This window comes from Wohlfahrtiimonas populi, assembly GCF_002006795.1.
Lineage (GTDB): Bacteria > Pseudomonadota > Gammaproteobacteria > Cardiobacteriales > Wohlfahrtiimonadaceae > Wohlfahrtiimonas > Wohlfahrtiimonas populi.
Genome location: NZ_MVDN01000012.1, coordinates 1 through 57,671, shown reverse-complemented (window position 1 = coordinate 57,671; position 57,671 = coordinate 1). Strand labels below are relative to the sequence as shown.

General features: G+C 37.2%; 50 protein-coding genes and 2 pseudogenes (1 of these 52 running past the window's edge). 13 read left to right on the top strand and 39 right to left on the bottom strand.

What is annotated here, in order from left to right; all coding sequences use genetic code 11:
• The 12 genes from BZK16_RS11735 to BZK16_RS11680 all read right to left on the bottom strand — a co-directional run.
• Positions 1–2,126: the 5' portion of a hypothetical protein gene (locus BZK16_RS11735; RefSeq protein ID WP_077929088.1), read on the bottom strand. 73 nt of this gene lie to the left of the window's left edge; the window shows 2,126 of its 2,199 coding nt (coding positions 1–2,126); the start codon lies at positions 2,124–2,126; the stop codon falls past the left edge of the window.
• A gap of 138 nt (positions 2,127–2,264) precedes the next feature.
• A complete protein-coding gene (purH, locus tag BZK16_RS11730) occupies positions 2,265–3,806 on the bottom strand; it encodes a bifunctional phosphoribosylaminoimidazolecarboxamide formyltransferase/IMP cyclohydrolase (protein ID WP_077929087.1) in 1,542 nt (513 codons plus the stop codon).
• 2 nt (positions 3,807–3,808) lie between these two features.
• Positions 3,809–4,381: a phosphoribosylglycinamide formyltransferase gene (gene purN, locus BZK16_RS11725; protein WP_077929086.1), complete on the bottom strand. Its 573-nt coding sequence runs from the start codon at positions 4,379–4,381 to the stop codon at positions 3,809–3,811.
• 104 nt (positions 4,382–4,485) lie between these two features.
• A complete protein-coding gene (gene purM / locus BZK16_RS11720) occupies positions 4,486–5,496 on the bottom strand; it encodes a phosphoribosylformylglycinamidine cyclo-ligase (protein ID WP_077929085.1) in 1,011 nt (336 codons plus the stop codon).
• A complete protein-coding gene (gene purF, locus BZK16_RS11715; protein WP_077929084.1) occupies positions 5,497–6,900 on the bottom strand; it encodes an amidophosphoribosyltransferase in 1,404 nt (467 codons plus the stop codon). It abuts the gene before it with no gap.
• 2 nt (positions 6,901–6,902) lie between these two features.
• Positions 6,903–7,613, bottom strand: coding sequence for a phosphoribosylaminoimidazolesuccinocarboxamide synthase (gene purC, locus BZK16_RS11710; protein ID WP_077929083.1), 711 nt, complete (start codon positions 7,611–7,613; stop codon positions 6,903–6,905).
• On the bottom strand, positions 7,614–8,738 hold the full coding sequence (gene purK, locus BZK16_RS11705) for a 5-(carboxyamino)imidazole ribonucleotide synthase (RefSeq protein WP_077929082.1): 1,125 nt from the start codon (positions 8,736–8,738) through the stop codon (positions 7,614–7,616).
• Complete coding sequence (purE, locus tag BZK16_RS11700; RefSeq protein WP_077925347.1) at positions 8,739–9,233, bottom strand: 5-(carboxyamino)imidazole ribonucleotide mutase; 495 nt, start codon at positions 9,231–9,233, stop codon at positions 8,739–8,741.
• Positions 9,234–9,946: 713 nt separating this feature from the next.
• Positions 9,947–10,612, bottom strand: coding sequence for a hypothetical protein (locus BZK16_RS11695; protein ID WP_077929081.1), 666 nt, complete (start codon positions 10,610–10,612; stop codon positions 9,947–9,949).
• A gap of 265 nt (positions 10,613–10,877) precedes the next feature.
• Positions 10,878–11,555 (bottom strand): 6-hydroxyaminopurine reductase, encoded by a 678-nt coding sequence (gene yiiM / locus BZK16_RS11690; protein ID WP_077929080.1) that lies wholly within the window; start codon positions 11,553–11,555, stop codon positions 10,878–10,880.
• A gap of 48 nt (positions 11,556–11,603) precedes the next feature.
• Positions 11,604–12,389, bottom strand: coding sequence for a malonyl-ACP O-methyltransferase BioC (gene bioC / locus BZK16_RS11685; RefSeq protein WP_077929079.1), 786 nt, complete (start codon positions 12,387–12,389; stop codon positions 11,604–11,606).
• Positions 12,373–13,506: an 8-amino-7-oxononanoate synthase gene (locus tag BZK16_RS11680; RefSeq protein ID WP_077929078.1), complete on the bottom strand. Its 1,134-nt coding sequence runs from the start codon at positions 13,504–13,506 to the stop codon at positions 12,373–12,375. The genes bioC and BZK16_RS11680 overlap by 17 nt, the downstream gene beginning before the upstream one ends.
• A gap of 110 nt (positions 13,507–13,616) precedes the next feature.
• Here BZK16_RS11680 and BZK16_RS11675 point away from each other — a divergent pair, with 110 nt between their 5' ends.
• The 4 genes from BZK16_RS11675 (at position 13,617) to BZK16_RS11660 (ending at position 18,283) form a co-directional block, all read left to right on the top strand.
• Positions 13,617–14,387, top strand: coding sequence for an alpha/beta fold hydrolase (locus BZK16_RS11675; RefSeq protein WP_077929077.1), 771 nt, complete (start codon positions 13,617–13,619; stop codon positions 14,385–14,387).
• Between the two features lie 106 nt (positions 14,388–14,493).
• Positions 14,494–15,084: a hypothetical protein gene (locus tag BZK16_RS11670; RefSeq protein WP_077929076.1), complete on the top strand. Its 591-nt coding sequence runs from the start codon at positions 14,494–14,496 to the stop codon at positions 15,082–15,084.
• 37 nt (positions 15,085–15,121) lie between these two features.
• Entirely contained in the window at positions 15,122–17,275 is a 2,154-nt protein-coding gene (locus tag BZK16_RS11665; protein ID WP_077929075.1) for a DNA internalization-related competence protein ComEC/Rec2, read from the top strand.
• Between the two features lie 345 nt (positions 17,276–17,620).
• On the top strand, positions 17,621–18,283 hold the full coding sequence (locus BZK16_RS11660) for a hypothetical protein (protein WP_077929074.1): 663 nt from the start codon (positions 17,621–17,623) through the stop codon (positions 18,281–18,283).
• Positions 18,284–18,391: 108 nt separating this feature from the next.
• On the opposite strand, the gene BZK16_RS11655 is transcribed toward BZK16_RS11660, so the two are convergent.
• The 17 genes and pseudogenes from BZK16_RS11655 to def all read right to left on the bottom strand — a co-directional run bounded on the left by BZK16_RS11655 (position 18,392) and on the right by def (position 37,037).
• A complete protein-coding gene (locus BZK16_RS11655; RefSeq protein ID WP_143691175.1) occupies positions 18,392–18,805 on the bottom strand; it encodes a hypothetical protein in 414 nt (137 codons plus the stop codon).
• 1,070 nt (positions 18,806–19,875) lie between these two features.
• Complete coding sequence (locus BZK16_RS11640) at positions 19,876–20,250, bottom strand: GrdX family protein (RefSeq protein ID WP_077929070.1); 375 nt, start codon at positions 20,248–20,250, stop codon at positions 19,876–19,878.
• Entirely contained in the window at positions 20,250–21,641 is a 1,392-nt protein-coding gene (locus BZK16_RS11635; protein ID WP_077929069.1) for an amino acid permease, read from the bottom strand. The genes BZK16_RS11640 and BZK16_RS11635 overlap by 1 nt, the downstream gene beginning before the upstream one ends.
• Positions 21,642–21,735: 94 nt before the next feature.
• Positions 21,736–23,034 carry a glycine reductase complex selenoprotein B gene (gene grdB, locus BZK16_RS11630; RefSeq protein WP_077929068.1) on the bottom strand — a complete coding sequence of 433 codons (1,299 nt, stop codon included), beginning with the start codon at positions 23,032–23,034 and terminating at the stop codon, positions 21,736–21,738.
• 9 nt (positions 23,035–23,043) lie between these two features.
• On the bottom strand, positions 23,044–24,342 hold the full coding sequence (locus BZK16_RS11625; protein WP_077929067.1) for a glycine/sarcosine/betaine reductase component B subunit: 1,299 nt from the start codon (positions 24,340–24,342) through the stop codon (positions 23,044–23,046).
• Between the two features lie 97 nt (positions 24,343–24,439).
• Positions 24,440–25,573, bottom strand: coding sequence for a glycine/sarcosine/betaine reductase complex component C subunit alpha (gene grdD / locus BZK16_RS11620; RefSeq protein ID WP_077929066.1), 1,134 nt, complete (start codon positions 25,571–25,573; stop codon positions 24,440–24,442).
• Positions 25,574–25,575: 2 nt separating this feature from the next.
• A complete protein-coding gene (gene grdC / locus BZK16_RS11615; protein ID WP_077929065.1) occupies positions 25,576–27,111 on the bottom strand; it encodes a glycine/sarcosine/betaine reductase complex component C subunit beta in 1,536 nt (511 codons plus the stop codon).
• 79 nt (positions 27,112–27,190) lie between these two features.
• Positions 27,191–27,661 (bottom strand): glycine/sarcosine/betaine reductase complex selenoprotein A, encoded by a 471-nt coding sequence (grdA, locus tag BZK16_RS11610; protein ID WP_077929064.1) that lies wholly within the window; start codon positions 27,659–27,661, stop codon positions 27,191–27,193.
• A 38-nt stretch (positions 27,662–27,699) separates the two neighbouring features.
• On the bottom strand, positions 27,700–28,014 hold the full coding sequence (locus BZK16_RS11605) for a thioredoxin family protein (protein ID WP_077929063.1): 315 nt from the start codon (positions 28,012–28,014) through the stop codon (positions 27,700–27,702).
• Between the two features lie 30 nt (positions 28,015–28,044).
• Positions 28,045–29,253, bottom strand: a complete 1,209-nt coding sequence (locus tag BZK16_RS11600; RefSeq protein ID WP_077929062.1) for an FAD-dependent oxidoreductase — start codon at positions 29,251–29,253, stop codon at positions 28,045–28,047.
• 529 nt (positions 29,254–29,782) lie between these two features.
• Entirely contained in the window at positions 29,783–31,168 is a 1,386-nt protein-coding gene (argH, locus tag BZK16_RS11595) for an argininosuccinate lyase (protein ID WP_077929061.1), read from the bottom strand.
• Positions 31,169–31,184: 16 nt separating this feature from the next.
• On the bottom strand, positions 31,185–33,329 hold the full coding sequence (locus BZK16_RS11590; protein WP_077929060.1) for a sensor histidine kinase: 2,145 nt from the start codon (positions 33,327–33,329) through the stop codon (positions 31,185–31,187).
• The gene (locus BZK16_RS11585) at positions 33,323–33,859 is read right to left on the bottom strand and encodes a DUF4390 domain-containing protein (RefSeq protein WP_233145292.1); all 537 of its coding nucleotides are present in this window, start codon (positions 33,857–33,859) and stop codon (positions 33,323–33,325) included. Before BZK16_RS11585 ends, BZK16_RS11590 begins: the two co-directional genes overlap by 7 nt.
• Positions 33,860–33,875: 16 nt before the next feature.
• A complete protein-coding gene (gene rsmB / locus BZK16_RS11580; RefSeq protein ID WP_077929058.1) occupies positions 33,876–35,414 on the bottom strand; it encodes a 16S rRNA (cytosine(967)-C(5))-methyltransferase RsmB in 1,539 nt (512 codons plus the stop codon).
• Positions 35,415–36,197 carry a methionyl-tRNA formyltransferase gene (fmt, locus tag BZK16_RS11575; protein WP_408645575.1) on the bottom strand — a complete coding sequence of 261 codons (783 nt, stop codon included), beginning with the start codon at positions 36,195–36,197 and terminating at the stop codon, positions 35,415–35,417. It abuts the gene before it with no gap.
• 184 nt (positions 36,198–36,381) lie between these two features.
• Positions 36,382–36,519 (bottom strand): annotated as a pseudogene (locus tag BZK16_RS14910) (methionyl-tRNA formyltransferase); the annotation flags it as partial.
• Entirely contained in the window at positions 36,519–37,037 is a 519-nt protein-coding gene (gene def, locus BZK16_RS11565) for a peptide deformylase (RefSeq protein WP_077929055.1), read from the bottom strand. The pseudogene BZK16_RS14910 and the gene def, both read right to left, overlap by 1 nt.
• 159 nt (positions 37,038–37,196) lie before the next feature.
• Here def and BZK16_RS11560 point away from each other — a divergent pair, with 159 nt between their 5' ends.
• Positions 37,197–38,294, top strand: a complete 1,098-nt coding sequence (locus tag BZK16_RS11560) for a LysM peptidoglycan-binding domain-containing protein (RefSeq protein ID WP_077929054.1) — start codon at positions 37,197–37,199, stop codon at positions 38,292–38,294.
• Between the two features lie 149 nt (positions 38,295–38,443).
• Here the strand turns inward: BZK16_RS11560 and BZK16_RS11555 are convergent, their stop codons facing one another.
• Positions 38,444–39,832, bottom strand: a complete 1,389-nt coding sequence (locus BZK16_RS11555) for an SLC13 family permease (protein ID WP_077929053.1) — start codon at positions 39,830–39,832, stop codon at positions 38,444–38,446.
• A gap of 327 nt (positions 39,833–40,159) precedes the next feature.
• Here BZK16_RS11555 and BZK16_RS11550 point away from each other — a divergent pair, with 327 nt between their 5' ends.
• Both BZK16_RS11550 and BZK16_RS11545 read left to right on the top strand, forming a co-directional pair.
• On the top strand, positions 40,160–40,744 hold the full coding sequence (locus BZK16_RS11550) for a nucleotidyltransferase family protein (RefSeq protein ID WP_158076855.1): 585 nt from the start codon (positions 40,160–40,162) through the stop codon (positions 40,742–40,744).
• Positions 40,741–41,712: an XdhC family protein gene (locus BZK16_RS11545; protein WP_077929051.1), complete on the top strand. Its 972-nt coding sequence runs from the start codon at positions 40,741–40,743 to the stop codon at positions 41,710–41,712. The genes BZK16_RS11550 and BZK16_RS11545 overlap by 4 nt, the downstream gene beginning before the upstream one ends.
• A gap of 61 nt (positions 41,713–41,773) precedes the next feature.
• Here the strand turns inward: BZK16_RS11545 and BZK16_RS11540 are convergent, their stop codons facing one another.
• From BZK16_RS11540 to BZK16_RS11525, 4 genes are all read right to left on the bottom strand, one after another.
• Positions 41,774–42,034, bottom strand: coding sequence for a c-type cytochrome (locus tag BZK16_RS11540; RefSeq protein ID WP_077929050.1), 261 nt, complete (start codon positions 42,032–42,034; stop codon positions 41,774–41,776).
• A 32-nt stretch (positions 42,035–42,066) separates the two neighbouring features.
• Positions 42,067–43,377: a cytochrome c gene (locus BZK16_RS11535; RefSeq protein WP_077929049.1), complete on the bottom strand. Its 1,311-nt coding sequence runs from the start codon at positions 43,375–43,377 to the stop codon at positions 42,067–42,069.
• 10 nt (positions 43,378–43,387) lie between these two features.
• Complete coding sequence (locus BZK16_RS11530; RefSeq protein ID WP_077929048.1) at positions 43,388–43,948, bottom strand: (2Fe-2S)-binding protein; 561 nt, start codon at positions 43,946–43,948, stop codon at positions 43,388–43,390.
• Positions 43,945–46,863 (bottom strand): xanthine dehydrogenase family protein molybdopterin-binding subunit, encoded by a 2,919-nt coding sequence (locus BZK16_RS11525; RefSeq protein ID WP_077929047.1) that lies wholly within the window; start codon positions 46,861–46,863, stop codon positions 43,945–43,947. Before BZK16_RS11525 ends, BZK16_RS11530 begins: the two co-directional genes overlap by 4 nt.
• Positions 46,864–47,013: 150 nt before the next feature.
• On the opposite strand from BZK16_RS11525, the pseudogene BZK16_RS14905 reads away from it, so the two are divergent.
• The 5 genes and pseudogenes from BZK16_RS14905 to BZK16_RS11505 all read left to right on the top strand — a co-directional run.
• Positions 47,014–47,793, top strand: a pseudogene (locus BZK16_RS14905) (ABC transporter substrate-binding protein); the annotation flags it as partial.
• Positions 47,794–47,850: 57 nt separating this feature from the next.
• The gene (locus BZK16_RS11520; protein WP_233145291.1) at positions 47,851–49,386 is read left to right on the top strand and encodes an amino acid ABC transporter permease/ATP-binding protein; all 1,536 of its coding nucleotides are present in this window, start codon (positions 47,851–47,853) and stop codon (positions 49,384–49,386) included.
• Positions 49,387–49,409: 23 nt separating this feature from the next.
• Positions 49,410–49,892 (top strand): L-2-amino-thiazoline-4-carboxylic acid hydrolase, encoded by a 483-nt coding sequence (locus BZK16_RS11515; protein WP_077929046.1) that lies wholly within the window; start codon positions 49,410–49,412, stop codon positions 49,890–49,892.
• Between the two features lie 8 nt (positions 49,893–49,900).
• Positions 49,901–51,010, top strand: coding sequence for a peroxidase-related enzyme (locus BZK16_RS11510; RefSeq protein WP_077929045.1), 1,110 nt, complete (start codon positions 49,901–49,903; stop codon positions 51,008–51,010).
• 473 nt (positions 51,011–51,483) lie between these two features.
• Positions 51,484–51,786 (top strand): hypothetical protein, encoded by a 303-nt coding sequence (locus BZK16_RS11505; protein WP_077929044.1) that lies wholly within the window; start codon positions 51,484–51,486, stop codon positions 51,784–51,786.
• A 92-nt stretch (positions 51,787–51,878) separates the two neighbouring features.
• Here the strand turns inward: BZK16_RS11505 and cadA are convergent, their stop codons facing one another.
• Entirely contained in the window at positions 51,879–54,020 is a 2,142-nt protein-coding gene (cadA, locus tag BZK16_RS11500) for a lysine decarboxylase (protein ID WP_077929043.1), read from the bottom strand.
• A 60-nt stretch (positions 54,021–54,080) separates the two neighbouring features.
• A complete protein-coding gene (locus tag BZK16_RS11495; RefSeq protein ID WP_077929042.1) occupies positions 54,081–54,299 on the bottom strand; it encodes a hypothetical protein in 219 nt (72 codons plus the stop codon).
• Positions 54,300–55,022: 723 nt separating this feature from the next.
• Between BZK16_RS11495 and BZK16_RS11490 the strand changes: the two genes are divergently transcribed.
• Positions 55,023–55,250 carry a hypothetical protein gene (locus tag BZK16_RS11490; protein ID WP_077929041.1) on the top strand — a complete coding sequence of 76 codons (228 nt, stop codon included), beginning with the start codon at positions 55,023–55,025 and terminating at the stop codon, positions 55,248–55,250.
• A gap of 300 nt (positions 55,251–55,550) precedes the next feature.
• On the opposite strand, the gene BZK16_RS11485 is transcribed toward BZK16_RS11490, so the two are convergent.
• The 3 genes from BZK16_RS11485 to BZK16_RS11475 all read right to left on the bottom strand — a co-directional run bounded on the left by BZK16_RS11485 (position 55,551) and on the right by BZK16_RS11475 (position 57,262).
• A complete protein-coding gene (locus BZK16_RS11485) occupies positions 55,551–55,787 on the bottom strand; it encodes a hypothetical protein (protein ID WP_077929040.1) in 237 nt (78 codons plus the stop codon).
• Positions 55,788–56,069: 282 nt separating this feature from the next.
• Positions 56,070–56,393 carry a hypothetical protein gene (locus BZK16_RS11480; protein ID WP_077929039.1) on the bottom strand — a complete coding sequence of 108 codons (324 nt, stop codon included), beginning with the start codon at positions 56,391–56,393 and terminating at the stop codon, positions 56,070–56,072.
• Positions 56,394–56,695: 302 nt separating this feature from the next.
• Positions 56,696–57,262: a pilin gene (locus tag BZK16_RS11475; RefSeq protein ID WP_077929038.1), complete on the bottom strand. Its 567-nt coding sequence runs from the start codon at positions 57,260–57,262 to the stop codon at positions 56,696–56,698.
• Between the last annotated feature and the right edge of the window lie 409 nt (positions 57,263–57,671).

Below are 57,671 nucleotides of genomic sequence, written 5' to 3'. Positions count from 1 at the left end.
TTGCGTTCACTTTTTGGAATCTCTTTATCATCACAACGATTCATTCCACGGTTATAGCAGTTAACTGCATGATATAAAGCCAATGCGCGATCATCCTTATTCGCTTTAGGATTATCAATTACTTTACGATAACTATCATAATTCGTGATTTGCTGTGTTGCCCAATTTGATGGCTTTAAATGCGTGAATTGCTGGCTCCCCATAACAGTGTAAGCAGGCATTCTTTCCACCATAAAGCTATAACACATTTGCGTATGTGAATCGTTAGGATTATTTTCCAGTTTTTGCATCACATCTATTGGTATACCACATTTATATTGGTAAGCATTTTTGATTGGCTGATTAAAGAAATCAAAATGCGCGACATCTTTTACATCTACATTCTTAAATTGGTAGATTAATTTAATATCTGCAAAGAAAGCTATTGGATTAATGGTTTTAACATCTTTAGTCAGCTGAATATACAGCCATTTAGCGCGCGTTTTTTCATCACCAATATAACCATCTTTGATTAAATCAATGACAAAACCACGACTAACATGATCTTCAATCAAGCTGTCTCTTAAAGCAGGATTTTGCACAATGGAATTAGCTGTAAAAGCAAGATCAACTCTATCTGCAAGCACATAATTATCAGCAATACCTACTTCGATCAACTCACGTTGCAATGGTGTATTTGTGCGCTTGTACAATTCCTGCCAAATAGTTTCAGCAGCGCTCCAACGTTTCTGTGCTTCAAAAGCTTGTGCACGTAGAATTTGTTCGCTTAATTCAAAAGTTGTGAGAGTTTGCTTGCTTTCATCCAATACAGGCAATAATTCCACCACTTTTTTAGGCTGAGGATCAATTTCAGAATAATAAGTGGCAACTAAATATTGATACAATCTTGGCTCATCTTTGAAGTAAGGTTGATATTGCCCAATCAAATCTTCAAAGCTGTAGTTCGCTGATGGATCATAAGTATAATAACGCAGAGATTGCAAAATTCTAACCGCAAGCAATTTAGGGTTCTCAACTTTCACTGACTTATTTTCATAAGGATCAACGACTTTTCGTTCCACTTCTAGCAAGAAAGTTAATAAATTCTGCTGATAACGTTGATCTTTTTTCACAAATTGTGAAGGTGCTTGATACCAGCGCTCTAATTCACGTACAACTTCAGCATCATTACCTGCCAACCAATTTAAACGTCTCAATAAACCTTGTGCTGAGCTGTAATATAAGCCATTAGGATATTGATCCATATATGTTTTAAACTCTGCTCGAGATTGATTAATCAATGCTTTGCCTACTTCATTATCAGAGATCGTGCCTTCCCATTCATCCACCAATTGCTCTTGTGCCTCTTTCAAAGACAATCTTGCTTGCAAATATACGCTCGTTTCTTTTAACCAAGCATTGTCACTTTGCAATAGTGGCTGTGAAGCTTCTCGTGCCAAGTCATATTGAGCGGTTATGAAATATAGTGCCACTTCAAGGTAGCGATAGAAATCACGGCTCACAGTGTCTGATAGATCAAAGCTATCTTCATTCACTGTGTATTTTTCTTTTTCTAGGAATAATTGATAGCGCGCATATGATAATGCGTACTTTTGATCAGCTGGCATTGAACTTTTTTCAACGGCATTAATATAATCTAGCACTGCATCCATTTCTGACATGGAACAGTAATATTCGCAGATTAATTCTGTTTCTGGGCTGATTGACCAAATACCTATTTCTCGTAATGCTTCTTCGTTCTTTTTCCAATAGGAATAATAATCTTGATGTAATTTTTTAACAGTCGCGACTAATTCAGGTGATCTTTCTGCCGTTAAATCATAGTTAGATTGCACAAATGATGAAACATGCACAGGTAAATTGAGAACTTTTTTCTGGCTTTCTTCATCCCAACCTGTTTCCTTAATTGCCATCAAAAGCTGATCTTCCACCACATTATCATTCAACTGAAGAATCACGTTGACGCGCGTATCGTTATAAGGCGTTAAATAAGGGAGATTGCTACTGATTTCAGAATGGCCGAATATAATTGAGTTGTTATATGATGGCTCTCCACCACCTGCACTTGCAAATTGTAATGCGAGGAGATTCAGCAAGGATAATGATTGAATGATGCGCTTGTTCATCAGACAGATTCCTAAATATTTTTATTATATATTATTTTTAAATATTTATTATGAAATCACTGCCACCCGAGGAGATAGATGGCGCCTTTGCTTGAGGTGAAATGCCATCTATTCCTCGGTGACCGTATTAACTTTTAATTAGTGTTTAAAATGACGCTTCTTAGTAAACACCATTGTGATGCCGTATTTGTTCGCAACATCGATTGAATCTTGATCCTTGATAGAACCACCAGGTTGGATGATCGCTTTAATACCTGCTTTCGCTGCCAATTCCAAAGTATCAGCCATTGGGAAGAATGCATCTGATGCCATTACATTGCCTTCAACTTTAGCGCCTGCTTGTTCTAATGCGATGCGAGCTGCACCCACACGATTCATTTGACCTGCGCCAATCCCCAAAGTTTGCCCTTCTTTAGCAACAACGATTGCGTTAGATTTAACATGCTTCACAACTTTCCATGCAAATACTAAAGCTTCTTTCTCTTCTTCAGTTGGTGCACGCTCTGTCACTACATCAAAGTCAGCAAAGTTGATTTCGCCACGATCTTTAGTTTGTAGCAATAAACCACCATTCACAGCTGTTGTTGTGTAAGCGTTATCAAATTCAGATTGAATTGCAGGATTAGCCAACAAACGAATATTTTTCTTAGCTTCTAAAATTGCGCGAGCTTCTTCTGTGAAATCAGGTGCAATGATCACTTCTAAGAAAATTTTACCCATTTCTTCAGCTGTTTTAGCATCCACTGTTTGATTCGTTGCGATGATACCGCCAAAAATTGAAGTCGGATCAGCTTCAAAAGCTTTTGTCCAAGCTTGGAACAAGTCTTTACCTGTACCAACACCACAAGGGTTCATGTGCTTAACCGCAACAACTGCAGGCTCACTGTATTCCAACATGATGTTCACAGCAGCATTCGTATCTTGAATGTTGTTATAAGACAACTCTTTGCCATGCAACTGCTGAGCAAATGCCAACGCATTGCTTTCTGCTAAAGGCGTACGGTAGAACGCTGCATCTTGATGTGGATTTTCGCCGTAACGCAATGGTTGTTGTTTTTCAAACGTCAATGTTAATTTATCGGGGAACACATCACCCAATGTACGCGCAAAGTAATCTGCAATCAAAGCGTCATAAGCGGCTGTTGTTTGGAATACTTTCAACGCTAAACGTTTACGAGTTTCCAATGTTGTATCACCATTGTTTTTGATCTCTTCGATCACAACATTGTAATCTAAAGGATCAGTCACAACTGTTACAAATGCATGGTTTTTCGCAGCTGAACGCAGCATTGAAGGACCACCGATGTCGATGTTTTCAATCGCATCTTGGTACGTTACACCAGGTTTTGAGATTGTTTCTTTGAATGGATACAAGTTAACACATACTAAATCGATGTATTCAATGTCGTTGTCTTGCATTGCTTTTGTATGATCCGCATCGCCACGAATTGACAATAAACCACCGTGAACTTTAGGATGCAAAGTTTTCACACGGCCATCCATCATTTCTGGAAACTCAGTGATTTCAGAGATATCTTTAACTGGAATACCCGCATCAAAAATCGTTTTCTTTGTACCACCTGTAGAAATCAATTCATAGCCTAAATCAGCCAATAATGTTGCAAATTCTACGATTCCTGCTTTATCGCTCACACTCAATAATGCACGCTTTTTAGACACGGTTACTTCTCCTTGTTAAATAAGTTTTCTAAAGTTGCTGGATATAAACGATGTTCGATGGCGTGGATCATCATTTCCACTTCATCCAACGATTCATCTCCAGTTAATTTGATTGATTTCTGAGCAATGATCGTACCTGTATCCATGCCTTCATCCACATAGTGAATGGAAACGCCGATCTCTTTTTCCCCTGCACGGTACGCTTGCCCAATCGCATCCTTGCCTTTATATGCTGGCAATAATGATGGATGGATATTGATGATACGGTTTGGATAAGCATGCAACAACTCTTCGCCCACCAAACGCATGAATCCTGCCAAAATTACCCACTCAACATTCAATGATTGCATTTTTTCCACCAAGACTTTTTCATAAGCCGCTTTCGACTCGAAATCTTTAGGATTAAATACTAATGTTTCTAAACCTTTCCGTTCTGCTTTCGGGATAATGCCTGCATTTTGTTTATCGCACACAACGAGCGCAACTTCTGCCTGCAAATTACCGTTATGAATCCACTTCATAATGGCTTCGAAATTGGTACCACTCCCTGAACCAAAAACTGCAATTTTTGTCATTGGAAATCCATGATTAATCATTATCAATATTAATCTTGCGCCTTTTTAGGCACAAGATAGAACCTAAAAATCAAAACCCCAAACTTTTCATTTGGGGCTTATCTTTATTTAAAGGTAATTTCACCAGAATCTGTTACTTTACCGATGATCTGTGCATCGCTGTTATGTGCCAACACAGTGTCCACATCACCTTTATCCACGATCAGCATGAAACCAATGCCCATGTTAAATACGCTGTACATTTCCTCTTCTGGAATATTTGCTGTATTTTGCATGAATGGGAAAATCGCAGGCATTGTCCAACTGCCTTTTACGAATTCTGCACCCAAGCCTTCAGGCAATGCACGTGGAACGTTTTCATAGAAACCGCCACCTGTAATGTGCACCATCGCATGAACATTCACTGCTTTCAATAAATCTAATACAGGACGAACGTATAACATTGTTGGCGTTAACAATACTTCACCCAATGGGCGATCAAAACCTTCGTATGTTTCAGCCAATGATAAACCATGGTTCTTAATGATGTGACGAACCAATGAGAAACCATTACTGTGAACACCGCTGGATGGTAAGCCAATCACAACATCACCAACTTTTACATTCTCTTTTGTGATGCGTTTATCTTTTTCAACAACACCCACAGCAAAGCCCGCGATATCATATTCGCCATCTTGGTAGAAACCTGGCATTTCAGCAGTTTCACCGCCCAATAATGTTGCATTCGATTGACGGCAACCTTCCGCAACACCTGCAACAATCGCTTCGATTTGTGCAGGATTATTTGCACCACATGCGATGTAATCTAAGAAGAACAAAGGCTCAGCACCTTGCGTTAAGATATCATTCACACACATTGCAACGGCATCGATACCGATTGTGTCATGAATATCCAATTCAAACGCTAATTTTAATTTAGTACCAACGCCATCTGTGCCTGATACTAAAACTGGCTTTTGATAACCCAATTCAGATAAATCAAATGCGCCGCCAAAATCACCAAACAAGTTCATAGCACCAAAACGCATTGTGCTCATGACATGTTTCTTAATGCGCTCAACGGATTCATAACCTGCTTCTAAATTTACGCCTGCTTCTTTATACGCATTACTCATTTATACTGCCTCATCAAACTTAATATTGGTGGGATATTTGTTGGTAAAGCAACCCATACACAATCCACAGTTTGCACCGCGTGATCCTTCATGTTCAGTTGCTTTGATTAGTCCTGCTGGACTTAAGAATGCTAATGAATCCACATCAATGTACTCACGCATTTCTTCATTTGTTTCATGATGCTGTGCCAACAATTCACGAGGATCTGTTGCATCCACACCATAATAACAAGGATATTTAAATTCAGGTGAAGCTACACGCATGTGAACTTCTTTTGCACCTGCTGTACGCAATAATGCCACAATGTGCTTACTCGTTGTACCACGCACGATTGAGTCATCAATCAAAATGATGCGCTTGCCCTTCACAATACTTGTAATGGCAGAAAGCTTCATGCGAACACCGCGCTCACGCAATTCTTGTGTTGGCTGAATGAATGTACGACCAATGTAACGGTTTTTAATTAAACCCATTTCATTCGGTAAACCTGATGCTTCAGCATAACCAATGGCTGCTGAAATACTTGAATCTGGCACACCAATCACGATATCAGCATCCACATGCGCTTCTTTATACAATTCAATGCCACTGCGCTTACGAACAGCGTGAACATTTTTGCCTTCCAAATCACTGTCAGGACGAGAAAAGTAAACATATTCCATAGAACATAATGCATGCGTGCATTTTGTTTCTAGGAAAGTAGAGATCACTTCGCCATTTTGAATTGTAATGATTTCACCAGGCTCAACATCACGGATAAACTCAGCACCCACAATGTCAAATGCACACGTTTCTGATGCAAATACATAACCGCCTGTGCTTAATTTACCCATAGATAATGGGCGAATACCGTTTGGATCACGTGCTACATACAAGCCTGTGTTATGCAATAACACATAGCTGTAAGCGCCTTCGATCTCTAATAAGCTCTTTTTCAAACGCTCTAAGAATGTGCCTTGGCAACGGCGAATCAAATGGCCTAATAACTCAGTTTCACCATGTGTATGGAATACACTGCCATTCTTTTCTAAACGAATTTTAAGCTCTGTTGCATTCGTTAATGCGCCATTGAATGCGATACCGATAGATTCATCTGTCGTTGCAACAACAATTGGATGCGCATTCAAAACACCACGGCTACTATTTGTCGGATAACGAACATGACCAATGGATGTATCACCCACTAAGCTCTGTAATTTTTTAGGATCAGCAAATACTTCTGTCAAAAGGCCTTCGCCTTTGATGCAGTTGATTTTCTGATCTTCTGTAAGCACTGCAATGCCCACACTTTCTTGCCCGCGGTGCTGCAATGCATGAAGACCATAATAAGTCATCGTTGCAGCTTCGCGATTTCCCTGCACCGCGAAGACGCCACACTCTTCGTGTAATTCTTTGATATTCATAATTATGTGCGATCCTTGAGGCGACGATGAATCTCTTCATACGCTTCAATCACACCGCCCATATCTTGGCGGAAACGATCTTTGTCTAATTTCTCACCTGTTTTGCTGTCCCATAAACGGCAAGTATCTGGACTGATTTCATCTGCCAATACGATTGTGCCATCTTTCATGCGACCAAATTCAATTTTGAAATCCACTAAATCAATGCCAACTTCCAACCATAATGCTTTCAAGTAATCGTTGATTTTACGCATTTCGCCACGAATGAAATCTAATTCTTCATGTGTTGCTAAGCCTAATGCAACAGCGTGATCATCATTGATTAATGGATCATTGAAAGAGTCTTCTTTGTAGCAAAATTCTAAAATTGGTGGGTTCAACTTTTTGCCTTCTTCCAAACCAATGCGCTTAACCAAAGAACCTGCTGCAATATTACGCACGATCGCTTCTAACAAAATGATGTCAACTTTATGACACAATTGTTCGCGCTCATTCACTGATTTAATTAAATGTGTTTTGATGTCATTTTTCATTAAATCTATGTAGATCATGCGAGAAATTTCAGAATTCAAACGCCCTTTATCTTCAAACTGAGCTTTCTTAGCGCCATTACCCGCTGTTGCATCATCTTTATAATAGATGATAACTTCATCTGGATTTGCTGTTGAATAGATTTGTTTAGCCTTACCTTCGTACAACAATTCTTGTTTCATTTACTGCTCCTGAGTAAAAATAGCGTGAGAAAAATCTGTCATTCCATCATTATTTGTGAATGTGACATGCCCAACTTTACGGTTAAATTTATTCTCTTTTTTACCATAAAGATGAAGATGTGCATCCGCTGATAAAGATGGTAAGTATTTAAATAATGGCTCAATGTGCTGACCCAATAAATTATACATGGTTGTGGTTTGTTTGAGTGTTGTATTACCTAATGGTAATCCACATACTGCACGAATGGCTTGTTCAAACTGGCTCGTTGTGCAGCCTTCCATTGTATAGTGGCCTGAATTATGTGGGCGCGGTGCTAATTCATTCACATAAATTTCATCGCCTTTCACAAAAACTTCCATGGCTAAAATGCCCACAACATTATATTTTTCCATTAAGTCTTTGAGCATACCATGCAAACGTTCGCATAATTTAGGATCTTCATCCATGTGTGCAGTTGAAATATGCAAAATATTATTAATGTGCTGATTACGTGCAACTGGGAATGTTCTAAATTCGCCATTCTGCCCACGAACACCAATGATGGACGCTTCAAAATCATAATCCACAAATGCTTCAGCAATGACAGAACAATCCATCAAAGCAGATAATTTGCTTGGCAAATCTTCTTGGCTACGAATCACAGCTTGCCCTTTACCATCGTAACCACCTTCCGATGTTTTCACTACGAAAGGAAAGCCTAGTTCTTTAGGTAATTCTAACCATTCATCGCCTAAATTATCCACCATCACAATGGGTGGCACAGGTAAACCTGCATTCACAATGTGCTCTTTTTCGCGCATACGATTCTGCGTCATCCACAATGGAAACTCACCTTGTGGGATGTTTTGATATTTTTCTGATAATTGTTTAACAATCTCTGCATTAATATTTTCAAATTCGTATGTGACAACATCACACTTAGCAACAAACTGACTGAGTGCTTCATAATCATCAAATTGGCCAATCGTATAGTGATTCGCAACAGAAAATGCAGGTGCAGTTAAAGATGGATCATAGACTGATGTTAAGTAGCCCATTCGGTTGGCTGCTTCTATAAGCATCTTACCTAACTGACCGCCTCCTATAACGCCGATTTTTTGTGTAGGTAAAATGCTTCTCATCATTTATTCTCCAATATTCAATTTTTGTTGAAGTACAGAGTCACGCTGATCATCTCTATACTTTTGCAAACGATCCTGCAATGCTGGATCTGTAATAGATAATATCTGAGCTGCCAATAAGCCCGCATTTTTAGCTCCTGCTGTGCCAATTGCAACAGTTGCAACAGGAATACCACCTGGCATCTGGGCAATGGATAATAAGGAATCCATGCCTTTCAGAGCTTTACTTTCAACAGGAACACCAATCACTGGCAATGTTGTCAAAGCTGCAACCATACCTGGTAAATGCGCAGCACCACCAGCGCCAGCAATGATAACGGAGAAACCATTATCAATGGCTGAGCCTGCAAACTCATACATTAGATGTGGGGTACGATGTGCGGATACTACTTGCACGTGGTGAGGGATATTAAATTCGACTAAAATGTCGATCGCAAACTGCATCGTTGGTAGATCACTTTGACTACCCATAATTACGGCAACTTTTGGATTTTTCATCTCACTAACTTCAAAAAAGCAAGTTCATCGGAGCGCAGGATTATAAGGGCTAAAACTTCAGCTGTAAACATTTATTTTCAGTAAAATTCAAAAATGTCAAGTTATCTTTACATAAAGATTTCATATAAACGTTTTTAATTGGGTGCTTCATAATATTCAATATAGCGTTTAACGATCGCTTGTTCTTTGCGATTCATACTTTTTCGATAAACCCAATTGCCTTTTTCATCATCTGCTAAGGGCTAAAACTTCAGCTGTAAACATTTATTTTCAGTAAAATTCAAAAATGTCAAGTTATCTTTACATAAAGATTTCATATAAACGTTTTTAATTGGGTGCTTCATAATATTCAATATAGCGTTTAACGATCGCTTGTTCTTTGCGATTCATACTTTTTCGATAAACCCAATTGCCTTTTTCATCATCTGCTAAGGGCTAAAACTTCAGCTGTAAACATTTATTTTCAGTAAAATTCAAAAATGTCAAGTTATCTTTACATAAAGATTTCATATAAACGTTTTTAATTGGGTGCTTCATAATATTCAATATAGCGTTTAACGATCGCTTGTTCTTTGCGATTCATACTTTTTCGATAAACCCAATTGCCTTTTTCATCATCTGCTAAGGGCTAAAACTTCAGCTGTAAACATTTATTTTCAGTAAAATTCAAAAATGTCAAGTTATCTTTACATAAAGATTTCATATAAACGTTTTTAATTGGGTGCTTCATAATATTCAATATAGCGTTTAACGATCGCTTGTTCTTTGCGATTCATACTTTTTCGATAAACCCAATTGCCTTTTTCATCATCTGCTAACGTCACAATGGCTGTCACATTTTTATCCAAAATAGCCACTTTATAATCCGCAAAGAAATCAAAATAAACGAACTCTGTTGAATATTTCTTACTCTGTTCATCCAATGAAAACACCCGTGACAGTTGCGTGATATGCCCTTGATCATCCAATAATCTATGGCTAATGGCTGTTTTATCAATGGCTTGATACATTAAAGGTGATGTCCATTTTTCAATGGTTGTATCCATCTTATGCCAGTTCTTCAACAACTCTTGGCGATTCAATTCAGCAAAAGAAGTGAGTACTGTTCTTTGATTACCCTGATAAGGCTGAAAATAGACAAAAATCTTTCTATGTACTGTATCGCCATATTTTAGCGTTACAACGGTGGATTCTTTAAAGCCTTTTTGATTATATTTAGTAACAGATAGCGTTCGCATTAAACCTGTATCAGTCATTTCTGTAATGCATTTAACAGGTTGGCTGACTTCATCCACGAACCAGTCATTTTTCACCAATTCGCCTGAGCTAGCAATATTCAGTAACCCCATGGCAATTAAGGTTATGATTATTTTTTTCATGATTCGCTACCTCTAAACTATTATCAAAAATTATCTAATTATTTATGGATAATTGTAACATTTTTGACCAAATACTATTTAAAGATAAAGAAATTAACAATCATAAAAACAATATTTCAATAAGTTATAAATATTTTACGAATCAAATTTTGATCCTCATCAAACATGATATATCTAAATAACTTTAGCTTTTCTTCTTATCATCACAGTCAAGAAAAATCCCAGATAACTATTTAATAAATATTGAAATATAATGAATATTAATCTATTTTTTGCCGAACAACCTACCATTAAAATTTTCAATCTCTTTGGTTTGTAATCGCTTGATCATTGTTGCTGTCCAACTTGCAGATAACCCAGCAGCGGATAGCAAGCGCTTCGTATCGGCTTCATGATAATCTTGATGAAATGCAATCATAACTGTTTCAGCAATGGAAACATCACTGCCACGATTCAATAAAATTAAAGGATCATTCGTACTCACTGTGCCTGCTCGAATCACACGATACAACCAACCAATTTTGCCACTTTTTTGCATCACTAAAGCAAAATCATCCTGTTGTGTTAAGCCACTTAATTTAAAACATGGCGAACGTGGTTGAGTTACTTGGATGATTGCGGTTCCCCATTGATAAACATCACCAATATGCACATTCTCTTCTGTCATACCCATCGTAGAAATATTCTCGCCGAATGCTGATGCTCGAAAAAGTGACTTTAATTCAGGATATTGCGTTTGCCACAATTCATAATGCTCACGAGGATAATGGCACAAAGCACGATCAGGCCCGCCATGCACTCGCTGATCTGCTTGTTTATCTCCCATTAAGCCTAAATTCGTTAACTCAATAGAACCTGTAACAGCCTTTTTCTCCATGGCTGTTTCACCACAATAATCAGTAGAAATCTTAGGACCAATGAATACAAGTGGCAAATATGACATGAGATTATCCTCAACAGAGAAATGATGGCTGATAAACTGCATACAATATCACAATTTAGTCAACCTCAACTCCGCAACATAATAAGTTAATGGCAAGCTATTTTCATCTTGGTATATGGCATATGCATCTGCTAATTTCCGCAATTGAGCTTTGCCCATCAAACCTTTTTTCCGCTGTGGTAAAGCTGTTGCACCAATATTTTGCAAGCTTTTTAACAATGAAAATATATCTTTAAACACCAACTCTTTGGCATAACAACGACAAACAATATGATCAATACTTGGATTCAATTCTAATTTTGCTAAATGGCGCTCTAGCATTTCACCTGATATAAAATCCATCACATGCTGTTCATCATCTACGGTTTGCCATGCTTTTTTTAATTCCCATAATGATGGCTGAATCAGCGTAGAAAAATATAGCTGCCCACCTGATTTTAATACCCTTAATTGCTCAAGTATTGCCATTTCCAACGAATGGCACCATTGCATTGCTAAATTGCTCACAACACAATCAAATGATTCATCAGCAAATGGTAATGCTTCGATATCACCTTGTACATAATCATGCGCTGACTGATGAATTTCAGCTTGGCTCAGCATATTCTCCGATAAATCTAACGCCGTCAGGTGATATTGGCTGTTTTGTTGCAATCGCTGAGAAACATAACCTGTGCCACAACCTGCATCCAAAATTTTCCCTAATGTAATATTCTGCAAAACTTGCTGGATTAAGCTATCGGCAACTTCTCGTTGTAAGGATGCTTGCTGGTCATAGGTTTGTACTGCTCGATTGAATGCGATTGCAATCTCTTTTTTATCCACCAAACGCATGACGTAAAGCTCCTATAACATGATCAATATTCTCTTGTGTATGATTGGTATTCAATGTCATACGAATGCGTGCGCTATTGGCTAGCACAGTTGGCGGGCGAATTGCCATCGCCCAAATATTATGTTCTTTCAACACTTGGGAAACACGTAAACTCTCTTCATTACTACCTATGATGATTGGCTGAATTGGGCTATTGGATTGATTTTCAATGCCTAATATTTTTAATTCCGTTTTAAAATATAGAATCAAATCCTGTAAATATTGTCGTTGTTCATCTGCTTTTTGCACGATTTCTATGGATTTTAATAAAGTATAAGCTTGAGCAGGTGGAATGGCTGTACTGTAAATCAAAGCACGTGATTGCTGTACCAAATATTCAGCAACTAGATCCGAACATAAAATCGCTGCGCCTTTCACGCCCAAAGCTTTGCCAAATGTCACGATCAAAATATCAGGATGAATGCCATATTGATCACATGTTCCTTTGCCTTCTTTGCCATGAATGCCAATGCCGTGAGCATCATCCACCATTAGCCAATTGTTCTGATTGCGTTGAGTGCTTATTTGGATATCCTGTAACGGTGCTTCATCACCATCCATGCTGAATACACCTTCGGTAATCGTTAACACTGCTTTATCATGTTCAATTTTACTCAATAAACGCTTCAGTGAATCCAAATCATTATGGGCAAAGCGTTTAAAACTTCCTTCCGAATTCATCGCGGCTTCCACCAATGATGCATGGCTCAATTTATCAGCAATGATCCAATCATCCTTTTCAATCAATAGTTGAATCAATGCCTGATTCGCTGAGAATCCTGAAGAATACACAATAGCCCTTTCATAACCGAGCCACTTCACCAATTGATTTTCTAATTGCTGTAATGGCTCATAATAACCTGTGACATGACTTGATCCACCACTGCCTACGCCATATAATTCAGCGCCTTTTTGCCATGCTTGAATTAATTCTGGTGAGCGAGCTAATCCCAAATAATCATTGGATGCAAAATTTAAACAATGATCATTCTGCTCTGCCACTTGCCTGACTCGATAACCTTGAGTTCTTTTTCGCTCTTCTAAAGCATGCAAAATACGTGCTTGCCATACATTCATAAGTTCCCCAAACCTTTTCCGATGAATGAAAAGCCATCATCATAGGTGAATTTCAGCTATTATGTAAACTATATATTTAATTAAAAGTTAACATAAGGTTTTTTTATTCAATGAAAATAATCATATTTATGCATGGTATCTTGGGCGATGAAAGAACATGGCCGCCAGCATTTCAATATTTACCAGCTGATATCAATGCCATAAGCTATCGCATGCTAGGTTTTGGTGAAAATGGGCAAAATATTCCTACTGAAGAATTCAATACAGCAATTCATGCACAGGAATTAATTCAATTCTGCGAATCCTTGAAGCAAGAAAAAGTATCAATTGTGGCTTGGTCATACAGCTGTCATGTTGCTTTATTAGCAGTATTGCAAGCCCCTGAATTATTTGAAACCATTTATCTCTATGATTGTATTGTGCCAAGCTATGGTTTAGAAAATGATGCAGAATCCTTCAAATTATTCAGCAAAGATCTCAATAAAATGATGTCACCTGTGATTAAAGCACTGAGAACTCAAGAAGATGATCTCATTATTAATGCCTTTGTTTTAGCTTGTAGTGAGCTGAAGATCGCTTTATCTGACCAAGATTCTAGTATTCAAGCGATTAAAAGAACTAATGCTCACACAGTTTCTCGATTACTCACACAATCAGAGCCAAGCAAAATAACACCTGAAATGTTAGAAAAATTGGCTGTACCTTGTGGCATTTATTGGGGAGAAAATTCCCGCGCAATTTTCACATTGGCTTCACAGGCGCTTTACAAGCATTTACCCGAAAAATTTTGCTTAAATAATTCTGGTGCCATTCCAAATGCTGATCATCTTTTACCTGAAGAATCACCTAACCTATTCATACAGCATGTTTTAAATAACTAATTAGACAGATTGATAAAATATTCTTGCGAATATAAAAAATTGACTTATAAATCAGTTAAAATATATTAGTAACAAAGAACAAACTGTCTTAACTAAAGGATAATATATGGCATATGATATAGGTGAATGTAATGAAATGATCAAAGCAAGCTTTCCTGATCGCCGCTTGCACATCAGTATTGGTCGTTCTGTTCGCATTTATAGCCTTGTATGCTTGGCTGCAATCGCTGTCAGCATCTTGGGCATTTTTCTGTTCAGTGGCGCACTGACAATCAAATTTTTAGCGCTAGGAGTTTTAGCCATTGGCTTCTTAATTGTATTTGCACTCTTTAATCTTAAAAAACTCAAATATCTTTATTCATTAAAAGATAAAAAAGTTATGCCGGTTTTAGTGCCAGTACAAAATATTTATGCAGCTAAAAGCTTACGTGGTTCAGCAACAACCAAAGTTTCTTATCGTTGGCCAATTGGCACGAATCAAGTTGTTACAGCTGAGTTTTCTAGCCAATCTGGCCCGATCATCATCAATTCAGATGATCAAAACAAACAATACGCTTTAGCATTGGTTGTGGACAAAAAAGATAAAGGTGAATTCGTTCCATATTTGATGGATAGAAAATTATCTCGTTGTACGTTAACACATGCAGAACGCCGTAACATTTTGCGTACTGTGCGTAAAATCAACAAAGCAGTTTAATGCTTGTGATTTTCACATCCACTCAAGGTAATAGCCAATGATCCTATTGGCTATTTCTTTATTATTCAGCCTTGTTTTCATTCTATTTTTCCCATTTTCATTCCCGCTACTCATCACAACATTATCTCTGTTCGTGATCATTACTTTAGCATTGGCTTATTTCATACAACGCCATCGACGCTTATGCATTCTCACAGCTATTGGCATTATGCTTGCATCCATATTAGCCATTCCTCAACTGCTCGATTATCAAAAAACCTTTCAGCAACTACCACAAACAGATACCTATCAATTTAAAATCAATAAAATCTATGCGGATGGCAAATCTGGTGAAGTCATCATTACAGCGCCACAACAGCTAAAAAACTATGCCATTCAATTATATAATTTGCCAAAGCATGAACCTTTAGCATTGAATGCTATCTATGAAACGAAGCTCACCATTCAACCCAATCGAGCTAAAGCAACCTTTCATAAACTGAATCCTCGTCTAACCCATTTAGTGAATCACAGAATTGGTACTGCCAATATCAAAGAGCCTTTAAAACTTATTCAACAGCCTGATGCATTGATGGCAACTCGTGTGGATTTATCCAATTACTTTCAAGAGAATCATTTCAAAAATGCTGATTTAATGAGTGCATTGAGCGTAGGTTTAACCAGCTCATTAAACCAACAAACGTGGGATTTATTGCGCCAAACAGGCACAATTCATTTAGTAGCAATTTCTGGCTTACATTTAACTTTCATCGCATTATGGTGTTTCATCATCTTAAAAACCTTGCTAGGTTTCTGCATGATTCAAAAACCTGCACCTTATCAAATCGCCGCAGTCATTAGCTTAATCATTGCCATCGGTTATGCATTATTAGCAGGTATGAGTTTACCGACACAACGTGCACTCATTATGTTTGGTATTTTTATGATTGCACTGCTCATTCGTTATCCGATATTAAATTTTCAGAGTTTAGCCACTGCACTTTTTATTATTTTAGTACTTGCACCATTTTCAGTAGTTACCATTGGATTTTGGCTATCTTTTACTGCTGTTTTAATCTTGATGTTACTCAGCCAATACCGTTTCTCTTTCATCATTGCTTTATTGCTCACACAATTAATCATCAGCACATTAGCAATTCCTATTGTGGCAAGTTTCTTCAATGAAGTTTCATTGATTAGCCCTGTTGCGAATTTATTTGCAATTCCGTGGACAACATTATTAATCCTGCCTTTTTTATTAATTGGTATATTAATTTTGCCGATTTCATCCACAGTTGGCCACGCATTACTGGAACTCAGTGATTACAACATCACGATGTTGATGAAATTTTTACGAGTCATGAATCAAATGCCTTATAGCCACATTGAAGTGCCTTATGTTCCATTATTAACAGCGGTTTTAATCACTGTATTTGCATTATTGATGATTAGAAAAATACAATGGCGATATCGATTATGCTATTGCTTGGGCATTGTGCTCGCCATTGTTTATACATTCAAACCTGATAGAGATGAATACTTATTAGCTTTGCCTGTAGGCGAAGGATTGTCTGTTTTATTGAAAAGTCATGAAAAAACTTTATTATTCGATACTGGCCCATATTTTCGTGGGTTTGATAGCGCGGAAATCACAACATTACCAACTTTGAAAAATATGAACATCCATCAGATTGATAACATTGTGCTGAGCCACGATAATCAGCAACACATTGGTGGTACTAAAACAATTCGCAGAGCCTTTCCTCAAGCTGGCATGATTGTGCACGCAAGTTTACAGCCATTAATCAGTGAAAGTACAGAGTGCCAAGATTATCATTTCCAAAGTGAGCATTTAACCATTGAGCCACTCAATGCTCAAAAAAGCTGTGCATTTAATATTAACCTACATCATCAAAGAATTTGGCTCATTGCCAACATTACACAATCAGAGTGGCTGAAAATATTGCATCAAAATGATAAACCTAATGTTGTGCTATTTCCCAACAAAGGGCGAACACAAGACTATAAAATTCCTAAAAATTGGGATGATGTCATTATGATTGGTTCGACCAAAAATATTCATATAAAAAACCAGCACCAAAATATGCATAATGCCTATTATGGTGCTGTTAAAGTTATGATTTCTCAAACAGAACTAATTACTCAATCCGCTAGTGATACAGCGAACTTTTGGTGGAGTCGATCAATTTAGAAAAACTGTTTCATTCAGTTTGCCGACATGAATAAAAATAAAATTGCCCCACTAAATAGGCATAAAAGCTTTCCCTAGTTTTTTTATAGTGGGAGGATCTCGAACCACGGAAACTGCATTGTAGTAGAAAACGGACTGATTACAATACTATTTCGATTAATATTTTTAATAAGCATATTTAATAATATTAATAATGAATTTTTATTAATAAAATAATCCTAATTGGCGACCAAAATTATATTCAGATATCATATACCCAAACAACTTCAAGTTTTTAGATCAATATTTAACGAATCTTGAAAAGCAATGCGTATAAAATATCAATTCAATAAAATATGGTGAACAATGTTTAACTGGCTATTCAAAAAGAAATCAATCATCCCTCAAGAGCACATTGATTTTCAATTTGAAACTTATAAATGGTTTATAAAAAATAGTGGCCCAGATTATTTCTTTGCGCATACTCAGCTTATTTTACCCACACGTGATTTTTTTCCAACAGTCGTCAATTCTGCCGAAGCAATGGCAACTCAAACCATGCAGACAATTAAAGAGCAGATTGGCATTGTAGCTTGGCCATCTCGTTTGATTTTACAGCCAGAAGAAATAGAGCCGAACATTAATCACAATGCTATAGTACAAGGAATTCCACAAGATCCCGCAGGAACTTTTAGCATTAATAATGGTATTGCTTTGATTAGCTATAGCTCTAAAATTACTAGAGATCCTGTTAATTTAGTGGTAACATTTGTCCATGAGTTATCACATTATCTCACTTATACTTATGAGCAAGCACCGCCAGATGGCTGGGAAAACTGGGAATATGCAACCGATATTACAGCAACAATCATTGGTTATGGCATATTCATGGCCAATACAGCTTTTAATTTCAAAACCAATTCATGTGGCTGGCAAACAAGCCGTTTTGGTTACTTATCTGAATATGAACATAGCTATTTTTCTAGCACTCAAAGACTATTCACCAAAAGATGTAAAGCCTTATCTTAAACAATATCTCTATAAATCCCTCAAACGTGCATTTAAGGAAGTGAAAGCTTCATCACAATTGCAAATGCTTAGAGATTTAAATCCCAAGATTAAAGAATGCTAGATAAATTAATGACTAAGTTTTTCTCCAATAAAATCATTCAAACTTGTTAACCATTGTTCTCGAGTTTCAAAAAACTGTATGGTTAACTCATCATGATTCAATTTTTGGCCTGCGATTTTCTCTTTAGCTTTAATAAACTCTGTTAAACCAGTTTGATCTGCATGCTCACGAATAAATGATTTTGGATAATATATATTTTCAATTCTTCTTAACAAACCTGCTCTTTTAATACTGAGATAAATTTCTTCATATATTTTTTCTTTGACACTTAAATTACGATCATATTCAAAATCACTAATATTGTAATACTCATGAATATTTTGCGGATTAAGCCACTGATGAAGATAGAGATAATTAACACATTTATAGGCATAGTGATCTAATTTATGAGGTTGTGATATATGGATAATAAAATTCATATCAGTAGCCTCAGTTGGCATCAAAAATAGTATTGTTTAGGAAAAGGACCATCTTCATAATGATCATAATCTATATCTCTACCATTGATACATTTGTTTATAGCTTCATACAATTCAACTTCCCATAGCTCAGGCCCAATGGCTTTCGCACATTGAACTAATAATCTTTTAATATGCGCTTCTTCTATTTTACGTTCGGCATCAATCAAAAAAGGTTCTCTTAACGTACTTATATTAAAAACCAAAAAGCCTTTATTAGATTTCTCAAACCATTGATTAACCATATTCATATAAACTTCTTGCTCTTCTTTTGACTTGAGATGAAAATTACTCCAATTAATGGGTGCAAAATCTGTTGCTTGCCATTCATCATAAAAATCAGGGTCATATGCCCAATCACGAGTTTTTAAAAATTCACTCTTTTTTGTATTATAAATTTCTTGCTCTGATTTAGATTTTAATGAAANGCCCAATGGCTTTCGCACATTGAACTAATAATCTTTTAATATGCGCTTCTTCTATTTTACGTTCGGCATCAATCAAAAAAGGTTCTCTTAACGTACTTATATTAAAAACCAAAAAGCCTTTATTAGATTTCTCAAACCATTGATTAACCATATTCATATAAACTTCTTGCTCTTCTTTTGACTTGAGATGAAAATTACTCCAATTAATGGGTGCAAAATCTGTTGCTTGCCATTCATCATAAAAATCAGGGTCATATGCCCAATCACGAGTTTTTAAAAATTCACTCTTTTTTGTATTATAAATTTCTTGCTCTGATTTAGATTTTAATGAAAAATTTAATTCATTTGTTGGTGCTTCAGCTGTAGATAACCAAGATTTATATTGCTTGTGTATCAACTCATAGTCACCAGACAGCTCAAATTGAGCATAACAAATTCCGATCATTAAGAGAAAAATAACAAATAAGCTTTTTATAATTTTTTTCATTTTGGCTCACAAATCAGTGATATTAGTTTTCGCTGTATTTTATTGATTACCAATAATTAAAACAACTATAAAACTCTAATAAAAAAGCAGCATTAAAATAATACTGCTTTTTATAATTAATGATTCATTGAAGCAATCGCACTGCGTATTAATCCCTCATCAATCACTTGGAAATCATTGATGCATTGTTCATCATATTCCCGTAAGCCCATTGAGTTTGAAAGAACTGTAAATCGTTCCAATGCACTTTCGATGTAATGTAATGACTTAAAGTCCAATTCATTCTGTTCACTACTCATAATGATTGTTCGATAAGGTGTTTCGTAAGGTTTGATACTGCCTGCTTGAGGATGGCTCAATAGTTTATGCCCTTGGTGAACATAATCACGTGCCTTCAATAAAACATCCTGATATTTTTGAACAACCACCAATTCATCGTGGCTATATTTATTCTGAATCAGTGGATTATTAGTAATAATGATATAACTCATTATATTTCTTCCTTAACCTGCTTAGCTTTTCTAACGCGAATAGTATCTGCAATCCATAATACGATAAACCAAATTGGTGTCAGCAATAAAGCATGCAATGTATCTTCTTCAAACATCAATAAAACAATGACGAATGCAAAGAAAGCCAGAACTACATAGCACATAGTGATCCCACCAGGCATTTTATAAATAGATTTTTCATGTTTTTCAGGGCGCTTTTTACGATAAGCAATGTAGAAGAGTAAAATAATTGTCCAAATAAACATGAAACATACAGCTGATATTGTTGTAATGACTGTAAATGCACCCATAATTGTTGGGTTAATGAATAAGATGAATGTCGTCAATGCTAAGCATGTAATTGAAAATAATAATGCATTACTTGGGATATGGCGCTTAGATAATTTTGACATGCATTTTGGTGCCTGCCCTTCTTTAGACAAGCCATAAACCATGCGACTAATAGAATAAACGCCACTATTGGCTGCGGATGCTGCTGAGGTTAATACGACAAAGTTAATGATACCTGCCGCAGCTGTAATCCCTGCTAAGCTAAACATTCCCACAAAAGGGCTTTTATCGGGTGAAATTTGATTCCAAGGTGTGACAGAAATGATCGCCATCAGCGCAAAAACATAGAAAATAACAATCCGAACAGGAATCGCATTAATTGCTTTAGGCAAAGTAATTGTAGGATCTTTTGTTTCAGCGGCTGTCATTCCCACTAATTCAACACCCACAAATGCGAAGACTGCAATCTGGAAGCCAGCAAAGAACCCCATCATGCCATTTGGAAAAAATCCGTTATGAGCCCAAATATTGCTTAATTTAGCTTCTGTACCTGTGGGTGATACAAAATTTGTGCTAACTAAATAAATACCCACAATGATCAAAAATACAATGGCAATGATTTTAACCATGGAGAACCAGAATTCCAATTCACCGAAAACCTTCACAGAAACTAAATTCAAACCATATAATAAAACAATACATAATCCTGAAGGTAGCCATATTGGTAGATTTGGCCACCAATACCAAGAAAATTCAACAACTGCTATCACGTTTGCTGTTCCCATTGTGATCCAGCAAAACCAATACGTCCATCCTGTAAAAAACGCCGCACGATCTCCTAATAGATCGCCCGCAATATCATTGAAAGAACGGTAATTTGTATTGGATAATAAGACTTCGCCTAAAGCGCGCATCACGAAAAAGAGCATGATGCCAATGATTGTATATACTAAAAGAATGGAAGGGCCTGCCAAACTGATTGTTTTGCCTGCGCCCATGAATAATCCAGTACCAATTGCACCGCCCAGTGCAATTAATTGGATATGCCGATTGCTTAAACCTCTTTCTAATCCTTCACCACTCTTATTTTTATTGTCCATGGTTGTGACCTCATTGCAGATTAAAGACATAAAGCCGAGATTGAAGAGATGTAAAAATCTCTTCAATGCCCGATTTCGTTATGATTGAGCTAACTTAAAATACAGTTTGGTCATCAATAGAAGTTTCTAGCGCGGACAATGCTTTTTCCACTAAACTTCTTCTCAATAACTTTTCGTCCTCTTTATCTAATTTTGGATTGCCCAAAGGATGAGGAATTGCAACTGCTGGGATAATACGGTTAGCACCAACTGTCAATGAGATAGGAACCACTGTTGCAATGTGAACAACAGGCATAACTTTTTCAATTTCTTTTACGAGCGTTGCACCGCAACGCGTACAGGTGCCTCATGTCGAGGTGAGTATCGCAGCAGATACACCTGCATCTTTCAGTTTTTGTGCAATCGCCGCACCAAATTTTTTCGCATTAGAAACTGATGTACCATTACCCACTGTTGTATAAAACAGTTCGTAAAGTTTACCAATTCTGCCTTCTTTTTCCATTTCTCTCAAAACATCCACAGGCAAAACACGATTGGGATCTTGATTACATGCGACAGGATCATAACCACCATGCGCTGTTTCATAGCCTTCTGGTGTTAATGTGTCCACGCCCACTAAAGAATATTCACCATATTTAGATGCACTCGATGCTTCGATACGATTAGGGTTACCATGAGGTACAACACCCCCTGATGTCACTAATGCAATCGTTGCATGTGCCATATCTTTAATCGCTGGCTGTGGCTCTACACGATCAAATACTGGCATTGGATATTCTGTTTCAATTGCTTCGCCTTTTAATTTACGAACTAGCATTGCAACAGCACGCTCTGCACCACGTTTTTCAGCAAAAGTATTGATACGAATCACGCGTGGCATATAACCATCTTCCTTAGGATCTAAGCCATTTGCGCCCTTTTGAATGAATGCTTCTACCAATTTCACCATATCTGGCAATGCCTGGCGCATACTTGCAGCGCTATTGCCTGTACCAATCGTGAACATAAATGGGCGATACAATTCGTAACCTGGGTTTTCTTCGTACATGCCACTGATCACAGGAATACCAAGCTCAGAAGCAACTTTAGCTGCTTGACCGCAAGCCATACCATAACGGCCCGCGTTGAATGCAGGACCTGCAATTAATAAATCAGGCTTCGTTGCCGTTAAGATCTCTTTAATTTTTGCAGTGACTTTGTCAACGTTTTCGTTAGCATAGTCATCACCACAAATAATTGTCTGAACGATCTCACCTTGGCCTTTCAATAGATTTTGGATTTGACCACCTACAGCAACTGCACCATCAAATGCTTCTATCGGAAAACCAGCAGCTTCTTCACCACCTTTTTGACCAAAGAATTGGTTCAAATAATGAACAATACGTAAACTCATAGTATTCTCCTAACCCGCAACAGTTGTTAGATTATGAAAGCCCAGTTCACTAGTTGCACCAGTGATTGCCTGAATCTCAATGGAAATTGAGCCATCTTGATGCAAAGAGCCTTCAAAACCACCCGCAATCATATCTGCATAATGAGGATGTCCAATCACTCGATCCAATTTTGGCAATTGAATGATTTGGTTAGCATTACCATTACTCACAACAGCATCCGCAGCAGGATGAGCATCTGCCAATGATTGGCTTTCACCTTGCCAACCTGCATATTCATCTGTGAGCAATACAGTTTTAATGCCAGCTTCTTCTAGCTTACGGCAGTTCATCATTAAGTCAGCATCTGGGTTACCAAAACCTTCTTCAGAAATAATCGCCGCATCCAAACCTAACTGCACAGCTAATTTCGTGACCATGTTAGATGAACGCTCTTTATCCGCTAATGTTACGTTCTCATTCGTGATGATCACGCCCACAAAGTTATAATCTTTGCCATGGCGCTTATAGAGCTCTTCGATGATTGGGCTATTTTGATGCACATAAGTTGGGTTCTTATCACATGCAGATACACAGTTACCACTTGTGATCGCACCATCCATCGCTTCTGTTGGATACATTAATGTTGGCACAATTGTTTTCACATCCACACCATAATAATAAGTATCGTGCAATAAACCTTGGCTTTGCAACATATACACATAGCCTACTTTTGGTAAATTAGCATGTTGTTGCAATTGTTGTGGCAATGGCAATGTTTCAAATGATTGAGTATCATTGGGCTGAACATCTTTACCCAATAAGCCAATCCAACGGGCAACAGCTTGACCAACTTTTCTCAACACCGCTTCATGCTGATATTGATTGCTTTTACAATGTTCATTCACTTCAACGCGAACCACTAAGTTCATTGTCTTAGAAAATGGCGTATATTGCGCACCTGGGCCAGTCATATCAATGATGCCTTCTTGGAAGCCTACAACATGCCCAGTTGTCACAACTGCGACACCTTTAAGCACATGTGTTTTTCCTTCACCGACCATTGCTTCTTCACCCGGATTAAAGCCTGGGAAAATGCAACCATTGCCTGCAACTTTAACACGTGGCTCGATCACATCCTTCACAGGCATAATGCGAACGCTATCACCAGGTTTCACAATATCCAGTTCTACTTCTGTGATTCTGGCATCCAATCCTTTGATATATTCCACCAGAGAATTCTTATCTATCGTTAGGATGCTTTGATCAACGCCCATCTTGGATCCAAAACAGAAATCCTTGATATGGATATATCCTACCTCTAACTTCATAACAAACTCCTTAAGCTTGTTTCTTTAGATATCATAAGAGAACAATGATTTATGATTATTTCTTATGCCCCTTTACAACAAAAACTCAAAACGACTGCTAAGCTAAAAATCTTTTTAAGGCTATCTTGGCTTGATCTAATGTTGCAGGATTCACCATCACCACAGGCCCTGTACATCCCATACCTGTTTCAGCATAAATGCCTTCCTGCCATAAAGTAGACTTTGCGTCTTCAATTTCTAAAATATCAATGCCATGAATCTCTTCACTCACGACAGTTTTTTCTGGCATTTTGATGGATTCAGAAGATGGATTAGATATTGGTGCAACTTGTAATTCTTTTAAAATCTCAGCTAAACCCGCTTGATTAGCACTTTGCCATTCATCCTGCCAACGTTGCATCACATTGCCTGCCACAATTTTCCCACAAAATCTCATAGCTTCTGCAATTACAGGGATGCCACTTGCACGGGAAATGATTACGATTGGATTCTTTTGTTCTAAACCTAAACCAACACCATAACCACAACCAACAGTTTCAATATTTCCACCGCTTTGGCTTGCACTCCATAACTTCACCAGTAAATTGCCTGTTAAGCTGTCACATACCATTACATCTGGTGTACCTTGAATTAAGTCATTACCACGCATCAAAGCGCCACCATCAGCACGATGTGAACCTGCCCATGTCAATGAATAACTATTATTGGCTAGCTTATTTAAAGCACGCTCAACACTTGGCGCATTATCAATATTTAAAATTCCCACCGTTGGTTTTTCAACACCTAGAGCTTTTGCTAATGCAATGCCTGAAATGGCATTCTTGATCATTGCTGCAACACGCACAGTATCGCTACTGCCTGTTGTGGATGCCAATACCATTTTTCGGCCTGTCGCTGGGCATACTAAACAGGTAATGGTTGCAACACCCAATGGAAATGGATAATGCAATGTTACGGCTGCATCGATCTCATTTTTTTTAAATAACTCATTCATTTTACAATGTGCATCAGGCAATTCTTCAGAAAGTACATGATGCAAGCCATCTGCTGATTTTGGCCCAATCACCACGGCATTGACTTCATCTGAAACCAACTGAGCAGCCGTCACTAGATCTTCTGCTGGCAATTCACTACCCAAAGCTGTTAATGCCACAGAAACTCTACGATGCTGCCCTTTCAAACCATCCGCAGCGCTTTTAAGTACTTCTGCCAATTCTTTTGCGTATGTCATCGTTAACCTCCATTTTGATCAGTTAACTCTTTCGCAACTTTCAGCATTGCATCACTCAACAACTCTTTTAAAGTTTCCACATCACTGCCTTGAGCCGATGCTTTTTTACCTGTATTTTTCTCGATCAAAATACTGACACCATCAAACTGATTCGTCATGCGACCTAAGAACAAACTGCCTTTGCCCACCAACATAAAGTTATTCATGGTGCCTGCTTGAATACCATGACAACCATGGCCAATGAATGGTGCCCCCGATGGAATATGCCCTTGAGTTGGTGCATAACCTGGCATGCCTTTGTCTTTCACAAACTGAGGCAAATCTTCACGTGCAATCCAACCTTCTTTCACGCTCAACGCCGCAATCATTTTATAGTTAGCCTCTGGCACATCACCGGCACCTGCTGGCTTTGTGATTTCAGGGTTTTGCATCTCTGTGCAATATTTATCGACATCTAAAGTTGTTAAACCATTGCGTTTCAATGGCTCAGAAATCAAAGCACTCATCACAGCTTGTGGCGCTGAACCTGTACCAATTGTATGTCTACCCACAACATTAGTATTAATGATTGGACTTACACCATCATTTGCACTCACAAGCACTGCAAAAGAACCCAAAACATCTTCCAATAGTGGCATACCATTTTTAAGATGATCTTTACCATTCATTCCTAGTTTTGCAACACAGCCACCCGCAATGACGAGTACATTTTTAAAAATACCACTCTGCACAAATGCAGCGGCTTGCAACATTGCATGTGCAGGGCCTGCACAGAAACCACGAACATCAATACCTGTTGCATTGGTACAACCTAAAGATTCTGCAACTGCTTTTGCCAAGTTGCCACCACCGCGCTGATTAATGTCACCAATGGCCTCTTCTGAACATTCAATGATATATTCAACCGTTTTTAATTGCTCTTCAGGAATTTGCCATCCTGCTAGCACTGCGGTTGCTTTTGTTGTTAAATTTTCTAACATGACATGGGATGACAAGTTAATATCTAGATCATGCGCTGCTTTCACACAGCCAATCAATTTGCCATCTAGATATAGATCTGCCGCATGATTCTTTGTCACTAATGTTTGTATTTCTTCAGTTGTTGATGCTTTTGTTTGAGCAAATAATGCTAAATCCTTCAACTTATGATGAGATTTTGCAAGATCTTTCGCAAGATTCATGAACTCTTCTGTGAATACAGTGAGCTCAAAAACATCCACATAATCTAAAACTGTATAGAAAATAATTTCATTTACAATTTCACCAAATTTACCCGTAGCATCTGATTTTGCAGTGGTTTGATGCCAAGGCTGAGCAACCTGACTCAATGCTTCTGGCGTAATATTACCGATGTAACATTGATTCGGTGGATATGAAACCACTTCATCAAATTTTCTCAAATGATCTTTAATTTTAGTTAGATAAACATCATCTGGGTGAGTTTGTTTCGTTTGATACACCACAGAACCATGATGCTCCAATAAGGATGGCGCATGTGCCAAGACGTAACCAAAATTTTTAATAATTGCGTGACTCATGAACACCTCTTTATTCTTATTTTGATAAGAGTCTTGCGCATAAAGCGCAAGACTTTGAGACACTCAATAAACACTAGGTTTAGAGATATTTACAATATTGGTCACGGAACTCTTTGATCTCTGCTTTTAATGCATCGACATCAAGCACCATTTCCATCATACCAACTTGATCTTCATAGACTTCAGGATTAACTGAGTTTTTAATTTCATCTTCTACGACGTGATAACAAAGGAGTCCTAACTGAACTCCGGCCAATGGTCCTGCGAATGTTGGATCGCCGTTTGTTACTGTTTCACATGCTAAGCCTGCTGATTCTGCTTCAGCTCCGCCTAAAATTACGCAGATATTTTCTGCACCATGCTTTTCAGCTAACTCTTTAACGCGACGTTGATTCTCTAGGTCCATTGCACCTGCGCTTGTTCACACAAAGCATTCTGTTGTTGCAAATACCACCTCTGCACCTACTGACTCCATACAAGTCTTAATTGCATCGCCTGGTACCCCATCACGGTCGCCTAAGATAATGATCTTTTTACTTTTGAGATCCATCTTTATGACTCCTTTCTACTAATGAAAAACAATTAAATCTATACAAGGTATGATTTAATAGCTTGCTCGATCTGATCAATGTCCAGATCTTCGCCTGATAGGTGCTCTTTTCTTTCGCCATCTTTAAAAATTAAAAAAGAAGGCAGCCCCATAACCTTTTGCGCCATTGCTAAGCGGCGTTGTCCTGCAATATTTAAAGAACAAAATTTAACTTTATCACCATAAGTTTTTTCAAGTTCATGAACGCTCGGCATTAACTCCATACACCTGCCACAGCTTTCACCCCAAAAATCGACAATGACTAAACCTGTACTTGTTTCTGTATCAAAATTATCTTTATTCAATTCAATCATTTAAAACTCCTTATTTTTATTTCATAAGTTCTACAATAATTCTTCAAAATTAGATTTCTGAGGTTGTGTTAAACGAATGTTTTCTTTGCCTTTGGTCAAGCCCACAATCGTTGGTAATTCTCTGATTTGATAACGTTCTGCCAAGCGCTTATTGCGAGAAGCATCCACAGGTACAATTTTAAAATCATGATCTTGTGCAAATGCTTCAATTTCTGGCATTAAAGCTGTGCTTTCAGCTTGCAATGGCGACCAGAAAACAGCTAATACCGGTTTATCTGCACCCAATACATGCTCTTGCCAATATTCTTCTTGCTCTATGTATTGCAAGGCAGCAACTGCAGCAGTTGCACCATCACCTGTTGCTGTCACAACTTGACGAAGGAATTTATCACAGACATCACCAACAGCAAAAACACCTGCAACTTCTGTTTCTTGCTTTTCATCTACGTTGATATAGCCCCATTGATTCAATGGAAATTTACCTTTAAGCCAATCTGTTTGTGGTACTGTGCCCACAAACATAAATACACCTGGTGTTTCTAATTTTGTTAATTCACCTGTTTTGATATTTTTAAGTTGCACAGATTCAACTAATTCATCACCTTCAATTGCAGCAATTGTGCTATTCCAAATAAAATTAATTTTAGGATTTGCAAAGGCTTGCTCTTGGGCAATTTTATCTGCATCTAATTTACCTTCTTCATGAATCACAACCAAATTCACCTGATTGACAACTTTAGTAAGGAAGACAGATTCTTCTACTGCTGTATTGCCTGAACCGACAACGACAACATCAAGATCTTCATAGAAATCTGCATCACAAGTTGCACAATAAGAAACACCACGACCTTTAAATTCTTCTTCACCAGGAATACCAATGATTCTAGGCTTTGTACCTGTTGCGATAATGATGGACTTTGCAATCACTTCACCATTGTTTTTTAACTGAATATTTTTGTGGAAACCATCAGTATCAATCGTAAAACCGATGACTCGATCTTTTAAAAATTGAGCGCCAAACTTTTTAGCATGTTCATAAAATTTATTGCTCAAACCTGAGCCTGTATCGATGATGCCAGGATAGTTTTCCAACTCTGAAGTTGTCGCACATTGACCGCCCATTTGTGTTTTTTCTTCAATCACTAAGGTCTTTAAACGACCTCTTGCCGCATACAAAGCAGCACTTAATCCGCCAGGGCCACCGCCAATTATCACTACATCATAAACTGCCTTTGTCATTGTATTTATTCCTATTCAGCAAAATTTATTGATTGAAATCGTTATCTTCCTTACTGAGGCATATTTTTTACAACAAAAAAAGGAATGTCTTCTAAAAAAGACATTCCTTTTGAATATTCATTACAATTCTACCAACTATGGTGCAATCTTGGCTTTGCACACCTTTTTCGCTAATAACCACACCGTGGTTACTTGTTAATCCTAATCAATAGCATAAAAGGTAAATCATCATAGTTATATTTTCCATATTATTTTAATAAGTTTTATATAAAAACATTTTTAATTAAAACAAATACTATCATTCATAATTTTATCTAGCAATAGATAAATTACGAATGAATTATAACATGACTTTTAAATAAAAATACACTTAAGATCAAATTTTTATTGACACAAACACAAGAAAATTTTAAATTTTATTTGCAATCAACATGTTAAAAATTTGACCGGTAATACAAAAACTTATAAACAATCAAAAAAATAAAGCCTCAATGAACATATGAGGCTTTATTCAAATTCTTAAAATTATTTATATAATTACTTTTGCTCGCTCAATTGCTGCTTTTACCTGAGCAGGCGCTGTGCCACCAAAATGATCACGAGCATTCACAGAACCTTCCAATGTTAATGCTTCAAATACATCTGATTCAATCAATGAAGAGAAGTTTTGCAACTCTTCTAAGCTCATTTCAGATAAATCACGAGATGTATCTACGCCCAATTTAACAGCTTTACCAACGATTTCATGCGCATCTCTGAATGCTATACCTTTACGAACCAAATAATCTGCTAGATCTGTTGCTGTTGAGAAGCCTAACTTTGTGCGCAAATACATATTATCTTTCTTCGAAATAATTGCAGGCACCATATCAGCAAATGCACGTACTGAACCTAAAACTGTATCTGCAACATCAAAAATCGGCTCTTTATCTTCTTGGTTATCTTTGTTATATGCTAAAGGCTGGCTTTTCATCAATACCAACAAACCCATCAAATGACCAAATACACGGCCAGATTTACCACGCACTAACTCTGGTACATCAGGGTTTTTCTTCTGAGGCATGATGGAAGAACCTGTACAGAAACGATCAGGTAAGTCAATGAAATCAAATGCTGGCGTTGACCACAACACTAACTCTTCTGAAAAACGCGATAAGTGCATCATCAAAATACTTGCAGCACTTGAAAACTCAATCGCAAAGTCACGATCTGATACTGAATCTAAAGAATTTTCAGTCGGTGCATTAAAACCTAATAATTCTGCTGATAAGTGGCGGTTGATCGGGTAAGTTGTACCTGCTAACGCAGCAGCACCTAATGGAGAATAGTTCATACGCTCCCGACAATCTTGAAAACGTGAACGATCACGCTTAATCATTTCAAACCAAGCCATTAAATGATGACCAAATGTAATAGGTTGAGCTACTTGCAAATGTGTAAAACCAGGCATGATTGTGGAATATTCACGTTCAGCTAAATCAATGATACCTAACTGTAAACGTTTTAATTCATCATCAATTAGATCCAATGTATTACGAAGCCACAAACGAATGTCTGTTGCAACCTGATCATTACGAGAACGACCAGTATGCAAACGCTTACCTGCAATGCCAATTTTATCTGTTAAAGCAGATTCAATATTCATGTGAACATCTTCTAATGCAACCGACCAATTGAATCGCCCTGCTTCAATATCCATTTGTACTTCAGTCAAGCCTAGGATAATCGCATCAAAATCCTCTTGAGATAAGATATTTTGTTTAAATAGCATCTCTGCATGCGCTTTAGAGCCTGCAATATCTTCTCTATACATGCGCTGATCAAATTGCACCGATGCTGTAAATGCTTGTACAAATGCATCTGTGCTTTCTGAAAAACGACCGCCCCACTGTTGATTCACTTTCTGTTCAGACATCCTAAATCCTTTCACTCTATTTAACTATTTTCGGGAACTGAATCACAATTTCAGCACCCTGCATTTTTCCTTCCGAATATATGGCAATTTTACCATGATGTTCTTCGATAATCTTTTTAACAATGGCTAATCCTAAGCCTGTACCTTTTGGCTTAGTTGTCACATACGGCTCAAATATTTTTACCATTTGGTCTGGATCAAAACCAATGCCATCATCCTTAATGGATAATATAATCCAATCACTATTCTCTTTGACTTCAACCTCAATTTGACCTTGCTGTTCGATGCAAGCCTCAATGGCATTTTTCACTAAATTATGTAAAAGCTGACGCAAACGCAAGCCATCACCCAAAATACATGCTTGATCACTTGTGATATTAGTATGAATTGCAACGCCCGCAGGATAATCCTGATATAAATACATCACTTCTCGCACTAAACGATTTAAATCCAATTCAACCAATTGCTGCTGTGAACTCTTCGCATATTGACTAAATTCATCCACCATTGTTTTCAAAGCTTTCACTTGTGCAATGATCGTTTCCGTTGATTTATCAATCACTTCTTTATCTTTGTCCACCAGTTTATCTGAGAAACGTAATTTCAAACGCTCTGCTGATAATTGAATCGGTGTTAATGGATTCTTAATTTCATGCGCCAAACGACGGGCAACTTCGCTCCAAGCAGATTCACGTTCGCCACTGATCAATTGTGTAATGTCATCAAAAACAATGATTTCACCACCTTTTAAGCCAATCTGATCATTTTCTTCAGAACCGCGGACTGATAAAATTTGCTGAGAACCGTTATGATAGCGACTAATTTCTGTCCGCCACTCTTTCTCTTCTGTGGATTTTAAGAACTCCAAAATCGGCATCATAAAACTTTTCAACGATTCAGGTGCATTTTGTAATGAAGCCGTAGATAAGCTTTCCATATCCTTTTCTTCAACGCCTAAAATCGTTAAAGCTGCATTATTGAATACACGAATCTTGCCTTTTTCATCCACCACCAAAACACCTGATGATAATTTTTCCAACAATGATTCTAAATGTGCACGCTCTGCTTCCAACAAACCTTGGGAATTTTGCGCAACTTCATGGGCTTTTTTCAATTTTTGAATCATCTCATTGAATGAAGATGTTAAAAAGCCTATTTCATCTTTCGATTTCACGCGAATCTTACGCTCTAAATCACCTTCTGCCACAGCTTTTGTTGCGATGGATAACTCACGAATAGGCTTAACAATTCTGCGAGATGCAAAGAATGATCCACCCAATGCTAATAAAACTGATAACAATGCAACTAAAACAAGAATCACCAATAGATTCATTTTAAAGGGTGCGCGCAATGATTTAAATTGCTTATAATACTGCACAGAATCTCGCGTTGAATTGGCTAACTCTGTGTATTTATCAGGAATTTCATAAAATGACTGAATAATGTATGGTGATGTTTCAGAAACCTTGGTCACAACACGCACGCGCAATTGTGATTCTGAAGTTTGCTCTAATACAACATATTCCATACCTTGTGCGACGCTCATAAAAATAACGTCATTAGGTCTTTCTGGCATCACTTTTTCAAAGTCATTGGATGCAAAAGCAACAACATTGCCACGCCCATCAAATACAGATAATTCCATCGAGTTAATGCTTTCACGAATATTTTCAATATAAAAGCCTAAATCATTGATGGGAATTGTGGTTAAACGCTCAGCTGTACTTTGTGTTAAATTCAAAGCATCTAATCTACGAATATCTAATGAGGATTTTGATAAAGCCAAGGCATCATCAAAACCTTTATCAAGAGAAGTATCAAACCAACTATCAATGCCTTTGAAAACCATTGTGATGGAAAAGAATAACAATATTGTCAAAGGTAATAATGAAATGCCTGAAAAGAACAGCATCATCCTTAAGTTTAATCTCGAACCAATATAACCTTTACGATATGTGCGAATTAAACGAATTAAATAATGCCCAACAAATATGATCAGCAATAAAAAGCATAATCCACCTGCTGCTAATAACCACACAAAGTTATTAGAATACTGAGAAACTGATTCTAATGACTGGCTCATCATTGATAAAATAATGACCAATAACAGTGACAAAATTAACAGTGGAAAAATGCTCTCTTTTTTAGCCTTTCTTACCATGGTGTGAACTCCCAATATTTCCAACCTGTATCCAAATTCCACTCCCGCGATAGATATGCAGGAATTCTTAAAGGTGTTGGTAATTCGTTAATATCCAATTTCAAACGAACACCGCCACGATAAGCTCTATTTGGCTGGCGATTCACAATCTCAATGATCATATTTTTAGGTTCTGCAATATAGGCCAATGCTAAACTCAAAGTCGGAAAATTTTCATATTTCTTAGTGCGATGCGCATGCACGACATATTGCTGCGTCAAAGCATTATAAGACACAGTATAGTTATACGTTTTTTGCTCATTGTCACCTTCTAGCCATGCTAAACCTACTTTTTCTTCCACCACAAAAGTGTAGCTGAATGTCAAAGAAATCCCATTTTGTAGGATTTCTATCTGTTCTTGACTCATTTTGATGGTGGCTTCGATGGCCAATTTATACGTATCCTGTTTATTGCCATTTTTCACATATACAGAAGAGATCGAAAAATCTTCCGCAAAGCTCATGATAAAACATGAGCTCACGAGAATCATCCACAAACAAAAACGCTTAAGCATGAGCCTTTTGAATCAAGCAGTAATAGAAACCATCCATTTTTTCAGGAAGTTCTGAATATATTGGCAAAATTTGATAACCATAAGATGCGCGTTGTGCAAATGGTAAGTCTAATTCTATTTCGCTTGCGTCATCATATCGTCCGAAGAATTTCTTCATTTGCTGTTCATTTTCGTCTTTTAAAATCGAACAGGTTGCGTACAACAAACGCCCGCCTGCTTTTAATTGAGCCCAAGCATGATCCAAAAGTTTTTCCTGAGTTTCCACTAAAAGTTTAATATCCGTTGCTTGGCGTAAACGTTTAATATCAGGATGACGATGAATAATACCAGTTGCTGAACATGGTACATCCAACAACATTGCATCAATCGTTTCATCCACTGTAAAACATTCAAAGAATTCTGGAATCAGTTGAATTTTATCAGCCAATTTACGTGGGAAAACGCGATCAATATTCTCTTGCACACGATTCAAGCGACTTTCAACACTATCAATGGCAAAAATATAATCCAACTCAGGATTACTTTCCAACATTGCAATCGTTTTACCACCGGGTGCTGCACAAGCATCAACGATCACTTCATCTTTCTGTGGCGCTAACAATTTTGCAGCCAGTTGTGCACTTGCATCTTGCACTGAACACATACCAACATCAAAATGAGGTAAATTTGCAACAGATACGGCATCCTTTAATACAATCGCAGACTCAATGAATGCATGCTTTTCATGCTCGATGCCAGCTTCTGTTAATTGAGCTGAATATTCATCACGATTGGTCTGCAATGGATTTACTCGAATGGTCATTGCTGGATGCGTTAAAAAATGATCCGCAATTGCACAGGCATTTTCAACGCCCCAATGATTAATAACGTATGATGACAACCATTTAGGCAATGAAACTTTTGCTAAGTTTTTCGGTAATGGCTGCAAACCTTCACGCAATACTTTACGCAAAATACCATTCGTTAGACCAACAGCCCATTCTCTGTCCATTTTACGAATCAAATCCACCCAGTTATTAACTGCCGCATATTCAGCAGTGTTCATTGTGGTGATTTCATAAATTGCGAGCAAAAGTGCAAGATAAACATGTCTTTCAGATTGTTTGATAGGCTTTTGTAAGTAATGCTCTAATTGAAATTCTAAAATTTCAAACTGGCGCAATGCACCATAAATCAAATACTGTGCAAAACGTTTATCATTATCTGACAATGCACCTGTTTCTGAAGTTAACAATTCTGATAACGATTGACCTTCTTCAATCTTATACAAAATATCTACAGCACAAAAACGTGGATTATTCACTAATTTCAAAAATGGATTAGGCGCAGGTGCTTTTTGTCGTTCATGCATTCTTGGCTTAAAAGTTTTATTTTTACCGCCAAAGCCTCGCGCAGGCTTCGATTGACCATTATCATAATAAGTGCGTTTGCCTTTCTCACTATCTGAACGTTTTTTATGTTCAACTTTAGGCTTGTCAGATTTTGGTTTATAACTAACTTTTACACCATTTAGAGTTGTTTGTTCACTCATTTACTTTAATTCCTCTAAATGAAGCTGTGTGCCTTTTAAAAACTCTGATGCCAACATAGCTTTTTTGCCCGCCACCTGCATCGTAATAATTTCCATCAAATTTGATCCTGTATTCACAAATAGCAATCCATCTTTCACTTCTAAAGTGCCAGGATTCTTTGTACTTGGCTCATTCGTTAAACGTGCAACCCAAACTTTAAATAATTGCTCATTCAATGTTGTATGTGAACAAGGCGCCGGATTAAATGCGCGAATTTTACGATCCAATAACTCAGCAGGTTCTGCCCAATTGATGCGAGCTTCTTCTTTCGTTAATTTCTCAGCATATGTTACGCCCTCTTCAGGCTGAGGAATGGGTTGGGATTTGCCTTCTAAAATCGTTGGCAAAGTTTCAATCAATAAATCAGAACCAATCTGCTTCAATGCAACAAATAGTTCACCAGAATTCATGGTTTCGGTGATAGTAATTTTACCTTCACTCCAAACTGCACCAGTATCTAAACCTTTATCCATTTGCATAATGGCAATACCTGTTTCAACATCACCTGCTTCAATCGCACGCTGAATAGGTGCAGCGCCGCGCCATCTTGGCAATAAAGAACCATGAATATTGATACAACCTTTTTTAGGTGCATTCAAAACCGCTTCTGGTAAAATTAAACCGTAAGCCACAACCACCATCACATCTGCATTCAATGCATGCAATTCTGCTTGAGCTTCTTCTTTACGCAGTGATACAGGTTGATATACAGGAATATTATTTGCCTCTGCCAATTCTTTCACAGGGCTTTTCGTTAATTTATTGCCACGACCTTTTGGGNAAACCGTAAGCCACAACCACCATCACATCTGCATTCAATGCATGCAATTCTGCTTGAGCTTCTTCTTTACGCAGTGATACAGGTTGATATACAGGAATATTATTTGCCTCTGCCAATTCTTTCACAGGGCTTTTCGTTAATTTATTGCCACGACCTTTTGGGCGATCTGGCTGTGTATAAACCGCAATCACATTATATTTTGCATCCAACAATGCTTGCAAAGCACCTGTAGAAAATTCAGGGGTTCCTGCAAAAATGACGCGCGTATTTTCTGGTGAAATCATTAACGCTCCGCCTCCATATCTTTCAAATATTTATCTAATTTCTTTAAAGCACGATCGCGTTTCAAACGAGATAAATAATCAATGAATAAAATACCATTCAAATGATCCAATTCATGCTGCATACAGCGTGCCAATAAATCTTCGGCTTCACGCTCAAAATACTCACCTTTAATGTCTTGTGCACGAATTTTAACAGCAAATGAACGCTCAATCGGCCCACTATAAATACTTGGCAATGATAAACAACCTTCTTCAGCATCCGCAACATCATCAGATTCCCAAATGATCTCAGGATTGATATAGATCATAGGATCGCTCTTATCTTCGCTACAGTCCGTGACGAATACACGTCTTAAATCATTGACCTGATTTGCTGCCAAACCAATGCCTTTATGCTCATACATTGTTTCTAACATGCCATTAGCAAATTCATACAGATCGTTATCAAAAGTCGTCACAACATTCGCTGTTTTGCGAAGTGTTTCATGCGGCACATAAATTACATCAAGTTTAGACATTAATAAGAATTACCCATTGTTTACAAAGAAAATACATTTAAATCCACTTATTTCTTGCGCTAGCTCTATTTAATTTAGTATTGTAACTTGCTAAACACTCAAAAAATTCAGATAATCTTATCAAATTTTTGTTTGCATTAATATTAATAAGGATAATTTATGAATATAAAGCGCCTACTCATTGCAACAAGCTTGTTATGTGCGTCGATTTCAATGGCTGCAACGCTCAAACCTGATGCTCCGCAACACTACGTTGTACAACCAGGCGATTCATTGTGGAATATCGCAAAACAATATACAGATGATCCATGGGAATGGCGTCAACTCTGGAAAAATAACCCACAAATTTCTAACCCGAATCGTATTTACCCTGGTGATGAATTGTCTGTTGTTGATGGTAAAATTGTTTATAAAAGAAATTTCAAAGGTGCTTCTAATCAAAAACAAGGTGGCATGCGTACAGTTAAACTAACACCACAATTAAGAGAAGTTCCTATTGAATTAGGTTTACCTGTCATTTCTTATGATTACCTTCGTGGCAAATTCATTGATATGGAAATTGTCAGTTCAGAAGAACTTAAAACATTACCATACATTGTTGGCTTTGAAGATAATCGACTCATGGGTTACACAAACCTTAAAGCATTTGTAAAAGGTGATTTAACACCAGGTAAAACTTATGATGTTTATGAGCGTGGTACAACACATCAAGGTGTGAAACTCGACAATATTGCCAAAGGTAAGAAAAAGAAAGATATTGAAATTGGCACAGAACTCATTAAAGCAGGTGAAGTTGTCGTTGAAAATAGTAAAGATGGTGTTTCTACAGTTTATATCAAAAGCATCTCCAATAAAGGCTTAGCACCTAGTCAATTATTGATTGAACAATCACCTATGAGTACTATTGGTAATTTATACTTTGATCCTAAATCAGCCCCACAAAAAACTGAAGCAGAAGTAGTTGGCACACCTGGTATGCTGAAAAGTGTTGCTGTTGGTGGCAATGTTGTTTTAGATAAAGGCTTGGATGCGGCATTGTCTCCAGGCGATTTATTATTGGCACAGCAAGCGGATATTTACAAAAATGATCCTATGGATTCAAGCAAGAAAATTCGCATTCCAGGACAAGCAGCAGGTATGATCATGGTCTATAAAGTCTTTGATCGTATGAGCTTAGGGATTGTCATTGAAAGTGCTAAACCAATTCAAAAAGATATGATGGCTGTGACACCTTATTCAGACTATATGACAAAATAAAAAATACACAGTTCATTTTAAATCTTAACAAAGCCTACAAACGTAGGCTTTTATTTTGCACACAATAATTTAAAATAAAAAAATCCCGCCATAATAGCGGGAAAAATTTATGAATCTGGATAAACTTCTTTAAAGATAATTACTATGTCTTAGAGCAAAAAGAAATATGCCCATAAGCTAATCACTACGACGCAGAAAACATTTAATACCAAACCAACATTGATCATTTCTCTTTGCTTGATTAAACCTGTACCAAAAACAATCGCATTGGGTGGCGTTGCAACTGGCAGCATAAATGCACACGAAGCACCAATACCAATCACTAATACCAATACTTCTTTTGGCATTCCCATTTGTGCTGCAATACTTGCAAACACAGGTACTAACAGTGCTGCTGATGCTGTATTACTTGTAAATTCAGTCAATGCTACGATAAAAATCGTTACAATCACAATGATCACAAATGGATGAGATTCACCAAAAGAACTCGCAACTTGTTGACCTAACACTAAAGAAGCACCTGAATCTTTCAATAAAGCACTTAAAGTTAAGCCACCACCGAATAATAATAAAACGCCCCAATCTGTACCATCTGATACTTGTTTCCATGTTGCTGAGCCAAAGAGAATCACCGCAATCGCTGCCAATACTGCAACCCAAGTATCTGGGCTACTGATGCCAAATTTTTCACCAATATAGCTACCACCAATCCATGCAATCGCTGTTGATAAAAAGATGGCCAATGTAATCACTCTTGGCAATGTCCATGGAATGACTTCAGTTGTTATCACAACTTTTTGATTCAAGCGTGGGCGCAATACAATGAACATAGATAACAACATCAATGGCAGTAATACCAACATCATTGGCAAACCATATTTCATCCAACCTGTGAAATCTAAATCTAATGCTGCTGATGCAATGGCATTTGGCGGCGAACCCACCATTGTGCCTAAGCCACCAATACTTGCTGAATACGCAATACCTAATAAGATAAACACAAAAGTATTACGATCTTTCGTCTTATCCAAATGTTGCATCATACCCAATGCTAATGGCAACATCATTGCTGCTGTCGCAGTATTACTGATCCACATGGATAAAAATGCTGTCACACCAAAAATTGACATCGTAGCAACACCTAAATGCGAGCCTGATAACGAAATCAACCAAAAGGCAATTTTCTTATCTAATTGCTGTATATGTAATGCTGTTGCTAAAGCAAAACCACCAAAAAACAAAAAGATAATAGGATCTGCAAATGTACTCAATGCTTTTTTAGTGGATAATTCTGGAATACCGATTGCAACACCTAAGACAGGAATCATCAATGCCGTTACGGTAATGTGCACTGCTTCTGTGAACCACAAAATGGCAATAAATAGCAATAATGCAATGCCTTTATTAGCATTACTATCATAAGGTAAAATATTATATAAAACTATAGACAAAATGGCTGCTACTGCTGTAATAGCAACACCTTTGATGACCTTTTTATGCGGCAACATTTCCGATAATGTAGGTTGATCATCAGACATAGACTCCTCCCTCTTGTAGTTTGTCTGTAATTAAAGAAAGGGCGTATGATAGTGCATAAAAATTATTTATGCATCTAAATTTATCATTTTCTTTTTTATCTTAAAGCCTGCTTTATATTTAATATTGATTAATTTATGAACCATATAAAATTATTATAAATTTTATGGTGATCTTTCCTTTTCAAAATAAAAACCTATAGGAAATATATTCTTATAATTATTTAAATTACTAAACATTTTGTATAGATTTAATAGAAAAATAAAGACGTGTGATTTCATAGACAAACTGTATAATCAAAAAATATTAACCATAGATTAATGATAATCATGACAATAGGTTTGTTACTGATGGCTGCTGGCCATAGCCAACGATTTAAATATGCAAATAAGGGCATTCATAAGCTGCTTTACCCATGCGATGCTAGCAATACTGCAATGCTTGAAATTACTTATCAAAAAGCACACACAATCTTTTCAATGGATAATATTTGTATTGTGACGAATCAGGATGAACCCAAAGTACATGCATTAGCATCTCAATTCAATAGCCCAACCTTGCAAATTCAAAGTCATGGTTTAGGTGACAGCATTGCACAAGCTGTTACTGTCAATCAATCTTGGGATGCACTCTTAATTTTGCATGGTGATCTCCCTTTCATTCAATCACCCACGATACAAAAAGTTTATGAAGCTATGCAACATCATGTCATTGCTCGCCCTATTTATCATGGTCAATTTGGTCACCCTGTTGGCTTTCAAAAAAGCCTATATCCCCAACTGATGGCTTTACAAGGTGATCAAGGTGCTAGCCAAATTTTAAAAAAATTTCCTGTAATGTCACTACCTGTAGAAGATCAAGGTAGTATTCAAGACATCGATCACCCCCAAGATTTAATGAAGCATTTACCATGAAAACACTAGATTTGATTGTCATAGAACAAGCCATTGAATGGCTCAAACAAGCACAGCCCATTTGGCTATGCACTGTATTGCGAACTTATGGTTCTGCGCCACGTTCTGCGGGATCATTATTAGTGGCAACTGCTGATGGCAAATACAGTGGCTCTTTATCAGGCGGTTGTATCGAAGAAGATTTTTTACAACAAATCGCTGCACAAAAATTCCTACAGCCAAGTCAAACCATTCGATATGGTCATGGCGAATCAGAATATCGCCCCAATGTTGCTTTGCCTTGTGGCGGTAGCATTGATTTATTAGTGGAATATATCCAACCCAGTTTGGATAATATTATGATGCTTGAGACAATGAATAAAGCGTTACAAGGTCAATTGACGCTACAAAAAGTAGTGACTTTAGGCCAACATGCAAAGCTAACTCAATGTGAACATCCATTATCCAACACAATCGAATGGCTTGATCAGCAGATCATTATCAATCTACAAAGCTGTACTACGATATTTATTGCATGTATTTCAGCAGTTGCACTCTATTGCATCGAATTTGCAAGTGCCTTAGGATTCAATATCATTGTATGTGAAGATCGCGAGGAAGAACTCAGACAAATTACAGAAAACCCATTAGCTGATAAAGTACAACTAATACAATCATTTCCTTCGAGCTATTTAGATCAACATGGTTGCACAACTCAAACAGCAATTTTATCGTTAACCCATGACCCTAGAATTGATGATCTGACGATGATGTCTGCTTTAGAAACACCTGCTTTTTATATTGGTGCTATGGGCTCTAAACGTAATAGCGAAAACAGATTAGCTCGCCTACGTGAATGCACAGATTTTTCAGACGAGACATTAAGTCGCATTCATGCGCCGATTGGCTTAGCACTTGGCAGTAAAACACCTGCTGAAATTGCCTTAGCCATCATGGCAGATATTGTTAAAACCAAAAATAATATCTAAAGCTATCACAACTCAAAATAACGCCCTGCATTACAGAGCGTTATTTTGATTATCTATTAAGTTATTTCTTCTCTTTTGCGATATCTCTAGCGCTAATTGGTGTGGATTGTCCGCCCCATTCTGCACGAATCCACATCAATAGATCCGCAATATTTTGGTTCTCCATACGATCAGCAAAGCCAGGCATTGCATAATAACGCTGCTGATTGGTATAAATTGTGGTTGCTAAACCATTCAATACAACAGAGATCAATGTTTGTGGGTTATCCATCATCACAATTGCATCACCTTTTAATGATGGCACAACATTAGGAATTCCCATACCATCGNGCGTTATTTTGATTATCTATTAAGTTATTTCTTCTCTTTTGCGATATCTCTAGCGCTAATTGGTGTGGATTGTCCGCCCCATTCTGCACGAATCCACATCAATAGATCCGCAATATTTTGGTTCTCCATACGATCAGCAAAGCCAGGCATTGCATAATAACGCTGCTGATTGGTATAAATTGTGGTTGCTAAACCATTCAATACAACAGAGATCAATGTTTGTGGGTTATCCATCATCACAATTGCATCACCTTTTAATGATGGCACAACATTAGGAATTCCCATACCATCGATACCATGACAACCTGAACAGGCTGCAATATAAGATAATCGACCATTCATCATTCGTTGTTCTAATGGCAGTTCTTCAATCACAGCTAAAGGCTCAGGTTCTGCTTGCGCGCCCAATAATCGCCCTGATTGATCAGTTAATAAATAATTTGCCATCGCAACCACATCTGATTGATTCATCTGGCTTGTTGAAAAATGCGTCACTGTATTCATGCCTGCAAATGAATCACCTTCTAGTGAAATCCCTGTTGACAGGTATTCTGTTAAAGATTCAATACTAAAGCCATGTTTTGATAAAGCTTCAGCTGTGATATCAGGAATGGCTAAACCATCCACAAATCCACCTGTTAGAGCTTTGTCAAATTCCACACCCATCATTAAATTACGTGGCGAATGGCAAGCTCCACAATGTGCTAAACCTTCTACCAAATAAGCACCACGATTCCAAGTATCTGTTCGCTCAGGATTATTGGATGCTTTTCGATCAGGGAAGTTTAATAATGTCCAAAAGTTTAAAAATGGGCGAACTGGCAATACAAATACACCAGTATTCTCTTGATTTGGCACTGCCAAAGGCGGAATACTCATGATATAAGCATACAGTGCATCCAAATCATCAGGCGTTGTAATGTGCGTAAATACAAATGGCATTGCAGGGTATAAATTACCTTGTTTGCCAATGCCATCTTTCAATGCACGATGAAAATCAGCACGCGTATAATTCCCAATACCATATTCTTTATCTGGCGTAATATTTGTAGAGTAGATCACGCCAACAGGCATATCAATTGGCACTCCACCCGCACCCATTGCACCATTGGGTAATGAATGGCAACCAAAGCAGTCACCTGCTAAAGCTAACTCTTTACCACGTGGAATGAGGGAAACCATTTCTGCTTCTGTCAATGGCTGTTCAATATGATCAGCAACGCTAGATTGGCGAAAAACACCCAACAAAATTGGCGCAGAAACCACAATACCTAATATGATAATTCTCACTAACCATTTGCGTAATCGTGATCCACGTTTTTTCTTTCTTCTCATGATGATCTCCTTATCCGATTACACAGCCAGGTGTTTCTAACGCTACTTGTCGAACAGCTTCATAATAACGCACATAACCTGTACAACGACAAATGTGATCATTCAGTGCATCTTCAATGGCTGATTCTAAATTTACTCGTTGAATGGGCTGTTTTTTTAAGCGATCAATGAATACCGTTGCAGCAGCCACAAAACCTGAAGCACAATAACCACATTGGAAAGCAAAATGATCAATGAAAGCTTGCTGAATGGCGGTTAATGTTGCTTTACCCTCAGCATCTTTACCTGCCTGTCCTTCGATTGTAATGATGTTTTTACCATTGAAGAAATGTGCACCATAAATACACGTTCTACTTTCGATAATATTGCCATCTGCTTGCAACTCAACCACAGTACAAGCATGGCAGATTCCTTGCCCACAACCAAAATGTGTGCCCGTCAGATCTAAATATTCATGTAGAAAATCAATCATCATCATATCGACAGGTACATCCATTGGCCCAACTTTCTCACCATTGATGATCATACTGAGTGGCTTTGTCTCAATCATTGGAATTGTATTATTACTCATGCTAATGCCTTTTTAATTTTTTCTGGTGTGATTGGGAAATCATAGAAACGCTTGCCTGTTGCATGTGTTAATGCGCTACTTGTGGCAGGTAATATCGGAATCATACCTAATTCTGCCATGCCTTTTGGTGGCGATGTTTCTGATAATGGCGGTAGATAATCTGTCGTTTGTTGCCAAACTGCAACATCCTTTGCTCTTGGCAATACATAGCGATTAAAGTTCCAAGTGCCATTTCCTGGCCCATCTTCGTACAATGGCATTTCTTCCATCAATGCATGTCCAATACCCATAGCTGTGCCACCTTGAATTTGCCCTGAAACTAATTCAGGCACAATCATCGTACCCGGATCCATAATCATATGATGGTGCATAATTTCCACTTCACCTGTAAATGTATTCACATTCAATTCAACCAAACATGATGCTGGTGTGACAGTTGTTGGATCAGCACCTGATCGATCTGTGGGTGGATAAAATGCTTGTTTACGTTTAATGAAGTGAAATCCACCTGTTGTCATTTGATCACGCAGTTGCTTTGGTGCGCCTTCACCATATTGAACAGCAATCGCATCCAATGGTAGATTCGTCATGCCCACTGTAGGAATATCAAAATCAGCCCTTGCCCATTGCCAGCTAGAATAAGCATGCACAGCAACACCTGTGATCAATCCCATTTCATGGGCTTTTTTAGCCAATACATCAAACGGCAATGGTTTCATACCACCGCCGCCAATACCATCTGGCCCTACGCGAATATCAGATAACTCAACATTCAGACTACTAAAAGTTCCGCCACCAACTCCTTCACTCCAAATTGCTTTAGCTGCTGGCCATAAAGTATTTTCTAATAAAAACTTACCCGCTTGGCGCGTACCAAAGCCAATATAATAAACGCCACTGGATGAACTCATATCTGGAATTAATCCTGGTGTCCAATACGGATCAGTTTTCGATAATTCATCCTGTTTCTTTTGATCAGCCCAACTGGTTTTCAATGGCAATTCATCAAATTCAGTTACGCCAAATTCCACAACATCAGGCGCTTTACCTAAAGCATTCCAAATCATTACTTGCTGTGCTGTTGTGCCACCTGTACCAATTTCTTGCACACAATGACGCATTGTTAATTTGCCATCCTTATCAAAGGATAAAGATAATATCGTTGGTACACCGCTTGAACCATAAACCTGCTGAACTTGTGCAAAACCAACGCCATATAACTTCCCAGGATTCGCTTGATCAAACTCTAATTTCTTCTGATCTCGATTGATCCATAATGGATGTTTCTCTGCTAGATTAAGCATCTCCACATTGCGTGGATCGCCTGCGATGATCCCACCTTGCGTATTAGGATAACCTTCCAAAATCGCATTTCTACGGCGCAACTCAATCGGGCTTATGTTCAATTCTGAGGCTATTTCATCCACCATCAATTCAGTGACAGCCATCGATTGTAATGAGCCAAAGCCGCGCATTGATCCAGCTTCTACAGCTGGCGTTGCCATGGCTAAAGCCGTTAAATCAGAGTTTGGAAAATAATAAATGGACTGTGCGCCACGAACAGCCACATGAGAAACTGCTACAGATAAATTCTCTCGTCCGCCGCCATTACAACTATAAGTACCTTTGATCACTTCAAATTTTCCCGTTGTGCGATCACCCATAATCGTAACATCCATATCCACTGCATGGCGTTTCATACCCATTTGGAATTGTTCATAGCGATCATTCGCCATTCTGACTGGATATTGGCTATAAAAACTTGCTGCCATCGCATAGATTGGAAAAACTGAATAGTCTTTTGAACCATAACCAACGGTTGATCCTGTGAGCAACATAATGGTTTCCACTGGAAATTGCTTTTTACCTTCAGAAAGCTTTGCCGCCATATCAGCCACACCTGCGGGAGATTGCGTAGCTGTCAAAACATGCAATGTTTTATGTTCAGCATCATACCAAGCATTGCAGTTGTCAGGCTCCATCGCACATGGATCAATAGATTGTGAGAACCCTTTACGCTCTAAAACAAACTTATTAGGATCATTTTTAGCACTCTCAATCGTTTGAGATAAATTGGCAGCATGATCCATTGCAATGCCTTGTGTATTAGGCTTTTTATCTGCTTGATGCAGTGCATGAATAAAACCGCCACCACGATCTTTACGAATAATTGCAGGAATGGTTGCAGGCTTTTGATGAGGTGCAAAAGGCGGCCACACAACATTATTACCATCAAATGCACCTTTAATCGCAGCATCTGTATACGGTGAAAAAATAGACGGATCATAAGGCGTTGCACCACCAATTCTTACATAACGTGCTGCGCCATAATTTTTAGGCGGTTTAATACCTGTTATTTCACCATATTTCACAACATCTTGATTAAAACGTAGCATACGCTGTGCGGAATTGAATCGTGCAAAATCGTTATAAATCAAAATTGCTACAGGATGACCTAAAATTGGTGGTGTTACTCCTTGAGGCACTAAAATATTAGCACCATAAAATCCTTTGCCATTGCTTGTATCTTGCGGAATATTGAAACCATCTTTCATCAAATCCTCTTGCAGGATTAAAACATCTGGTTGTAATTCATCGCCCAAAATGGATAAATCAATGCCTTCAAAAGTGCGATCAGCATGAACAGATTTCAACATAAATGCATAGCTTTGTTGCTCTGGCCAACCTGGAATATCTTTGGCACGATAATCACGTGCAAAATTTTTATGCCCTGTGACTTTACGAACAGCATCCCAACGGAACTTAGCTTTTCCTTTCTTGTCAATCCAATCTGTAGATGATGGTCCTGAATTAACCTGTGTTGCATTTGCAAATGGTAATTTGCCAATCATCACTGTAATGCCCGCAATCGCGCCTAATTTGATGAAACCACGTCGTGAAATATGTGCGGCCATTTTGCTCTCCCTAGTTTTATCTCATGATTATTTAATTTTATGAGTATTTTTATTATAGGGTGAATCCAGCACAAACACTACATGTCATTTTAACTCTTTTCTATTGACTCTTTTTATTAACATATATAACATGCAATTTTAGTATGATTTATGAGAATCAATATGCGGTCCATCTTTAAAACTCCCATCCAACTCGTTTTTTCACTTCTGATATTAATCTCAACATTATCCTTTGCCAGTGAAAATACAATTAAAAGCAATGAATTGGCAATAGGCATTGATTTAACTTACGCGCCATATGCTTATTTAGATAATGGTCAACCCAGCGGTTTTGATCCTGATTTCACACGTTTATTAGCAGAAAAAATGGGTGGAAAAGCTGTATTTAAAGATACGCGCATCGAAAATATTATCATTGGCTTAAATGCTGATCATTATGATTTAATTGCTTCTGCCCTTTATATCAATCCTCAACGCGCCAAACAAGTGGATTTTCTGCCTTATTTGCAAACAGGCGGAGTTTTGGTTGTACGCAAAGAAGATAATTATCGACCACGAACTTTGAAGGATTTATGCGGTAAAAGTATTTCTTCCATGAAAGGCGCTTCATGGATTCCAACTTTAAACGATATTACTGCCAGTTATTGTGTACCTAATGGATTAGGTCCAATCGTTGTTAAAGAATATCCAAGTGCACCAGAAGCAGCTCAAGCATTGCTATCCAAAGGTGTGGATGTTCAATATGAAGACGCAGCCGTTGCGCAAATGGTGATGAATCAATTGGGTGATCGCTTAGTCATTAGCACACAAGAGATGATTGATCCTGTATTGATTGGCTTAGCCTTTAATAAACACAACAAAGCATTAAAAGTAGAAGTTCAGCAACACATTCAATCCATGAAAGATTCAGGTGAATATGAAGCATTATTAAAAAAATATAACTTAGCATTCCCTAGTGAAGATTTAATCTTAGCCAATAATTTATCCATTGAAGATGCACCACAAGCTGTACAAAAAGGCTTTAATTGGGAATATTTAGGCAGCTTATTAATCAACAAAGATTTCTGGAAAGCAACATTAACAGTTATTCAATTGAGCACATTGACATGGCTTTTAGCGCTCACTTTTGGTTTTGTCTTAGCATTAATGCGCCAATCTAAAAACTTTGCGCTACAACAATCAGCAGCGACTTATATTTGGTTCTTTAGAAGTTTGCCATTGTTAGTCTTACTCATTTTCATCTATAACTTGCCACAATTTTGGCCTGCAAGTTCTGTGCTATTATCTAGCTCATTCATTGCTGGACTAATTGCATTAGTATTAAGTGAAAGTGCTTACATGGCAGAAATTCATCGTGGTGCTTTGCAAGCAATTCCTAAAGGACAAACCGAAGCAGGTAAAGCATTAGGCATTCCATTTTTAGGGATTCAAAAACTCATCATTATTCCTCAAGCTTTAAGAATCGCCCTACCACCGTTAGCCAATCAATACATCACGATCGTTAAGTTAACCTCTTTGGTTTCTGTCATTTCTCTCACAGAAATATTATTAGTGGGTCAACAATTGTACACTCGTAATTTCTTGGTGATGGAAACGCTATTAGCTGTTGCTTTCTACTATATTTTAATTGTCAGCGTGATCACTTATCTATTGCGTAAACTCGAAAATAAACTAGATGTCACACAACGCAATAATGATAAAGAAGATGATATTAACTTAGATCATCAAGCATTAACGCAATACAGCCAAATCAGCAATGAACGCCAAGGCAATTTTGCAATCGAAATGAAGGCTGCAAGTAAGCGCTACAATGACAATACTGTCTTTAAAGATTTAAATATTGCATTTAAATGGTCAGAAGTCACCACAATCATTGGCCCATCAGGTTCAGGTAAAACAACCTTGTTGCGCACAATTAATGGCTTAGAATCATTAAATACAGGCATCATTCGCCTAGAAGGCACACCATTTTTATATGGTTTAGAATCTCAGCAGAAAGTCGATGTAGCTGATTACAATCGCCGCATTGTTCACATTGGCATGGTTTTCCAAAACTTTAACTTGATTCAACATAAAACAGCGTTAGAAAATGTCATGATGGCGCCACTCTATCATCAATTAGGCACCACAGAAGAGATCAAAATACGCTCATTGGCAATGTTGGATAAGGTTGGTTTATTGGCACATGCTCATAAATATCCGCATCAGTTATCTGGCGGTCAACAACAGCGCGTTGCCATTGCAAGAGCTTTAGCAATGCAACCTTCCATTATGCTGTTCGATGAACCAACATCTGCACTGGATCCTGAATTGGTCAACGATGTGCTAATGGTGATTGAAGAGCTAGCAAAAGAAGGCATGACAATGATCATGGTAACACATGAATTATCCTTTGCTTTCAAAGTTTCTGATAGAGTGATTTTCATGGAAAATGGCAAAGTATTGCACGATGGATCACCAGAAAGCTTTCAAAATACAACAGATCCACGCTTGGCGCGTTTTGTGCAACAGAACAATATTTAAGTTAAATATGCAGGGAGAAAATTATGTCTATGAATGAAGAAATCGGTATTTTACAACGCCGAAAAATTGAGGCTGAAATCATTAAGCCCATTTATGAAATTATGAAACGTGAATTTGGCCTAGAAGCTGCACAAAAAGTTGTGGAAGAAGCCATTGCACAAGCAGCCATTGATGCAGGTAAATCTTTCGCAAGTAAAGAAGCCAATGGAAAAACCAATATTGAAAGCTTTGTTGCCTTGCAATATTTGTGGGAAAAAGATGATGCACTAGACATTGATGTGCTCACCAACAATTCAGATTGCTATGAATATCAAGTGAATCGCTGTAAGTATGCAGAAATGTATCATGGCATGGGATTAGGTGACATTGGGTTCCTTTTATCTTGCAATCGTGATGCTAAATTTATCGAAGGTTATGCACCCAATGTTAAGTTCACTCGCCCACATACCATTATGAATGGCGATGGGTTTTGCGATTTTTGCTATCAAGCTGAGAAACAGGAGTAATGAGAGTTATGGCTATTCAACAAGATTTAGTGAATCAATTAACTGGATTAGATTCACAATCTAAACTTGCACAAGCACGATTAACAAGAGATGTCGCAACTGATAATCTACAACTGGCATTTGAAACTATTTTCACAGCAGAATCAGAATATTTAACGCAACCTGTTAAGTTCTATCTAGCGGAACAAGTGACACGCAAAACTGGCGGTGATTTATTAGCCAATTATTATGCTGAACAATTTAGCCCTTCAGATATTCACTTAGATTCTGCGCAATATGAAGCAGCATTAAAATATGTGGATGTAATCATTGAAAACCCTAAGCAAGCCAATAAAGCTTTAGTGAATGCTGTCATTGAATCAGGCTGGCATGAAAAAGATTTCTTACTCTTAGCTCAATTAGTAACATTTGTAACATATCAATCAAGATTAATTGAAGGCATTTTACTTTTAGAAGGCAAATCTAATCGTACAGTAACTCCGCCAGTCACAGCAGGTGTTTGGAATAAAGAAATTCATACAGCTCAAGGTCGAATTGCACCAACTGCCTTCACACAGGATCAATTGGGCTGGGAAAGCTGGCTCAATGCTCGCGATGCTTCTACATTGAGTGATGAAGAAGCTGATGTGATGAAAAAAATGGGGCAAATTACATCTGAATACTTTTTGCTTTTGGCTCATCAAAGTAAAATTTTAGAACTACGTACTTTAATTGATCGTGGCGTTTTCTATACATCAGAAGGTTTACCACGCTGGGAACGCGAATATGCAGCTGCTGTTGTGAGCAAAGTGAATGGCTGTATTTATTGTGCTTCTGTCCACGCACGAAAAGCGAGTCACTTAGCCAAAGATCGTAAAAATGATGTTGACCAATTACTTGCAACCCAAACAGGGGAAGTATTGGCACAAAACTTTGATGAAAGATTATTAGCAATCACAGATCTATCTGCTTCCCTATCAACTACACCAATTTCTGTTTATCCCACACAGATTGATAAACTACGTGATTTAGGCTTAGATGATTTAGAGTTATTAGATTTGGTTCAATCTATTGCATTTTTCTCTTGGGCAAATCGATTGATGTTGTCATTGGGTGAAGCTTATGAGTTAAGTGAATAAATTTAATTAGTCATAGCAGTGTCATTGATGTAAACATAACCAATGGCATTGTCTATTTCATCGGATATTTCAACATTATTTATAATCATCTAAACAGAACTATTAATTATCATCCCACCACATCCTGATTACAATCACAATGATTGATCAATATCTAAATTTTATCGTTTAATCGCAATAATATTGATCGTAGCTAGGATTACACAATATCTCAATTGTATCTCCCTTAGAAGCGTTCTAGTATGCATCTTAACGAAGACACATTAATTGTTGAAGGATGATAAAAATGAAAAAAATAATCATGACAGCTTTATTAGGTGCAACATTCACATTAGCAACAGCACAACCAGTTTTCTTTGTTCACCCAATGGATTTTGATAATACTGAGGCGATTAATTATTCTTTAGATTACTTTGTAAANGTTCTAGTATGCATCTTAACGAAGACACATTAATTGTTGAAGGATGATAAAAATGAAAAAAATAATCATGACAGCTTTATTAGGTGCAACATTCACATTAGCAACAGCACAACCAGTTTTCTTTGTTCACCCAATGGATTTTGATAATACTGAGGCGATTAATTATTCTTTAGATTACTTTGTAAAAAATGAATGCCAAAATACAGATAAAGTAGCTCAATTAACGGCATTTGAATCATTGTCTCATGGCAAAGATCGTGCAGCGATGGATAAAGCGATTAGCAGTGTTTGTGATGCAGGTTCTGACCAGTGTAATTATGTCGCGATCCAAACAGAATATTTAAAACAAATTTAATCCATTGACTCAGCAAGTTACATAAACAAAAATCCACTTTAAATATTTAAAGTGGATTTTATGTTTTGATCAAATATTATATAAAAATTAAACTAATTATTTTCTGTTAAAACACGTACAACATATTGCCCATCTGCATTTTTATAAACGCCATGAATATCAGTTTCAAAGCCTGGATAATGTGTGCCACGCTCACAAAGCATTTCTAAGAAGCGTAATACTGGCAAATTATCTTTCGTAACTTTTTCACCTGGCATGATTAAAGGTACTCCTGGCGGATATGGCAAAATCATATTCGCACTCACTTTATCCACCATATCTGACAGTAAACATTCTGTGACATTACCTTTGATCTCTTCTTGATAAGCTTCATGCGGTGTCATTTCCATTTCTGGCAAATGATCAAAAGCTTCATACATCAAATTCGGTAGATCATACTTGATCATCAATTGATGAATACCTTGTGCTAAATCTTGAATGCGCATATCCACATAGAATTCAGGATTCACTGCATAGAGATCAGGCATTGCATCACGAATTGTTAAATTAGCATCATAAATGCGTTTGAAATCCATCAAACTGCGTAACAATGTCAATGCGCGCGTTTCATCAATGCCCATGCTGAATAGAAATAATAATGTATATGGACCAGTTTTTTCAATGATGATGCCACGCTCATCCAAAAATCTTGCCACAACTAATCCCGGAATTCCTGTTTTATCCAATTTACCTTGAGCATCCATTCCCGGCATTAAAATAGTGACTTTAATAGGATCTAAATACAAATGATCTTCATCAGGCTTCGGGAAACCGTGCCATTGACTGTTAGGGTTCAACGGCCAACATTCCGCTTCATTAATCTTACTTGGCTGCCAAACATCAAAGAACCAGTCTGGTGATTCTGATTTCAAACGAATGATCTCTTTACGAAAGTTCATCGCACGATCAATCGCCCGTTGCATTAAATTCTTGCCTGATTCGCCCTGCATCATTGCTGCCGCTGTTTCACACGATGCCACAATGCTATATAACGGCGATGTCGTTGTGTGCATCATATAACCTTCATTGAAGGTGCGCTCGTTGATTTTGCCTTTCACATGAATCATGGAAGATTGTGAAAATGCTGCCAATAATTTATGTGTGGATTGCGTTTCATAAATTACTTTACCTTCAATTCGTTCACCGCCCATGCCAGATTTACCTTCATAAATTGGATGAAAATTTGTATAAGGCACCCAAGCAGAATCAAAATGAATGGAATTCACAGGCAATGTTTTCTTAATATAACCCGTATTATAAAAAAGCCCATCGTATGTTGAGTTTGTGATCACAGCATGCACTGGCCATGTTGCTTTCGGCGTTTCATCCACTAATTTCTGAATATGCTCTTCTGTGAATTCATGCTTTGGAATACCTCCTAAAATCCCATAAGCATTGCGCGTTGGACGCAGATAGATTGGTACAAGATTCGTCATCATCATTAAATGTGTAATGGATTTATGGCAATTACGATCCACTAAAACTGTACTGCCAGCTGGGCAAGCGTACATACCCACAATCTTATTTGCTGTGGATGTGCCATTCGTCACAATAAAGCTACGATCTGCATTGAATACTTCTTCAATGAATTCTTCTGCTTCTTTATGTGGTCCTGAATGATCCAATAATGAACCTAGCTCTTCCACAGAGATCGAAACATCTGAACGCATCGCGTTTTCACCATAGAAATCATAAAACAAAGAGCCGACAGGACTTTGCTCAAACGCAGCACCGCCCATGTGCCCTGGTGTGCAAAATGTATATTTCTCTTTACGCACATAATCAAACAATGCTTTCGTAAATGTCGGTAATAGATCATGAATATACTCTTCGGTTTTAAGCTCAATACGATCCACAATATCTGTCACATGATTCAAAATATAATTATGGAAATGAATATTGATGGCTAAATCACTGAAAGCAAAATCTAAAATCGTATTGTCATTGATGAATGTGAATACTGGCAATTTTCCATTGATCTTAGAAATTGCTCGGCTCAATACCAAATTATGATGATCCCAATCGAAAATCACACCACCAATGCGCGCATTTTTCCGTAACAAATCCAATAAATCATCAGCATTTTTAGGAAATATGAGATCAAATCCTGCTTCAGTTAATTCTTCTGCAAGATTATCAAAAACATCAGCCTTGAATACATCAGTGACATCATTCAACATTACGATTGTTTTCATTAAGTGCGTCATCTCCTATTACTTACTGTCTTGGCTAAAATAAATATCAGATCGCCAAATCTAATCAACTGCGTTGAAGATCTTTTGATCACCAACTAAAAAACTCATAAATTCATCCATAGTGCTCTTTTTAACTGTAAAGCTTGTTGCTGCTGTTTTAATAGATATACCACCACTATTCGGCAACTCAGAAACTTCAGTGATATTTTCCAATGATATCAGTTTACGACTGCGACCAACGTTGGTTGCAAAACTTATTAAAATATATTTCTCAGCCATTTTAACCTCTTAATTATGTTTTTATTAATGTCATATTATTTTCTATTTGTTCATTTTATCGCATTTTAATCAATATCTTAAATTCAAATCTATCATATTTTATGGATGATCATTACCATAGATAAATAATAAATATTACTTTTCTATTGACAACATATCTATATAAAAATTAACATTATAAAAATGTTTTCGCAATGCATTCAATTATGGTTCACAAAAAGACATCCATTCTCAAATATTTTCCTATGACATTTTTTTGTATGATTTTTTTATCACTCATTTGGTCAGTGATATTTTTCTATTAAAATCAATATGAAAACAAAAAAGCTACTCGACAAGAGAGATTTAGGAAAAAAGATCCTGTCATCTACAGTATTACTCAGCAATTTGATCCCATCAGCAAAGAGCATCTTAAGTTGCGCCAAGCTGCTACAGAACTGCTGGACTTTCCCATTTCATATAAACACATAGAAACCATCTACTTTAGAAATGAACCTAAGAAGGAGATTATGATCAAAATGCGCTTCACTGGCCGAGATATTTACAACACAGAAAGGCGATCTTGTCTGAGAGCCACATATTCATATCATGGTGAAGAAACAAGCGCGCCTTCATTGTGTGATTTGAGAGCATAAGAAAAAATGCACAAGTTTCACCACATATTCTTTTAATGTACTAACCTAAATTCCCATCAGTAGTTAATAAAGTAAAAAAGGAAAATTAATGAGTAACTTAGATTTAGAAACACATTCCATTAACATTAAGTGCCCTAAGTGCTCTAGAATCGTCCCAGAAACCATTAAAAAACTTAAAGATGATCGTATTGTTTTCTGCGGTACTTGCAATGACAACTTTGAAGTTCAAGAGGATGAAATCATCAAAGGTATTGAAAGAATCGAAGCAAATATTACTAGCCTTAAAGAATCGTTGAAAAAAGGCTGGCAGAGCTAATTATTCAATTCATCAATCAAAAGCCTCAATTCATGAGGCTTTTTTTAATTCTCTCTTCTTATCCCCTCCCGTTTTAGAGTTATTGATGCTCAAAAAAAACCCCAATTTAATGGGGTCAAGGATATAGATGAATTATAATTGTAGTACTAGATTCCTCTAGTGGCACGTACTTTACGCCACCAAAATCGAACACACAAATCAAAAATTAAAAACAATGATTCATATCAACTAACAATACCATGTGCTAATAGCATATCTTGATAGTACAATACATATCATTATAAATAATTTTACAGTTAATCACTCATCATCCTTCCTGCGAACTTCCCTTACAATAAGAATAATAGCAACTAGTGGGAATAAAATTCTTGCATAAGGATGCAAAGGTGAATTTTCATTAAATAACATACCTGCCCTATATCTTGAACCACCTTCCGTCCTAGTTTTGATTGGACCTGTTTCTGGAAAGAAATTAATAGTAATGCTTCCATAAAGCATTAATGCTATAGCGAGATACCTTTTTAAATTGCTGAACATAATACATATGCCTGCTTGTTTATAAGCTAACTAGCCTATCTAATTAACCATTGGCTAGCAAGATTAAAGATATGATGCTGACCAATTCATCTTTATCTATACACTATCTAATAATGGCGATAACCGCGCATTATATTCACCCAAACCTTTTTCAATTCTATACCTACTTTATGAGTCTTACTCATGATCCACAATTGATGAGCATTGCAGATCATCAAATCAAACTGACATAAAAAAACCTCAGTATGAATACTGAGGTTTTCGTGATCATTTTATCAATGATTATAGAAATTCAGGCAAAGTACCTAAATCATCTTTCAATGTATGTTCACCATCAATTCTTAAATATTCTTTATCACCTTCTACAACAAGGCTCACATCATTCAACACTGTCCACAGTTTTTGATTCTTTGAATATGCAGCAGTTTGAATTTTAAGTTTGTTTGTTTTCAAAAGATCACAAATCAATCCCTTAACAGCATATCTAGAACCTTTTACAGTTACCTTGCCATCTTGATCCACATCAACACGTCTAATTCTCACGCCTGCAATATTGCCTTGGCCATCTTTCTTAATTTTGTAGATATAAAAATCTGCAGTTATCATTTTATTTCCTCAATCATCATGTTGTCTTGACAACAACATGGGATTATTACGTAGTATGCTTTCAAAGCATAAAAAACAAAAAGCCCTTGTAACACAAGGGCTTGATCGCATAATCTGGAGGAGAAGGAAGCAGTTGAACAGCATTCTTACCCCCTTTTCCCCTTTTTAAACCGTCAGCTTAGTGATAGATTCTACCCTAAAGCCTTTACAAGATTATAGCAAATTTTGTAAAGACAGAACACCAACGAGCATCATATATATTCATCTGAACAAAATGCTATGTAATCAAAATATTATGACAATTAAATCTCATCCACAATTTGTGAACGACAATTACTAGGTAGCCACTTTTCTTCTAACTCTGTAGATCTAGCGAAACAATTCCATTGTATAGACCCTTCACCAAAATTCGCAGAAGATGTCCCATTTGAGCCATTAATTGCAACAGAAAAAGGTATTAAGGTGAGTATATTATTTCCAGCTGTAGGAAATGATGTTGGTTGAGATGTGGGTACTGCATCTGCACCAGAGATTACTTTATTAGTATAATAAATTGCAATAGTTGAAAACTCTGAAGCATCAAGACCACCTTGATTTACTCCCTCAGTCACCCAAACTCCGGCCACTGCTTGTCCAGTAACAAGATTTCCATTTGCGAGGCCAGCTTCAGCATTCGTCTTTGGCCATTTTCCTTCAGTCGTAAAAGTCTCTGTTACTGCCATTTTAGCTACAGTCGATAATGCTAATCCTTCTGCTACATAAGTTCTTTTTGTATAATCTTGATAGGCTGGTAATGCAAACATAGATAAAATTCCTATAATTGCAACAACGATCATTAATTCTATTAATGTAAAGCCTTTATTTTTCATAGTATTTGCCTTGATTTTTGTGTAGTTATCATCTAATAAAAAATTACACATGAAGATTTACATATATAAATTTTGGCGAATTATATATTTACAAGAAAAAATATGTATAGTTTTATTTACTATTGATAGTAAAATTCATGATCCACATCAATAAAATTAATACTGATGAATAAATTACTTTTATGAACAAGTTTTTATTTAATAAAATTCTGTATAAGTATAGATTAAACCGAATAATACAATAAACAAGCCACTATCTTCTCTATATAGATTTGTATGCGTCTCGGCCTTAGACTCTATTTATCAACTATAATTTCCAATTTAACATTACAATTTCATTTAATATGATCATCAAATAGCGATGGCTTATATGCTATGAATCTGAGAACTTATAGCATAACTGATAATC

Bases quoted from the DNA above. Each gene is read 5' to 3' on its own strand.
- purN (WP_077929086.1), bottom strand. From the start codon at position 4,381: ATGACAAAAATTGCAGTTTTTGGTTCAGGGAGTGGTACCAATTTCGAA.
- purM (WP_077929085.1), bottom strand. From the start codon at position 5,496: ATGAGTAATGCGTATAAAGAAGCAGGCGTAAATTTAGAAGCAGGTTAT.
- purF (WP_077929084.1), bottom strand. From the start codon at position 6,900: ATGAATATCAAAGAATTACACGAAGAGTGTGGCGTCTTCGCGGTGCAG.
- purC (WP_077929083.1), bottom strand. From the start codon at position 7,613: ATGAAACAAGAATTGTTGTACGAAGGTAAGGCTAAACAAATCTATTCA.
- purK (WP_077929082.1), bottom strand. From the start codon at position 8,738: ATGATGAGAAGCATTTTACCTACACAAAAAATCGGCGTTATAGGAGGC.
- purE (WP_077925347.1), bottom strand. From the start codon at position 9,233: ATGAAAAATCCAAAAGTTGCCGTAATTATGGGTAGTCAAAGTGATCTA.
- BZK16_RS11695 (WP_077929081.1), bottom strand. From the start codon at position 10,612: ATGAAAAAAATAATCATAACCTTAATTGCCATGGGGTTACTGAATATT.
- yiiM (WP_077929080.1), bottom strand. From the start codon at position 11,555: ATGTCATATTTGCCACTTGTATTCATTGGTCCTAAGATTTCTACTGAT.
- bioC (WP_077929079.1), bottom strand. From the start codon at position 12,389: ATGCGTTTGGTGGATAAAAAAGAGATTGCAATCGCATTCAATCGAGCA.
- BZK16_RS11680 (WP_077929078.1), bottom strand. From the start codon at position 13,506: ATGAATGTATGGCAAGCACGTATTTTGCATGCTTTAGAAGAGCGAAAA.
- BZK16_RS11675 (WP_077929077.1), top strand. From the start codon at position 13,617: ATGAAAATAATCATATTTATGCATGGTATCTTGGGCGATGAAAGAACA.
- BZK16_RS11670 (WP_077929076.1), top strand. From the start codon at position 14,494: ATGGCATATGATATAGGTGAATGTAATGAAATGATCAAAGCAAGCTTT.
- BZK16_RS11665 (WP_077929075.1), top strand. From the start codon at position 15,122: ATGATCCTATTGGCTATTTCTTTATTATTCAGCCTTGTTTTCATTCTA.
- BZK16_RS11660 (WP_077929074.1), top strand. From the start codon at position 17,621: ATGTTTAACTGGCTATTCAAAAAGAAATCAATCATCCCTCAAGAGCAC.
- BZK16_RS11655 (WP_143691175.1), bottom strand. From the start codon at position 18,805: ATGAATTTTATTATCCATATATCACAACCTCATAAATTAGATCACTAT.
- BZK16_RS11640 (WP_077929070.1), bottom strand. From the start codon at position 20,250: ATGAGTTATATCATTATTACTAATAATCCACTGATTCAGAATAAATAT.
- BZK16_RS11635 (WP_077929069.1), bottom strand. From the start codon at position 21,641: ATGGACAATAAAAATAAGAGTGGTGAAGGATTAGAAAGAGGTTTAAGC.
- BZK16_RS11625 (WP_077929067.1), bottom strand. From the start codon at position 24,342: ATGAAGTTAGAGGTAGGATATATCCATATCAAGGATTTCTGTTTTGGA.
- grdD (WP_077929066.1), bottom strand. From the start codon at position 25,573: ATGACATACGCAAAAGAATTGGCAGAAGTACTTAAAAGCGCTGCGGAT.
- grdC (WP_077929065.1), bottom strand. From the start codon at position 27,111: ATGAGTCACGCAATTATTAAAAATTTTGGTTACGTCTTGGCACATGCG.
- BZK16_RS11605 (WP_077929063.1), bottom strand. From the start codon at position 28,014: ATGATTGAATTGAATAAAGATAATTTTGATACAGAAACAAGTACAGGT.
- BZK16_RS11600 (WP_077929062.1), bottom strand. From the start codon at position 29,253: ATGACAAAGGCAGTTTATGATGTAGTGATAATTGGCGGTGGCCCTGGC.
- argH (WP_077929061.1), bottom strand. From the start codon at position 31,168: ATGTCTGAACAGAAAGTGAATCAACAGTGGGGCGGTCGTTTTTCAGAA.
- BZK16_RS11590 (WP_077929060.1), bottom strand. From the start codon at position 33,329: ATGGTAAGAAAGGCTAAAAAAGAGAGCATTTTTCCACTGTTAATTTTG.
- BZK16_RS11585 (WP_233145292.1), bottom strand. From the start codon at position 33,859: ATGATTCTCGTGAGCTCATGTTTTATCATGAGCTTTGCGGAAGATTTT.
- rsmB (WP_077929058.1), bottom strand. From the start codon at position 35,414: ATGAGTGAACAAACAACTCTAAATGGTGTAAAAGTTAGTTATAAACCA.
- def (WP_077929055.1), bottom strand. From the start codon at position 37,037: ATGTCTAAACTTGATGTAATTTATGTGCCGCATGAAACACTTCGCAAA.
- BZK16_RS11560 (WP_077929054.1), top strand. From the start codon at position 37,197: ATGAATATAAAGCGCCTACTCATTGCAACAAGCTTGTTATGTGCGTCG.
- BZK16_RS11555 (WP_077929053.1), bottom strand. From the start codon at position 39,832: ATGTCTGATGATCAACCTACATTATCGGAAATGTTGCCGCATAAAAAG.
- BZK16_RS11550 (WP_158076855.1), top strand. From the start codon at position 40,160: ATGACAATAGGTTTGTTACTGATGGCTGCTGGCCATAGCCAACGATTT.
- BZK16_RS11545 (WP_077929051.1), top strand. From the start codon at position 40,741: ATGAAAACACTAGATTTGATTGTCATAGAACAAGCCATTGAATGGCTC.
- BZK16_RS11540 (WP_077929050.1), bottom strand. From the start codon at position 42,034: ATGGGAATTCCTAATGTTGTGCCATCATTAAAAGGTGATGCAATTGTG.
- BZK16_RS11535 (WP_077929049.1), bottom strand. From the start codon at position 43,377: ATGAGAAGAAAGAAAAAACGTGGATCACGATTACGCAAATGGTTAGTG.
- BZK16_RS11530 (WP_077929048.1), bottom strand. From the start codon at position 43,948: ATGAGTAATAATACAATTCCAATGATTGAGACAAAGCCACTCAGTATG.
- BZK16_RS11525 (WP_077929047.1), bottom strand. From the start codon at position 46,863: ATGGCCGCACATATTTCACGACGTGGTTTCATCAAATTAGGCGCGATT.
- BZK16_RS11515 (WP_077929046.1), top strand. From the start codon at position 49,410: ATGTCTATGAATGAAGAAATCGGTATTTTACAACGCCGAAAAATTGAG.
- BZK16_RS11510 (WP_077929045.1), top strand. From the start codon at position 49,901: ATGGCTATTCAACAAGATTTAGTGAATCAATTAACTGGATTAGATTCA.
- BZK16_RS11505 (WP_077929044.1), top strand. From the start codon at position 51,484: ATGAAAAAAATAATCATGACAGCTTTATTAGGTGCAACATTCACATTA.
- cadA (WP_077929043.1), bottom strand. From the start codon at position 54,020: ATGAAAACAATCGTAATGTTGAATGATGTCACTGATGTATTCAAGGCT.
- BZK16_RS11495 (WP_077929042.1), bottom strand. From the start codon at position 54,299: ATGGCTGAGAAATATATTTTAATAAGTTTTGCAACCAACGTTGGTCGC.
- BZK16_RS11490 (WP_077929041.1), top strand. From the start codon at position 55,023: ATGAGTAACTTAGATTTAGAAACACATTCCATTAACATTAAGTGCCCT.
- BZK16_RS11485 (WP_077929040.1), bottom strand. From the start codon at position 55,787: ATGTTCAGCAATTTAAAAAGGTATCTCGCTATAGCATTAATGCTTTAT.
- BZK16_RS11480 (WP_077929039.1), bottom strand. From the start codon at position 56,393: ATGATAACTGCAGATTTTTATATCTACAAAATTAAGAAAGATGGCCAA.
- BZK16_RS11475 (WP_077929038.1), bottom strand. From the start codon at position 57,262: ATGAAAAATAAAGGCTTTACATTAATAGAATTAATGATCGTTGTTGCA.